The following is a 44,591-nucleotide window of genomic DNA, read 5'->3' as shown; positions in this document are numbered from 1 at the left end:
GGTCGCGGTGATGGTCGGTCACCTCGACGTGCCCGGCTTGACCGACGGGGTCCCGGCTTCCCTGTCGCCGGCCGCGTACCGGTTGCTGCGCGGCGAGTTCGGCTTCACCGGGCCGGTGGTGACGGACGACCTCGGGGCGATGAAGGCGATCACCGCGCAGTATTCGCTGCCGGAGGCGGTGCTCAAGGCCTTGCAGGCCGGAGCGGACGAGGCGTTGTGGTCCTCCGGGGGCCGGGTGGACGAGGTGCTGGACCGGCTGGTGAAGGCCGTGCAGACCGGGGAGTTGCCGAAGACGCAGGTGCAGGAGTCGGTGACGCGGGTACTGCGGGGCAAGGGTCTCTGCTGAATTCCCGCGGCGTCCGGCTTGACCCTGCCCCTGGGGCAGGGTTCGACGATGGTTCGCATGACCGAGAACGCACTGCACACCCTCGAAGCCCGCATCCGCGAACAGATCGCCGCCTACTGCGAGGTGAACCACGTCCCCGGGTTCGTCGCCAGCGTCCACCACGCCGGCGACCGGATCGTCGTCGCCCACGGCACCGCGAACGCCGCCACCGGTGCTCCGATGCGCGAAGACACCGGGTTCCTCTTCGGCTCGGTGACCAAGGTCATGACCACCACGCTGGTCCTCCAGCAGGTCGAACGCGGGAAGCTGGACCTGGACGCACCGGTCACGAAGTACCTCCCCGAATTCGCGCTGAGCACGCCCGGCGCGGCCGACCGGATCCTCGTCCGGCACCTGATCTCGCACACCAACGGCATCGACGCGGACCTCTACTTCCCCGACGCCCGGGGTCGTGACGCCCTGAAAACGTACGTCGAGGGCCTGGCGAGCAGCTGCGGCACCCTCTTCGAGCCCTGCGAGCAGCTCAGTTACTCCAACGGCGGCATGATCGTCGCGGGCCGGCTGCTGGAAGTGGTCACCGGACTGCCCTTCCCGGAGCTGCTCGAGCGCGACGTCTACGCCCCCGCCGGCATGAAGGACTCCAGCACCTCCGCCGCCCAGGCCATCCTGCGCAGTACCGCGATCGGTCACTTCCCGGACCCCGGCACTCAGACGGCCAGGCCGGCGGGCATGTTCATGCTGCCCGACACCTGGGGACCCGCCGGTGGCACGCCGATCGGCACCGTCGCCGACCTGCTCGCCTTCGGGCGCACGCACCTCGCGGGTGGTGTGTCGCCGTCCGGTGCCCGTGTCCTCATGACCGGATCGGCCGCGCTGATGCAGCAGGTCTCGCACGACATGGCCACGCCGAACGTGCCGCCGATGGGACTGGGCTGGGTCCGGTACCCGTTCGGCGACACGACCGTGCTCGCCATGTCGGGTGCGTCGCCCGGTGGTGTGGCCATCCTCTGCGTCGTGCCCGCGCACGACCTGGTCTTCACCGCCTTCGGCAACACTCCCGGGGCGATCGTGCTGCACGACCAGCTCCTGCAGCTGCTGCTGCGCGAGCACCTCGGTGTCCCGGTCCCCGCCCTGCTCACCGAACCGGCGCAGGACGTCGACCTCGCCCCCTACGTGGGCACCTACCGCTCCAACCAGCTCCGCATCGACGTCAGCGCCGTCGACGGCCTGCTCGAAGAGCGGATGACGTACGAGCCGGCGGACGAATCGCAGGAGCGGATTTTCACCGCGTTCGCCGGCGGTGCGACCTCGGCGCCACCGCAGCGCTACACGCCGATCCGCCCCGGTCTCTTCGCGCCCGCCGGATACCCGCCGGAGACGTTCGACGGCTACCTCCGCCTCCTGCTCGTCTCCTACCACGACGTCCGCGACGGCCGGGCGCGCTTCCGCAACGGCGGCGGCCGACTGACCCGGCGAGACTGACCGGTGCACTGGAAGGATGCGCGCATGATCACGATCGGCAAGCTCGCGGACTACGCCGGGGTGACCGTCAAAGCCGTCCGGCACTACCACCAGCGCGGCCTGCTCGCCGAGCCCGGCCGCGACTCGTCCGGCTACCGGCGCTACACGGCCCAGCACGCCATCGACCTGGTCAAGATCAGGACGCTGGCCGCCGCGGGGGTGCCGCTGGCCCGGATCAAGGACCTCCTCGACGCGGGCGAGGACACACTGGCGGCCGCCATCGCCGAGATCGACGACGACCTCGAGGAGCGCATCGAGCAGCTGCGGCGGACGCGCGAGCAGCTCGCCCAGCTGCGGGGCGGCGACCGGCTTTTCGTCTCGCCGGACGTGGCCGGCTACCTCGACGATCTGCGCGCGCTCGGTGTCAGCGAGCGTCACCTGCGGCTGGAACGCGACGGCTGGATCCTCATGCAGACAGCCTCGCCGGAGGACGCCGCCAGGTGGCTCGCCGAAAAGCGGGATCTCTTGCTGGACCCCGAATTTCGCGCGCTCTGCCTCGAGCACGACGCCGCCTACGACTGGGCGCCGGACGATCCCCGCCTGCCCGCGCTCGCGGACCGCACCCGGAACTGGTTCGCCGGGAGAGCCGAGCCGCACACGGTCGGGGACGCCACCATCGCGCGGTTGGCCGCGCAGTCCTTGCCCGGCGGGTCTTCGCCGGCCTGGGCTCGTCTTGCCCGGCTGATGGAACAGCCGTGAGGCTTCGCCGGTCGCCTTGACCGGGCACATGTGTTGGGGGACAAGCAAATCGGGCTGAGTCGTCGTAGTCACACCAAAGACGTTACCGAACACAGGTTCGAAGGTCACCACCGAATCGAGTGAACTCGGGAGAGAATTTCTGGTCGCTATTTTTGTTGCGGCACAAGGGAAATCGCGGCGCGGCGACGCGAGCAGCCCCGATTCACACGCTACCGGCGACCACCGACAAAAACGGAAAGTGGCTGCGCCAGCGGAATGTCTCGCGACTCGGCGCTCGCGGCAGACGTACCCGACGATGCTCGCTGATCGGCCGATGCGGGGCGACGGCGGTGGCCAAGCCTTAGACTTTCCGGCAAGAGCATCCGGAGCGAGGAGCGGCATGGCGAATCTCGGCGGCACCTTCACCCTCGGCGGCGAACTCCCCGTGGCCCGCATGGGTTACGGCGCCATGCAGCTGGCCGGTCCCGGCGTGTGGGGGCCGCCGCGGGACCACGACACCGCCGTCGCCGTGCTGCGGGAAGCCGTCGAGCGCGGGGTCACCCACCTCGACACCAGTGACTACTACGGCCCCCACACCGTGAACGCCCTGATCAAGGAAGCCCTGCACCCCTACCCCGAATCGCTGGTCATCGTGACGAAGGTGGGGGCTCGGCGGAGCGAGGACAAGGGCTGGCCGCCCGCCCTGTCGGCCGAGGAGCTCACCCAGGCCGTGCACGACAACCTGCGGAACCTCGGCGTCGATGCGCTCGACGTCGTCAACCTGCGGCTCAGCAACGCCGCCGGTGACTACCCGGTGCCGATGTCGCTCGCCGAACCCTTCGGGGTGCTCGCCGAGCTGCGGCAGCAGGGGCTCGTGCGGCACCTCGGTGTCAGCCACGTCAGCGCCGGGCAGCTCGACGAAGCGAAGGCGATCGCGCCCGTCGTCTGCGTGCAGAACCAGTACAACCTCGCCCACCGCGAAAACGACGATCTCGTCGACAAGTGCGCCGCCGAGGGGATCGCCTTCGTGCCGTACTTCCCGCTCGGCGGGTTCAGCCCGCTGCAGTCGGGGCTGCTCGACGACTGCGCCGCCCGGGTCGGCGCCACGCCGATGCAGGTCGCGCTCGCCTGGCTGCTGCGGCGGTCGCCGTCGATGCTGCTGATCCCCGGCACGTCGTCGCCCGGGCACCTGCGGGAGAACCTCGCCGCCGCCGATCTCGAACTGCCCGCCGACGTTCTCGCGGATCTCGACCGGATCGGCACGGCCTGATCGCTACGCTGAGCGCGCACACAAGCACGAGGACGGAGAAGCGCGTGGCGGAGTGGGGCGATCTGGTCGCTTACATCAGGGAGTCGTACCGGGTGGTGCGTGACGAGCCCGACGAACTCCGCATCCGCCTCGTGTTCGGCGACGATCCCGACACCGAACAGCGGGCCCAGATCGTGGTCATCGCCCGCGAGATCCTCGACCAGCGCGAGGACTGGGTCCAGATCGCCACGCCGTTCGCCCGGCACGACGAGGTCGACCTCCTCGAGGTGCTGACCGAGGTCGGCGAGGCGATCGTGGTGGGCGGGCTCGCGGTGATGGGCGAGCACGTCGTGCTCCGCCACTCGCTCCCGCTGATCAACCTCGACATCAACGAGTTCACCGACCCCCTCGAGCTGGTCGCCGGCGCGGCCGAACTGCTGGAGCAGCAGTTCACCGGCCGCGACGACTACTGAGCCGGTCTGCTCGCCCGGCCGGGACTCCCGGCCGACAGGGGGACCACCGCGACGGCGGCGGCCACGGCCAGCCCGGCTCCCAGGCCGAGCGCCGCGGCCGCCGAGCCGGTGGCGAGGTAGCGCCCGCCGAGGATGGCGACGCCCAGGGTGCCGCCGAGCTGCTGCACCGCGTTGAGCAGCCCGGCCGCCGAGCCCGTCTCGTGCGGCCGGACCCGGTGCAGGGCCGCGGTGAAGAACGGCACCGTGAACGTCCCCATCCCGAGGCCGCACAACGCCAGCGCACCCAGCAGCGGCCAGGGGTACGCGGGCACCCCGCCGGCGTACACGGCGATGGCGGCGGCGATCCCGGTCAGCAGCAGGGCCAGCCCCGCGAACATCACGCGCGCCCCGAACCTCGGCACCAGCCAGGCGCCTGCGGAGTACGACGACACCGCGAGCCCGGCCGAGAGCGGCACCAGCGTCAGGCCCGCGGTGCGGACGTCGGCGCCGAGCCCGAGCTGGAGCTGCATCGGCACCACCTGCATCAGTCCCGTCATCACCGCGAAGAAGAGCAGCGACCCGGCGAGCGCTCCCGGGAACCCGCGGTGGGCGAACAGGCCCCGCTCGACCAGCGGTGCGGCCACCCGGCGCTGGTGGAAGCCGAACACCACCAGCAGCGCCGCCCCGGCCGCGAGCAGCACCGGGTCCGTCCCCGCGGGGTCGATCAGCGGATAGACGAGCAGCCCGGCACCGGCGGCGACGAGCAGGGCGCCGGTGAGGTCGAGCCGGGGCCGGGTGGCGGCCCGGTCCTCCTGCAGCAGCCGCGCGGCGAAGAGCACCGCGAGCCCGAGCGGGACGTTCACCAGGAACACCGCCCGCCAGGACACCGCCTCCGTCAGCAGCCCGCCGAGCAGCGGCCCGGTGACCGCGGACAGCCCCATCACCGGCCCGATGGTGCCCAGGGCCTTCGCGAGTTCGTCGCCGTCGAAAAGGGCGCGGATGAGGCCGATGGTCTGCGGGATGATCAGCGCCGCCGCCGCACCTTGGACCGCGCGGGCCCCGATCAGCAGCCCGGCTCCGCCGGAGACCGCGCAGACCAGCGAAGCGAGCACGAAACCCGCCACGCCGGCCCGGAAGACCTTGGCCCGGCCGAAGATGTCGCCGAGCCGGCCGCCGGTGACGAGGAAGGCCGCGAACGGCAGGGTGTAAGCCGCGCTGAACCAGGGGATGTCCGCAGCCGGACCGGGCAGGTCGGCGTGGATGGCCGGGCCGGCGACCTGCACGATCGTGGCGTCGAGCAGGTTCATCGCCTCGGCGACGAGCAGCACGGCCAGTGCGGCCCAGCGCCGCCGGTGACGCGTCGTGGTCGGCAAGGGTGTCTCCTTTCGTCCGGACCCACCCTGCCGACTTGCCCCTTGCAGATTCCACCTTTGCGGGTTAGGTAGAGGATTTCTTCCACTACATGCGGTTGAATGAGGGATATGACCACCCTGGACGCCGTCGACCGCGCGCTGATCCACGCGCTGCACATCGACGCGCGGGCGCCGTTCAAGAAGATCGGTGACGTCCTCGGAGTCTCGACGCAGACGGTGGCGCGGCGCTACCGCCGTCTCCGCGCCGAGGCGTCGCTTCGCGTCGTCGGGCTCCCGGACCCGCAACGCGCCGGGCAGGCCGAGTGGATGGTCCGCCTGACCGCGACCCCGCACACGGCGCAGGACCTCGCCCAAGCGCTCGCACGCCGAGCCGACACGGCGTGGATCAAACTCATGTCCGGTGGCACCGAGATCTGCGTGAACGTGCACACGCCCGCCGCGAGCGACCACTCGCCGCTGCTGCGGGACATCCCGCGCACCGCCAGCGTCACGGCGGTGTCGGCGCACCAGCTGCTGCACCGCTACTTCGGCGGCCCGACGGCGTGGCTCGGCCGGGCGAACGCCCTCGACGCGGTGCAGATCGCGGCGCTCACCCCGGTGAGTGTCGGCCCGGGCAAGCCGCTGACCGGCGACGACGACGCGCTGATGGCCGCGCTCCAGCGGGACGGCCGCGCGGGCCTCGCCGACCTGGCGACGGCCACCGGCTGGTCCGCGGCGACCGTCGCGCGCCGGCTGGCCGACCTCCAAGCGGGCGGCACGGTGTTCTTCGACCTGGAGATCGACCCGGCTCCGCTGGGCGCGACGACGCAGGCACTGCTCTGGATGGCGGTCGCCCCGGCCCACCTCGAGCGGGTGGCGAAGGCGCTGGCGACGCACCCGGAGCTCGCGCTCGTCGCCGCGACGACCGGCCCGGCGAACCTGGTCGCGCAGGCGCTCTGCCCGGACGCGGCCGCGCTGCACCACTACCTGACCCACCGGCTGGGCGCGCTCGACGCCATCCGGACGCTGGAGACGGCGCCGGTCCTGCGTACCGTCAAGGCCGCCGCCTCCCGCTGAGCGGGAAGCCGCGGAAGGCCGCAATCCGGGCTGATCCGGCCTTCCGCGCACGTCAGGCCGGTTTTCGGGCCAGCACCCGCCCTTGGGGCACCCGCGCGGCCGGATCCCGCAGCACCTGCGTCAGCACCTCGAAGCCCGCGCCGGTCACCAGCTCGCAGACCCGGTCGACCGGCAGCCAGTAGATGTCCAGCGAAAACCCTTCGTACCCGTAGCCGTCGGTCCGGTGGTGCCGACGGTCGCCGACGTGGAAGGCGAGCTGCAGGTGGCCACCCGGGCGCAGGACGCGGAACAGCTCGGCGCCCACGGACGGCAGCCGCTCGGGCGGGGTGTGGATGATCGAATACCACGCCACCGCACCGGCCAGGCCGCCGTCCGGCAGGTCGAGCCCGAGCAGCGACCCCTCGGAAAACCGCAGGCCAGGGTGGTCGCGGCGGGCGATGGCGAGCATCTCCGGCGACAGGTCGACGCCCGAGACGTCGAGGCCCGCCGCGGCCAAGAACGCCGTCACGCGGCCCGTGCCGCAGCCGAGGTCGGCGACCGGCCCGCCGCCGTCCGCGCGGACGAGGTCGGCGAACGCGGTGAGCAGCGCGCGGTCCTGGAGGTCTTCGGCGATGGGTGGGGCGAACCGGTCATAACTGCCGGCCACGATGGCGTAGGTGGCCCGGGTCGGGTCGAGGAACTGGTCATCGGTCACGGCGCGCACCGTAGCGGCGGACACCGACAAAACCAGGTGAGTGTCCTAAGTGGACTTGACCTCGACCAGGTGGTCGAGCAGGCCACGGACGGCTTCGAACCCCCGGACCTCCTGGCGGCAGTCCGGGCACGCCGCGAGGTGCCGCTCGACCCGTGCCGTCTCGGCGGCGTCGAGCAACCCCAGGCTGTACGCCCCGAGGTCGGTCCGGTCGTACCGGCCCATGGATCGCGTCTCCGTTCCGCGTCCCGCGAGGAACGCCTGCACTATCCGACGTCTCCAGGGTCCCGAGCGGGACGCGCCACCGGCAAAGTTCCGCGGATTTCTACCCGATCGGCCGACAACTCCGGAAGGTGAACAGCCCATGTGAGTGACGGCGATGGTCACGGATTTCACCCGACCGAACACGGAAAGCTTTTGTGTGACCGACTTCGCCGATTCGGCGTCATGGCTCCCCCGCTCGCTCGTCGGTCCTGCGTCGGCCCGGGATTTTCCGGCTCCGACGTGGGCAAGAAGGCGATCCGAAACGAGGAGAGCGATGACCGTACGGAGCCACCGGGCGGACGACGTCGTGGACGAGGTCGGGGTGTGGCTGGCCGGGGAGTTCGCGGGGCGGCTTCCCGCCTCGGAGATCGACCGCGTCGTCCGGACGACGCGGTTCGACCTCGAAGAGAGCATCGCGCCGGAGGAGCTCGGGGAGATGCTCCACCGGCTGGGCCGGGCGAGACTGCAGCGCATCCTGCACATCACCCCGGCCGCGCAGGTGAGAATTCCGCAAGCGCGGTGACGTGCCGGGCGGGCACGCGGCCACGGCGCCGCGTCGCTCGCCCCACGCGCAAGACCCGTTCCCCGGGCACCCCGGAAAAGCAGCGCAGCCGCCGTGCGGAAACCGGCCCGCTTCGCCGTGCTTTCCCTGCGAAAAGCGAACCAGGGACCGCATTCGCGCAAGGCCGGCGAGAACCGCGCCGGCCGGCGAAGGGACGTTCGCGCAGAACCGTTGCCCGGAACGCCGCGATTCTTGACTGGACTAGACCAATCTGCTCTAGTGATCGTTGTCACTTTCGGTCGAAAGGAGCAACGAATCTTGAGAAGACGTCTTGTCGCGGTCCTGTCCGCTGTCGCCGCCGTAGCCGGGCTCGTGTTCGGCGTGCCTGCGTTCGCCGGGCAAGCCCCGCAGGCAGCCGCCGCCGTGTGCAGCGCGCCGAACTGGGTCGCGGGACAGTGGTACGACGTCGGCGCGGTCGTCCGCTACACCAACGGCGGCTACTACCGCGCCAAAAACGCCAACCCGGGCTACGACCCGATCATCAGCACCTGGTACTGGGAGCCCTACAGCTGTGACGGCGGGGGCGGCACCACCTGCAGCTATCCGAACTGGGTGGCCGGACAGTGGTACGACGTCGGCGCGATCGTGCGCTACACCAACGGCGGCTACTACCGCGCCAAAAACGCCAACCCGGGCTACGACCCGATCATCAGCACCTGGTACTGGGAGCCCTACAGCTGCGGCGGCGGTACCGACCCCGGCAACCCGGGCGCGTTCGTCGTGAGCGAAGCCCAGTTCAACCAGATCTTCCCGGGCCGGAACTCCTTCTACACCTACAGCGGCCTCACCGCGGCGCTCTCCGCCTACCCCGGCTTCGCCACCACCGGCAGCGACACGGTCAAGAAGCAGGAAGCCGCCGCGTTCCTCGCCAACGTCGACCACGAAACCGGTGGGCTCGTCTACATCGTCGAGCAGAACACCGCCAACTACCCGCACTACTGCGACTGGAGCCAGTCCTACGGCTGCCCCGCCGGCCAAGCGGCGTACTACGGCCGCGGCCCGATCCAGCTCAGCTGGAACTTCAACTACAAGGCCGCCGGCGACGCACTCGGCATCGACCTGCTCGGCAACCCCTGGCAGGTCGAACAGAACGCGGCCGTCGCCTGGAAGACGGGGCTCTGGTACTGGAACACCCAGAGCGGTCCCGGCACCATGACCCCGCACAACGCGATGGTCGACGGCCGCGGCTTCGGGGAAACCATCCGCAGCATCAACGGCTCGATCGAGTGCAACGGCGGCAACCCCGCCCAGGTCGAGAGCCGCGTCTCGAAGTACCGCCAGATCAGCTCGGTCCTCGGCGTCGACCCCGGCGCCAACCTCTACTGCTGAACCCGCCGAGCTGACACGGGCGGGGTGCGCCGGGCCACGGCGCACCCCGCCCGTTTGCTCAGCGGGCGAGCCGGTCGCCGATCAGCCGGATGACCGCGGCGGCGTGGTCGTTGAGGTAGAAGTGCCCGCCCGGGTACGTCTTCAGCTCGAACGCCCCGGAGGTGCGCTCCGCCCATTGCCGCGCCTCGGCCTCGGTCACCTTCGGGTCGCGGTCGCCGACCAGCGCCACGATCGGGCAGCTGACGTCCGGGCCGGGCCGGTAGCGGTAGAGCTCCGCGGCCTTGTAGTCGCTGCGCAGCGCGGGGAGCACCATGCTGCGGATGTCTTCGTCGTCCAGCACCGCCGCGTCGGTGCCGCCGAGCCGCTTGACCTCGGCCAGCAGTTCTTCGTCGCCCTTTTCGTGGACGCGCTCGTCGCGGACCGCCGAAGGCGCGCGGCGGCCGGAAACGAACAGGGAAAGCAGCCGGGTGCCGCGGGCTTCGAGCCGCCGCGCGACCTCGAACGCCAGGCTGGCGCCCATGCTGTGGCCGAAGAACGCCACCGGTCCGGTCGTCTCCGCGGCGAGCACGTCCGCCAGCCGGTCGGCCAGCACGAACAGGTCGTCCACCGGGGCTTCGGCGTACCGGTCCTGACGGCCCGGGTACTGCACGGCCAGCACCTCCACCGCGGGCGCCAGCGCCGCCGAAACGGGGAGGAAGTAGCTCGCCGCTCCCCCGGCGTGCGGGAAGCACACGAGCCGCGCCGCGGCGGCCGGCGCCGGGTGGAAGCGCCGGACCCACTCCGAAGCGTCGAGGGAAATCGTCATGGCCTCCAATCTGGCAGGCCGCCGGGCCGGCGTCGACCCCTAACGTGCGCAGCCCGGGGGCCGGCAGGGGGGCCCGTACGTCCCGAAGATCGCCGGGTGCCGGACACGGAACGGGGCCGGTCCACAGTGGACCGGCTCCGTTCGGTGGTGCTTTCTTACGCGCGGCTGCGGCGCCGGTTCAGCAGCAGCATCAGTGCGCCGCCGCCGAGCAGCAGGCCGCCGATGGTGAACGGAACCGCGGCGTCGACACCGGTGTTGGCCAGGTCGCCGCCACCGGACTGGGCACCGCCGGGCGTGGTGGGCGCCGCCGAGCTCGGCACGGCAGCGGCCTCGGTCCAGCTCGCGGCCGCCTTCGCGGCCACCTGGGTCTTCTCCGAGTCGGCGACGATCAGCGACTGCGCCGGCTGCTTCGCGTAGTTCTCGGAGACGAACAGGCGGCCGGTGTCCAGCTCGCCGGTGACCTTCAGCGCGAACGACCCGTTGCCCGGCTTGGTGCCGGCCGGGACGTCGACGAACAGCTTGCTGCCGTCCTTGACGTCCGCGGTCTTCAGCTCCTTGCCGTCGGTGTCGGTGACCTTGACGCCCTCGGGCAGCTCGGTCGTGAGCGACGTGATGTCACCGGACGTGGCGACCTCGAACGGGCCGATCTTGGTGCCGGCGTGGCCCTCGGTCTTCGGCGACGCGATGTTCAGCGTCGGCTTCGGCTGCGCGCCGAGGCCCTTGTTCTGGTCGCCGATCAGGTAGCTGTACAGCGCGGCGACGTCGGCGTTGGCCTCGGCCGGGTTGGCCTCGGCCAGCGGCTTCGTGAGGTTGAGGTTCACGCCGTCACTGAAGTGCCACACCGCCGACTGCGTCGCGGCGATCGCCTCGCGCTCGGAGATGCCGTCGTGCGCCTTGACGCCCTGCTTGTCGAGGGCGTCCGCGAGCGCGTCCAGCTTGACACCCGGGTAGCCGTGGTGCAGCACCCAGTTGATCTTGTCGCTGTTCTTCTGGAAGGGCGAGTCCGCGGCGGGGTACTTGTTCCACGGCCGCTCGACCATGTCCACGTCGGTGCGCATGCCGACGGTGATCTGCACGCAGTAGAGCTTCAGGGCGCTGCCGTCCGACAGCTTGAACCCGAACAGCTTGGTGATGTAGTCACCACCGCCGTCGAGGTTGATCCGGTAGCCGACCGTGCCCGCGTTCTCGCTGACGCGGCCGCGCGCGGCGCCGTCGTCCGCGAGAGCCGAGGGGGCGCCGACCATGACCGCGACGGCCGCGGCGAGCACCGCGATCCCGCCACGCACGAGAGCTGACCTCACCTGCATAAATCTCCTATCCGAGCCCGAACCGCGCCGTTAGGGCCGCGTGAGATCACAATCCCCGACCACGACGGCCACTGATTCGAGTGAGTGATCACCCGGTCAAGCGACATCGGAGCTTACACAGACCCCACAGGGCTACACACGGTGCCCCTCCAAACACGGATTCGTCGGAAAAGTCCCCGAACGGGCACCGGATGTCAGCGGCCGAAATACCCGTGGAACAGGATTCCGGCGATCCGGGTGGTGGTTTCCCGGCCGGCCTCTTCGCCGTTCACGACGACCTGGGTGTTGTTCATCAGGGCCAGCGTGTAGCGCTCGCCCGGGCCGACGAAGCCGACCGAGTTCATGATCCACGAACCGTCGTCGTTGTCGTCGGACCAGCCGTTCTTGTTTCCCGGCCGCGCGGCTTCCCCTGCGCCCCAGACGCCCCATTGCTGGTTGACGTCCACGGTGCGCAGCTCCCGGACGAGGTAGTCGCGGTGCCGCGGGGGCAGGCGCGTCAGGACGTAGCCGATCAGCCGGTCCAGGTCGTTCGCCGTGGTGAGGATCCAGCCCCAGTGGTGCGGGTGCCGGTCGCTGAACCGCATGTCGGTCAGGCCGTACGCCGGAAACCGGGCGAACCCGGCCTCGCCGCCGAAGCGGGTCCACAGCACGTGCGCGGCGTCGTCATCGCTGGAGTGCAGCATCCGGTGCATCAGGTCGTGGTCCTCGGCGGTCAGGGTGATCGCGCCGGAGTCGGCACGCAGCAGCAGGTCGACCGCCATGGCCAGCTTCGGCGTCGAGCAGGCCCAGATCAGCGTCCCGGCGGCCGGGCTGCGGTAGACGGCGCCGGTCCACCGGTCCCGGAGCACGATCCCGGTCTCCCCGGGCCGGCTGTCGGCGTAGGCCTGCGCCCGCGCGAACCGGGCCCGCAGTTCCCGGTCGACGGGTGCGCGCGCACCGGAGTCCGCGGCCGGCACCAGCGCGAGAGCCGCCAGCACCGCGATGAGCAGGAGCTTGCCCATGAGGTCCCCCGGTGACGACGAGTGGCTGTTTCCACCCGGAAGACTCGCACGAATGGGGCTGCTCAGCACGAGACCCACCCGGCACCATGGAACGGGCACACGTCGTGCCGGGGAACGACCTTCGGATCGGGGAGCCATGGCTGGTGCACCACACGAGCCGCTCGGCTTCGCCGAAGTCACCAAGGCCCTCCGCGGCGAACGGGGCACCGGCGACGCCCGGGCCGGCCCGCCGGCGCAGCGGGCCTCCGGGCCGCAGCAGCTCCCCATGGCGCCCCCGTGGTGCATCGGCCGGGAGCGGGAATGGACCGAGCTGACCACCATCCTCGTCGACGGCGACGCCGCCGGCGGGCCGCCGCTCGCCGTCGTCGAGGGCATCGCGGGGGTCGGCAAGACGACGCTGGCCCTGCGGTGGGCCCACCGCCACGCGGCGTACTTCACCGACGGGCAGCTCTACGCCGACCTGCGGGGCTTCGACCCGCACGCGGCGCCCGCACGTCCGGAAACGATCCTGCGCGGCTTCCTGCTGGCCCTGCGCACCGACCCGAACGTCTTTCCGCCGGATCTGGACACGGCCGCCGCGCTCTACCGCAGTTCGGTGGCTTCCAGGCGGATGCTGATCTTCCTCGACAACGCTTGGGACGCGGACCAGGTGCTGCCCCTGCTTCCCGGAGCGGATTCGTGCGCGGTCGTCGTGACGGCTCGCCGTCACCTGCCCGCCCTGCGCCTCCGGGGCGCGACGAGCTTGCGGCTCGCGCCGCTTTCCCCGGCCGGGGCACGGCAGTTGCTGAGCCGCCAGCTTTCCGAGGATCTGCTCGAAGCCGACTTCCCGGCGACGGCCGCCGTGATCCGGCGCTGCGGCGGTCTGCCACTGGCACTGGCGCTCGTCGCGTCGCGCATCGCCGACAACCCGAGCTTCCCGATGTCGATCCTCGCCGACGAACTCCGTGAGGAGTCCACGATGCTCGACGCGTTCAACGCGGGCGACGACGCCTCGGACGTCCGAGCCGTGCTGTCGTGGTCGGTGGCCTCCCTCGGTGAAGCCACCGCACGGACGTTCCGGCTGCTCGGCCTCACCCCGCTCGCCGAATTCAGCACGGTCACCATCGCCTGCCTGCTGGATCGTCCCCTCGTGGAGGTGGAGAAGCACCTGCGGTCGCTGGAGACCGCCAACCTGGTCCAGCGGTACCAGCCCCACCGCTTTCGCGTGCACGACCTGGTGCGCGCCTACGCGACCGAGCTCCTGCACACGCAGGAGACCGCCCGGTACCGCGAAGAAGCACTCCACCGGGTGGTCGATTTCCACGCGGCTGCCGCGCGCGCCGCCGACCTCCTGCTCTACCCCCACCGGATCGCGCCTTCGCCGCCGCGCCCGCCCAGCGGCACCGAGCGCGCCTTGCCGAAGGACGAGCAGGCGGCGCTGAACTGGTTCGACGAGGAACACCAGACGTTGCTGACCGTGCAGAGGACGGCCATGGACGCACTGTGGCACGAAGCGGCCTGGCACATGTCCCACGGGCTGGACACCTACCAGTACCGGCGCGGCTACTCGCAGGAGAACGTGGCGACCTCGCAAATCGGCCTCGCGGCCGCCGAAGCCACGGGATCGCCGCGGCTGCGGGCGTCGGCCTTGCGGCAGCTCGGACGAGCGCACACCCGGGCGGGTGAGCTGCCGCAGGCCGAAGCCGCCCTTCTGGAGGCCCTGGCGGTCGAGACGAGGGCCGGCTCCGCGACGGGACAGGCGCACGCACACCACGATCTGCAACGGGTCTATTCGCTGCTCGGCCGGCACCGTTCCGCCCTCGACCACGCCACCTCGGCGCTCGAGCTCTACCGCCTCGAGGGGAATCCCGTCGGCGAGGCCCACTCGTTGAACGCCCAGGGACGGCAACACGCCCAGCTGCGGAACTTCGCGGCCGCCGAGACCTGCTGCCGCACAGCGCTGGAGCTCCACACCGAAAACGACAACCCGAGCGGCCGGGTCGCCACCCTCGAATCCCTGGGGTACATCGCCCTCCAGACCCGGCGCCCACGCGAAGCCGCCACCTTGTACTCCGACGCACTGGCCCTCGCGGACGAATTCCGCAACCACTTCGCCCGCGCCGAGCTCAACGAAAACCTCGCCACCGCGCTGGAGGAACTGGGGGAGCACGAAGCAGCTTCGCGGGCGCTGCACACGGCGTACGAGCTGTACGCCGCGCAGAACCGCCGTCACGACGCCGACCGGGTGCGCGCGAGGCTCGCCCCGGACCGGGACGGGACTTGAGCCCCGCCACCACCGTGCACGGACCCGGCGTCCACGTTCAGCCGACCGCCTTCAGGATGTCGCGCCACTCCCCCCGCACCGTCCGGCGCCGCCGGACGCAGTCGTCGACCCGACGGCGCCGTTCGGCCACCGCTCGCAGGCGGAGCCCGGGGTCCTGGCAGAGCTTCTCCAGGTAGCGGACGTCCCGCGGGGTCAGGCCGGAGGCGCCGGGATCGAGCGTGACGAGCATCCACCGGCTCAGGTCGGCGAGCCGCGGCATCGGCACGCGATCGAACACCTTGAACGCCTCTTCGGCGAGCTTCGCCGCCTTCGCCGGTGCCGTGTGCCGGCGGATCCGGGCCAGCACCAGGTGCGCCCGCCCGACCAGGCCCGAGAACGCGGCCGACCCGCCCGGCTGCGCCGTGAGCGTCCGGACGACTCGATCGGCCAGGTCACCCGCGCGCTGGACGGCACCCCGGGCGGCGGCGATCTCCGCGCGCAGCAACAGCAGCTCGTGGTGGATCGGCAGCCCCGCCACGCTCAGCTGCCGCGCCGCCTTCTCCGCGAGCCGGTCCGCCGCTCTCAGCGAGCGCGCTTCGCCGAGCATCTGGTACCGGCTCCACCGGACGTACGCGTGCACGTGGTGGCAAGCGCCGATGCGGCCGCTGCGGTCACCTTGCCGCCGCAGCAGCTTGACCGCCTTCTTGACGCTTTCCCCGGCGACCCGGAGGTGCTCCGCGCGCTGCCGGCCTGGCGCGTCTTCGGCCAGCTCCCGGTGCACGTGCCCCAGGCAGGCGTAACCGAGCGCCGCGGTGGAGTCGTCGCCGGCCTCCTCCGCGATGCCGACGGCCTCCTGCACGACCTTGGCCGCCAGCCCGAACTCCCGGCGCCGCCGCAGCAACCAGGCCGGACCCACGATGAGGGCTCTGGCCTTCCCGCCGGGCCCGTGCGGACCGGCGGGCATCATGTGCAGCACCGCGACACACCGATCGGCGACCTCCTGCATCAGCCGGTCGCCCACAGAACCGCGGATGACGTTCTCCACGGCGGGGAACGTGCCGACGAACTCACCGGGATCGACCGGCGTGGTGGCCAGGCAGCGCAGCCACTCACGAACGAGGTCGGGGCCCGGAGCGTCCGGGCGCTCCACCGATTCGAGGTCACTGACGATGTCGGGCAGTTTTCGCGGTGGCGGCGGTGGAGCCGGCGCGGCCGACTCGACGTGCCGGATCCGCCGGACGATCTCCTCAACCCCCTCTCGGAGGTCCTTCCCGAGCCTGCTGATCGGGATGCCCGCCAGGATGCCGGGTGCCGACTCCGCCACGAAGTCCCGGTCCGCGACGGGGATGATCGGGCAGTGGGTCGACCGCACGTGGTCGTAGAACTTCTGGATGATCAGAAAGCTCTCGAACCTGACCCCGCGGTGTGCGGAACACTCTGCGGTACGGCCGAAGTACTCCACGAAATCGGCGGAAAGAACGCAGATGACCACGCTTTCGGCGATCGCCTTGGCCATCCAGGCCCCCTGCGAGACCACGTTCTGTTCCTTGAGATCGCGGTCCCAGATCACCGTGATGCCGTGACTGCGCAACATCGACACGAGCGCACCGGCCAGCGCTCTGCCCCGCTCGTCATGCGCGTAAGCGACGAATACCGGCACGAGCCACACTCCTCGAATCCACAGTGATCGACAAGGAGCGGACGGGACGGCCGGCGGGCCATCCCGTCCAGTCCACCCTCAGCCGGCGCTCGGCCAGTGGAGCACCATTTTCTGCACGTCGACCGGCCCGTCCAGGTACCCGTTGACCCGCATCAGGTCGGCCACCTTCTGGATTTCGGCCGGATCGACCGTCTCGGGAAACGTCGCGATGCGGACGTCGTCCACGTGCGCCGGGTCCACGCCGAGGTACCGGATCAGCACCGAATCCCGGTTGTCGCGCTTCTGCACGTCCCGCGTCCCGCGCGCCAGTGCGCGCTGGAACTCCTGGATGACCTTCGCCTGGCTTTCCGCCTGCTGTTCGGTGACGAACCAGCCGGACAGCGGCAGAAAGGCGGTGCGGCCCAGCGTCACGTCGAGCACCGGCACGGCACCGGCCCCCTGCTCCGCCTGCGTCACGTAGGGCTCCGCCATGACGGCACCGTCGATGTCGCCTCGCTTCAGCGCGCCGAGCATGTCGTCCATGGACATCGCCACCCAGACGACCGACTTCGCGTCGACGTCGGCGTCACGCAGCGCCAGCGTGGTGCCGATGTCCGAGATCGAGCCCGTCGCGGTCACCGCGATGCGCTTGCCCGGCGCCTCACGCGCGTGGGTCAGCGGGCCGTCGGGGAGCCCCATCAGCATGAGGTGGCTGTTGCGAGCCGTGTAGGCCGCCGCGACGATCTTGAGGTCGGCTATCCCGCTCGCCTGCGCCCTCAGGGCGCCGGGGTAGCTGGTGAAGGCGATGTCGATCTTCTTCTCCGCCAGCTCCCTGATGGCGTCGGGCCCGCCGTGGAACTTCTCGATCTCGACGTCGATGTGCTCGTCCTTGAAATAGCCCTGGTCGAGCGCGCGGTAAAAAGGAGCGGTGTCCACGACGTTCAGCAGTCCGATCCGGAGTTTGGCCGCCTCGCCGACTCCTTCACCGGGGCCGCCCGACCGGGACGACCGCAGGACGCCGTAACAGATCCCCGCCACCAGGAGGAGCACCGCCGCGGCGACGGCGATCACCAGGGGCCGGCGTTTCCGCCGCGCGGCACCGAAAGCCGGGGCGGGTGCCCGTGCGAACTCGGCCGCCTCGTCCAGGTGGTCCCGGCCCTCGACGATCGAAACGAACGAGGAATCGCGGCTTCGCGTCCCCGCGAAGAGCCCTTCCAGGAATTCGCGCTGGCGGGCCGGGTCGTTCCTGGCGTACGACGCCTGGAACATCGCTTCCCCGAGCTCGGCAAGCCGGCCCTCGAGATCGTCCGCGGATCCGGCATCCATCGTCTTGGATCGCCACCACGAAATTCTCACTTCGCACTCCCCTTCCACAAACCACCCAACGAAAAATCAGGCCGGGCCGGGCGGGCCGTCCCCCAGCAGCCGGCGGAGTTCCGCCAGCGCCCGCTCGACCCGGCGCCGCACCACATCCCGGCCGACCCGGAGGACGCGCGCCGCCTGCACCACGGACAGCTCGTCGAGGTAGACGAGCATCAGCGGCTCTCGCAACTCGGGCTCGAGCCGCCCGATGGCCGCCAGCAGGTCGAGGAACCGATCCCGGTCCGGCAGCGGCCCGAAGGCCGCCCCGCTGACGAGACCCGCGATGTCTTCGGTGTACAGCGGCCGCTTCTTCTTGATCGCGTCCTTCACCACGTTGGAAGCGATGGCGATCGCCATCGCTTCCAGTTCCCGGACCGCGGTTCCCGGTCCGCGGATCCGCTCCCAGAGCCGCTCGATCACCGCGTCGGCTATTTCGTCGCAGTCGAGCCAGCCGGCGCGGTACCTGGCGAACCGGTGCACTCTCGCCCGCAACACCGGATACATTTTCTCGAACTTTTTTTCGAGGGAAGTTCTCCCCCTTGCGACCCGTCTTTCGTCGACCACGCTCGGATTGCCTTTCACCATTCACCAGACTTTCCACTGCCGTCGGCCAGCGGCGACGAAGTCGCCGTGCGCTGGTCGCCGACAGTTTCCCCGTCGGCCAGGAGAACCGGCTAGGTCAAATCCTGGACAAATCCACGCCAACGAAGGCAATCACCCGACATTCACTCCCGGTCCGGAACAGCCGCACACCAGGAAGTCGACCGGCGAAGATCAACTGCGCGAACCTGCGCCACGGTTCACTCGAACGGTGGATAATTCCGAAATCAACGGAAGTGTCCGGCCACGACAGCGAGCGCCTGCACGAATCCCGTGCAGGCGCTCGCCGTCCGGCAACTATCCGGAACCCGCTCCTCAGCCGGCCGTGCAGCTGACCGCGGGGGTGGTTCCCGTGCTTCCGCTCGCCAGGAAGCCGAACGTGGCCGACGCGCCCGCGTTCAACGTTCCGTTCCAGGTCGCGTTGCGGGCCGTCACCGCCGTCCCGTCCTGGGCGACCGTGGCGTTCCACGCCTGGCTGACCTGCCGGCCGCCGTCGAAGGTGAACGTTGCCGTCCAGGCCGAGGTCGGTGCCGACGTGCCGTTGCGGACGCTCACCTCACCCTGGAAGCCGCCGGTCCACTGGCCGGTCACCCGGTAGGTCGCGGTGCACGAGCCACCGGGTGCGGGGGTGGTGCTCGTCGGCGTGGTCGACGAAGGCGGAACCGGCGTGCCGAGGGCCGCCGCCACCGCCGGGTACCACCGGTCGGCCATCTTCTGGAAGCCCGAGTCGATCGGGTGCACGCCGTCGGAGGTGTCCGCCGCCGCCGAGAAGCCCGTCCACTGGTCCACCACGGTGATCGGCGACCGCGCGGTCGTCTTCGCGGCCGCCCAGCCCGGGATGGCGTGGTCCAGCGCGACCACCCCTTGCGCGCAGCCGGTGCAGCCGCTCGGCTCCATCGGGATGATCTGCGCGACGATGATCTTCATGTCCGGGTTGCTCGCCCGCATCTGGTCGACCAGCTTCGAGTACGCGGCGAGGATCGCGTCGGTGCCGATCGTGCCGCCCCACAGGTCGTTCGTGCCGAGGTGCATCAGCACGATGTCGGGCTTGGCCGCCGCCAGCCACGGCGGCAGCTGGTTCTGGTCCGCGATCCCGGTCGCCGCGTAGCCGCCGTGCCCTTCACTGTCCCCGTCGAACGGAACCGAGCAACCGCCGCCGGGCTGCGAGCCCACGAAGTCGATGTTCGTGTACCCGGTGCGCTGCAGGCGGTCCCAGAGCAGGGCCCGCCAGCAGCCGGGGCCGGCGGTGATCGAGTCACCCAGCGGCATGATCCGCACCGGGGCGGCGGCCGAGACGGCCGGCTGCGCCAGCGTGACACCCAGCACCGCGACGACGGCCGCGATCAGCGCGGACAGCCGCTTCGGCATCCCGGCACCCTTCACGGCTTGACGGCCAGCAAGTGGGCCCGGAAGCCCTCACCGAACGTCTTGGTCGGCGTGCCGTTGAAGTCCTCGATCAGCACGTTGCCGCCGCTGCAGCCCCAGGGGTTCCACGTCCAGGCGGTGTACCCGAGGTTGTGCGCGTCCAGCCAGGCCATCACCTGGTCGATGTAGTCGTGGGCGCAGCTGTTCTGGCCGATTTCCCCGGCCTGCACCGGCACCTGCGCGGCGACCGTCCCGATCTGACTGTCCCAGCAGGACACCGTGATGCAGGCGTTGAAGTTGTAGGAGTGCCAGGACGCCATCAGGTTGCCCGCCGGGTCGGTGGGACGGTAGGTCAGCCACTGCGTCAGGTCGTTGGTCCAGGTCAGGCCGCCGGTCATCAGCACGTTCTGCGCGCCGGTCGCGCGGACGGCGTCGACGAGTTCCTGCATCCCCGCAACGGTGTAGCCGATCCCGGTGCAGGTGCCGCCGTCGCGCAAGCACCGCCACGCGGCGGCCGCGTCGGACCAGTTGTTGGCCGCGTCCGGGTAGGGCTCGTTGAACAGGTCGAACACCGCGGCGTTGTCACCCTTGAACGCGGTGGCCACCTGGGTCCAGAAGGTGGGGGTGTACTGCCGGTCCGGCATCGGCTTCTGGCAGGTCGCGGTGGCGTCGGTGCAGGCCGAACTGGTGCCGGTGTACTGGCCGTGCGTCCAGTGCAGGTCCAGGATCGGGTTGATCCCGTTGGCCTCCAACAGCTTCGCGTAGTCCTTGACGGCCTGCTGGTAGGGAGCGCCGCTGGGCGTGCCGGACAGGCCGAGCCAGCAGTCCTCGTTCAGCGGGATCCGCACCGCGTGGATGTTCCAGGCCTTCATCGCGTCGACCGAAGCCTGGTCGACCGGGCCGCTGTCCCACACGCCCTTGCCCTGCACGCAGGCGAACTCGCCGCTGGAGCGGTTGACGCCGAGCAGCCGGTAGGTCCGCCCGTCGGCGGTCAGCAGCTTGTTGCCCGAAACGTGCAACGCGGGCGCCGGGCCGGGCGGGGGTGGCGTGGTGGTGGTGGTGGTGGTGGGCGTTGTCGGTGTGGTGGGCGTCGTCGGGAGCGTGCTGGGCGTCGTGGCCGTGGTCGGCGGCGTTCCGGTGCACGCGGCGCCGTTGACCGCGAAGTCGGTGGGCGTGGCGTTGGTGCCGCTGTAGGAGAAGTTCGCGCCGACGGTGACGGAACCGTTGGCGGGGATGGTGCCGTTCCAGCTCGCGTTGGTCACGGTGACCTTCTTGCCGGACTGCGTCCACGTCCCGCTCCAGCCTTGCTGGAGCGTCTGGTTGCCGGCGTAGGAGTAGGTCAGCGTCCAGCCGTTGGCCGCCGCCGAGCCGACGTTGGCGATCCCGAGCGCGAGGCTGAAACCGCTTCCCCAATCGTTGGCCGAGTAGGTGACGCGGCAGGCGAACGCCGCGCTGGACTCATTCGCCGAGGACACCGCCGTCGTCGACGTGACGACCCCCGCGGCGGCCGCGAGCCCCGCAACCGCAAGGACGACAGAACGTTTTCCGGCTCTTACCCACATCGGCACTCCCTTGTGCACACTGACGTCGGCCACGGGGCGACAGTTCTGGGAGCGTTCCCAGACGCCCGCCCACACCGTCGCTTCCCGGCCCGGGGTTGTCAATCACCAACGGCGGGAAACCGGCCGATTCGGGCGAACAGCGTCCGGTGCGTTCGCCCATCGACCGCAGACGGCTCCCCCGGCCGGAGGCAGCCCGCCACGGTCAGCGACGAGTCGAATATTCGACGAAGATCTCGTCGAGGACGCGACGCGCCTCCACGGCCTCCTCGTCGGTGCGGCCCACGGTCCGGGCGCAGGCGGCGAGCGTCTTCCACAGCGCCCAGCCGCGCCCGCGCGCCCACGTCTGTTCGTCGACGGCCAGGCGCTCGCGAAACGCCCGCCGGCCGTCGGCGGTCAGCAGCGTCCAGGCGATGGCCGTGTCACAGGCCGGGTCGCCGACACCGCAGGTCCCGAAGTCGATGACGGCCGCCAGTTCCCCGGCGTCGAGCAGCAGGTTTCCCGCGGCGACGTCGCCGTGGAACCAGACGTCGCGGCCGTCCCGGCGCGCGTCCAGTGCGGTCGTCCAGATTTCGCGGGCCAAGCCGGCGTCGACGTGACCGTCCAGTGCCGTGAGGGCGCGCCGGGCCAGGTCGTCGTAGGTGCGCAGGCTCGCGCCCCGGAACCAGTTGTGCTTACCCGGCTGGGGACCACCGCGGGCATCGACGTTCTGCAAGGCGGCCAGGAAGCCGGCCAGATCGGTGGCGAAGCGGACGGGGTCGGAAAGACGATCCCGGCTCGCGGGTTCGCCGTCGAGCCGGCGGTGAATCGACCACGGGAAAGGGTAATCGGCGCCGGGATTCCCCCTGGCCAGCGGAACGGGGATGGGCAGTGGCAACCGGGGCGCGAGCGCGGGAAGCCAACGCTGTTCTTTGTCGACCGCCAGAGCGTATTCGGCGGCGCTGGGCAACCGCGCCAGCATGGTGTCACCGAGATGGAAGGTGAAGTTGTCCCACCCGCCCGCCGGCACGGGCCGGACCGCGAGCGCGGCCCATTGCGGAAACTGCTCGTCGACCAGCCGGCGCACCAGTTCCGCGTCGACGGTGATGCGCCGGGGCGCGGGACCGAGATCCGGTGTGCTGCCCAAAGTGACGTCCTTGCCTGATCAGGGACCTCGAGTAAACGTCGCGCGGCATCCCGGCGCAATCGACTATTCGTCCCGCCGCTTCGCATATGCCGGCGATAACCGGCGCTGCCTAGGCTCCGGGAATGCGCGCTGCTCGTGGCAGACGAGCCCCACCCGGCCGAAGCCGTCCGTGCCGGTCTCCGGCGGGCAGTGCTCCGCTCGTGAACAGGCGCCCCGGGCTCAGCGCGCGGCTGAAACTGACGATCAGCTACGCCGCGCTCCTGCTGCTCGCCGGAGCTGTCCTGCTGGCCGTGGTGTGGGTGTCCCTGCTGCGGTACGTGCCCGACAACGATCAGGGCCTGCTCGGGATCGCCCCCAACCGCTACCTCCTCGTGCGCATGTTCGCCCCCGCCGCGGCCACCGCGCTGGCCTTCCTCTTCGTGTTCGGCGTCCTGGGCGGCTGGCTCCTCGCCGGCCGGATGCTCGCCCCGCTGACCCGGATCGGGGACGCGGCGCGGCTGGCCGCGAGCGGCTCCCTGTCGCACCGGGTCCGCCTGGGCGGCCCCGCCGACGAATTCCGCGAACTCGCCGACGTGTTCGACACGATGCTCGAACGACTCGAATCGCACGTCGGCGAGCAGCAACGGTTCGCCACGAACGCTTCGCACGAACTGCGCACTCCGCTGGCCATTTCGCAGGCCATCCTCGACGTCGCCCGCACCGACCCCAGCTACGAACGCGGCGAACTCATCGAACGCCTCCGCACGGTCAACACCCGGGCGATCGACCTCACCGAGGCCCTCCTGCTCCTCAGCCGCAGCGACCGCCGGAACTTCACCCGCGCACCCGTCGACCTCTCCCTCATCGCCGAAGAAGCCGCCGAAACGCTGTTGCCCCTGGCCGAACAGCGCCGGATCACGCTCGACGTCACCGGCGAGCCCGCCCCCGCGGCCGGTTCCGCGGCGCTGCTCCTGCGCATGGTGACGAACCTCGTCCAGAACGCGATCGTCCACAACCTGCCGACGGGCGGCACCGTCCGGGTCCACACCGAGCGGCGGCGCTACGCGAGTGTGCTGTGGGTCGAGAACACCGGGCTCCCGCTCCGGCCGGAACTGGTCCCGACGCTCACCGAGCCCTTCCAGCGGGGAACGGAACGCGTGCGCACGGACGAGCACGCGGGCGTCGGCCTCGGACTGGCGATCGTGCACAGCGTCGTCCGGGCCCACGACGGGATGCTCGAGCTGGCTCCCCGCCCGGCCGGCGGCCTCGTCGCCACCATCCGCCTCCCGGCCCGCCGGTAGGACCGTCGCCAAGAATTTCGGGATCGATTCAGTAAATTCTGCTAGCCTCGCCACGTCTCGCGGCTCACCGTGGCGCCGCCCCCGTTAGGCGAACTCACCGAGGAGCGCAATGACTGCCATCGTCCGGGTCAAGGGCCGCGAAGTGCTGGACAGCCGGGGCAACCCGACCGTCGAGGTCGACGTCGAACTGGCGGACGGTTCGCTCGGCCGGGCCGCGGTGCCCTCGGGCGCCTCCACCGGCACCAAGGAAGCGGTCGAGCTGCGTGACGGGGACGAGACGCGGTTCCACGGCAAGGGCGTGCGCAAGGCCGTCGACGCGGTCAACACCGAGATCGCCGAGGCGGTCGTGGGCCTGGACGCCGAGGCGCAGGCGACGGTCGACCGCGCGCTGATCGAGCTGGACGGCACCGCGAACAAGGCCCGCCTCGGCGCGAACGCCACCCTGGGTGTCTCGCTCGCCGTGGTCAAGGCGGCCGCGGCCGCCAACCGGCTGCCGCTGTACCGGTACGTCGGCGGCGTGTTCGCGCACCTGCTGCCGATGCCGATGATGAACATCATCAACGGTGGCGCGCACGCCGACAACCCGATCGACTTCCAGGAGTTCATGATCGGCCCGCTCGGCGCGAAGACGTTCGCCGAGGCGGTGCGGATGGGCTCCGAGGTGTTCCACACGCTGCGCAAGTCGCTCCACGACGCCGGGCACAGCACCAACGTCGGCGACGAAGGCGGGTTCGCGCCCAACCTCAGCTCGGCCGACGAGGCCCTGGAGTTCGTGCTGCGGGCCATCGAGCGGTCCGGTTACACCCCCGGCGAGGACATCGCCCTGCTGCTCGACCCGGCCGCGTCGGAGTTCTACACCGGCGAGGTCTACGACTACACGGGCGAAGGCCGCAAGCGGAGCATCGAGGAGCACGTCGCCTACCTCGCCGAGCTCACCACCCGCTACCCGATCGTTTCGATCGAGGACGGTGTCGCCCAGGACGACTTCACCGGGTGGAAGCAGCTCACCGACACCATCGGCGAGCGCGTCCAGCTCGTCGGCGACGACGTCTTCTGCACCAACGTGAACCTGCTGAACGACGGCATCGAACGCGGCATCGCGAACTCGATCCTGGTCAAGGTCAACCAGATCGGCACCCTGACCGAGACGCTGACCACCGTCGAAACGGCGCACAAGGCGGGCTACTCCGTGGTCATGTCCCACCGCTCCGGCGAGACCGAGGACACCACGATCGCCGACCTCGCGGTCGCCACCAACTGCGGCCAGATCAAGACCGGCTCGCTGTCCCGCGCCGACCGCACCGCCAAGTACAACCAGCTCATCCGCATCGAAGAGGAGCTCGGCTCCGAGGCACGCTACGCGGGCGCAAGCACGATCCGGGGCCGCCGCTGAACCGACGGCTCCGCCACACGTGAACGGGGAGGAACCCCAGCCGGTGACGGCTGACGTTCCTCCCCGGGACAGGTGCCGGTCAGGTGCCGGCTAGCGCTGCAGCGTCAGGACACCCGGGCGCCACGGCAGCTGGTCGTACGGACCGCTGGCGTTGGGCGCCTTGCCCTGGTAGAGCAACTGCAGGTTGCAGGGGTCGACGGTCATGGTCTGGTCCGGGTTGGTGCGGACCAGGTCACCGTGGCTGATGTCGTTGGTCCACGTGGCGCCGCTGTTGGCCTTGCCCGCGAAGGGGTTGCTTTCGCTGGCTGCCTGCGGGGTCCACGAACCACTCAGGCTGTTCGAGGTGAACGACCGGAAGTACCGCCCGTTCGCGCCCATCGCCTCGACGATCATCAGGTACTGGTTCTGGCCCTGGATCTTGTAGACCTGGACCGCCTCGAACAAGTTGGCCTGGGAGTCGCTCATGATCGTCGTGTAGTTCGAGCCGAAGCTGCCCGGGAAGTTCCCGATCGGCATGCTCGCCCGGTAGATCTTGCCGTTGTCACCGGCGAAGAACAGGTACATGTTCGAGCCGTCGGCGATCAGGGTCTGGTCGATCGGGCCCGTGCCGGAACCGGAGATGCTGCCCGTGAACAGCGGCTGCGGCGAGGACCACCCGTTGGGGTTGGTGGGGTCGCTCGAGGTGCGGTAGATGAACGGCCACGCACCCCACTGGTAGGCCAGCACCCAGATGTTCTTCGGCGCGAAGTAGAACAGCGTGGGCGCCACCGTGCCCTGGTTCATCCCGGTCTGGCCGGCCGAAGCCATGTCGGACCAGTTGGTGAACGGGGTGAAGGCCATCGAGCCGTACGACGATCCCGAGACGTTCGACGCGTAGACGAGGTGCTTGCCGTTGTAGACGACGTTGGTGAAGTCCTTGAGCGAGACCCACCCGTTCTTGGGCTGCGCCAGCGCGCCGGTCGACGACCAGCGGTACGACGACGGGAGTGAGCAGCCGTTGCCGGTGGTGGTCGTGGTCGGCGTCGTGGTCGGTGTCGTGGGCGACAGGCCCGTCCACTTCTGGTTGCTGCCGCCGTTGCACGTCCAGATCTCCACCGCGGTGCCGTTGGCCGTGCCGGCGCCGGTGACATCCAGGCACAGCCCGGACTGGACCCCGACCACCGTGCCGTCGGCGTTCACCCGCCATTGCTGGTTGGCCCCACCGTGACAGGTCCAGATCTGCACCCGGGTACCGGCGGCGGTCGCGCTGCCGGGCACGTCCAGGCACTTGCCGCCGAACACCTGCAGGAGGCCGGCGTCCGTGGCGGTCCACTGCTGGCCCGCACCGCCGGAGCAGTCATAGATCTGCACGGAGGTCCCATCGGCCTGGTTGGCGTTCGGCACATCCAGGCACCGGCTCGAGCCGACACCGTGCAGCGCGCCGGTGACGTCGGCCAGGGCCGCATCGGTTCCCAGCGTCACGCCCACCGCCAACGCCGTCGCGACAGCGGCGAGCACGGCGATCAGTGATCGGCTCCTGCGGCTGGTACTTCCTCTGTTCATGGCGACCTACTCCCAGTCAGCTCCGACTGTTACCGCTAACATGCGTCGCGTCAGCCTGGACTTCCGGGAGAAGAGTTGTCAATCCACGCACCGAGCCACCCGGGAACCCGACGCCGGACCGCGCGACCTTGGCACCTCAAGGCCACCAGGGTAAGTCCACAAAGGACAACTGGGTCGTGAAAGTTACATACGCAGGAGTGCGGAGCACGCCGCGTCAGGCGGCCGGCGCGGGGCCGAGCAGCACGAACGCGGACACCCGGAACCGGCCATCCGGCGGCTGGAAGTCCACGGTCATCTCGACCTCCCGGCCCTGAGCAAGGACGGCCCGGCTTCCCGACGATCCGGTCTTCTCCCGCAGCCCTGCCCCGCGGCCGGCGCTCCATCACCAGCCGTACGTCGACCCGGATCAGCCGCCCGTCGGGCTGTTGGCGACGGTGCGGCGTGCTGACGAGCTGGCCCGATCCCCGCAGCCCGGCATTCGTGTTCCTCGTTGAGGCGGCTTCGGTCGTCAGTCGAGGCCTTCGACGATGCGGAAGTCGCGCTCGAAGCCGTCAGGGAGTGCGGCCAGCGCCTCCTGGTAGGCCGCGCTCGCGCGTGCGGCGATCGCCTGTTCGAAGCTGTCGAACTCGATCAGGACAACGCGCTCGGCGATTCCGGCTTCGTGGGCGACGACCCGGCTGCCGCCGCGGGCAAGCACCCGCCCGCCCGCGGCCTTGACGGCTGAACGGGCCAGGTCGTTGTAGGCATCAAGCCTCTCGGGGTCCGCGATGGTGGGGTAGACGCTGACCCAGTAGCCCTTGGCCACGGTTCCTCCTGTGTTCGGGATGATGATCAGAAACATACTCACGTCCATAGCCGGCGAACCGGCGGAGACGGCGTTGAAGCAGGAGGGTTTCGATCGACTGGGGGTGTAGGCGCTGTCGTCGGGGAGTGCCCGCGGCGAGGATCAGGCCGCCGATGGCGCTGCCAGGGAGTACCCGCCGCTGCGGACGATGCAGTTGAAGCTCATGGCGCTCGACGTCTCGCGCTTGGGGGTGTCGGCCAGGATGACGCCGGGCATGGCGGCCGAGGAGCTGCCGACGCTGCCGGCCAGGACCGGGGGCCGTCGATCCGTTCGCGGCCCCCGCGTCGCGGATGCACCGGGATCAGCGGCTCGAGGCGTGTCCACAGCGCTCGGGCAGGCCGCAGTCGAGGCCGGGATGAGGGTCGCCTGGTTCACCATCGGAGACCTCGGGGGTGCTGGGTCATCGACTCCATCACCCGGGCGATGAGTGGCAAGGTCAAAGCTCATTCGGAACTGTCCGGGCAATGGGCGCAACCCTCAGCTGTCAGGGGATCAGGACCGTCCTGGTCCCCCTCTGGTCGAGATTCCAGACCTCCTGGACCTGTGCCAGCGGGACCCGCCGGACGTCGATCCGCAGGTCGCCACTTGCCACCAGGCCCATGACCTGGCCGCGCAGACGGCCGAGTTCGGCGGCCGGAGGTGCGTTACCTGTGCCGAATCCGACGATCTCCAGTCCGCTGCTGCGCAATAGATCCGCGGAGAGGGAGACGTTGGCTCCGGCCGTCGAGCCGACCTGGACGAAGCGGATACAGGCGGACCTGAGCACCATGTCGGTGTGACCGAGCGTGCTGATGAAGACCTCGGCCGGCCGGCCCCACAGGTAGTCCAGGACGACATCGAAGCTTCCTTCGGCGCGGAACGCCGCCCGCAGCTCGTCGTCGGGTCGGTCGAGTTGGATGGTCGCGTCCGCGCCGATGCCCGGAAGTGCGGCCAGGACACCGGCGTTACGTCCGGCGGCGACAACCCGGCCGGCGCCGAGGCGTTTGGCGAGTTGAACTGCGATCCGGCCGGCGACTCCGGTCGCGCCGAGGACGAGCACTCGCTCGTCCGGCCGCAGCTTGGCCCGCCATTCCAGGGCGGCCCATGTCGACACGCCAGGGTTCTGGACCGCAGCGGCCAGGTCGTCGTCCAAGCCTTCGGGGATAGGCGTGCACAACGCGCGGTCCGCCACTGCCCGCTCGGCCATGGCGCCGCCCGGCGACCGGAACAGCACCCGGGTGCCGTCCGAGAACTTGCCCGCGGCGAGGGTGCCGCATACCGCTGGAAGGTTCGCGGACGACGCGAAATGCGTGCCCGCGGCGAGCATGCGGTCCAAGTTGGTCAGCGGGCAGGCCGTCACCTGCAGGACTTCCTGTCCCTCTCCCGGTTCCGGCTCGGGGACGTCCTCGAAGTGGGGGGCGTCCCCGGGCGCGTGCAGGACGGCAGCCTTCATGGTCGCTCCTGGAAAGTGTCGATGTTCTCAGGTCAAGCCGGTTTCGGGGCCGTCCTTGAACAGGGTCTGGGGGTCGAGGGGCGCGCCGTAGGTGTAGTGCCGGTGCTCGCCCCATGGCTCGATATGGCTGCGTCCAAGGGAGTCGATGGTGATGTGCCGGGACGTGACGGGCCGGCCGGCGGCGCGGTCGGCGAGCCAGTCGGCGACGGCGAGGAACACGGCCGGCCCGAGCCTGCCTGAGGTGCGGGTGACCGGTGCGTGGTGCTCGCCGATGTAGAACAGCAACTCCTTCGGGCCGCGGACCTCGTTGAGGTGGTTGTAGGTGTCCACCGGGTCGCACAGCGGATCGTCCTCGCCCATGACGACCAGATACGGCATGGAGATGCGCGCGCCGAGGCCGGCGACGGTCATGGTGGCCAGCTTCGCCTCAAGCTCCGCCACACTGGACGTGCCGGTCATATACATGAAACGCTGCCGGAACGTGGGCGAATGGGTCGTGAGCATGGTGGTGTTACCCGGGTCGAAGCAGGTGAACATCACCGCGCACGCGGAATAGCGCGGTTCGGTGGCAGCCATCTGGGTGGCCCAGAACGAACCCTGGCTGATCCCGCACAGCATGACCCGGCTGGGATCGATCTCCGGCCGAGCCGCGACGAGATCGTACGCAGCGGTGCCGATCTTCCCGTAGTCGTCCGGGTCATACCAGATCTCCCGCACCAACGACGTGCCCTGCCCCGGGCCGTCGAAGGACAGCACTGCCATGCCGCGGCGAAGATAGCGGTCGGCGGACGCGAAGACGTTCATCTCCTTGAAACCGTCCATTCCGGACAGCATCACCACGCAGGGCACAGTGCCGGGCCGGCCGGCCGATCCCGCCGGCAGGTGCAGCCAGCCGGCCAGCGACTGGTCCCCGTACGGGATCTCGATCGGTTCGATGTGGTGGTCCGCACCTGCGGTGTAGGCGGTGTAGCAGTCGAACTTCTTCTGTTCCAGCACGACGTTGAGTTCGGTGTTCGTGAAGATCGGCCACTGCGCGCCGCCGTAGAGGATCGCGGCGGTGAAGTAGTCGTCGCTCGCTGAAACGGAATGACCGGACCGCTGCTGCCCAGCACCACGGCGTTCGAAGTGACGGGCGAGCCTGACCATCTCGCGGGTGAAGTCGTCCAGCTTGCGGATCGATTTCTCGAGACCGAGGATGGCGCCCTTGTGGTCCGCACTGACCGGAGCGGAGAGATAGTGCAACCGGTCCTGGTCCCATTCCGGGCCGAGCAGTTCGATGACCAGGTCCAACAGCCACCGCTGATCGGCGAACCGGGGATCGCGGTGGGCCAGCGCGTGTGGATTTACCGGCATGGTGTCCTCACTCCAGTCCTTCAGTCCTCGGTATTGACCGAGACCGCCCGGTAGGGAAACCTCCGCTGCCACTTGCCGACGAACTGGGCGACTGGCGGGTGCGAGAGGTACTTGCGCAGTGAGTCCAGATCGGGGTATTTCATCTGCGCCATGTCCGTCGGGACGAATGCGGGTGCCACCTGGGTCGGCAGAGGGATAGCCGGTTTGTACACATAGGACTCGACCAGACCCGATCCCAGCGCCATCGCGCTGCCTTCGCGGAAGAACTCCGCGCGGTCGGCCTCGGTCATCCGGTCGGGGAATGCGAAGAAGATCGTGTGCGTCACCATGTCGTCCTCGCCCACAGGTCAGCGACGAACAGGTGGTACGCCCCGGACTGCAGCACGATCATCAGGTCGAGCAGCTTCGCCTTGTCCCCGGTCACCGCGAACTGCCCGGTCACGAACGCCGTGGCGGCGTGCAGTTCGCCGGACTGGAAGTCGACCAGGTCGCGGTAGGTGGCCGTGATGGTGAGGTCGCTGTCCTCGATCCGGCCGCGAAACACCTTGACGATGGTTCCCTTCTCGATCACCAAGGAGAAGTATACGGTGGATTCCGGCGTGTCTGTCACCCGGAACTGAACCCGGACGTTGACGTGCGGGATTGGTTTCTGGTTCGCCGAGGCCAGGGTTTCCATCTCGGCCAGGTATTCCTCGGACAGGAACCGGACTCGGGTCTGTGCGGCGCCCATTACGCTTCCTTGGCTTTGGTGAATCGGATCGGCAGGGCTTCGAGCTGGGGGAATGCCACCCGCGCCCGGTGGCGCAGCGGCTCGGTGATCTCCATGCCGGTGAACCGGGTGAGCATCGCCGGGAAGACGACCTCGGCCTGCAGGTTGGCCAGCCGCCAGCCGAGGCAGAAGTGGATTCCCAGCCCGTAGGCCAGCGGCGCGGTATCCTTGCGGGTCACGTCGAACCGATCCGGGTCGGGGAAGTGCTCCGGATCGCGGTTGGCCGCCGCGATCCACACCATGACCCGCGAGCCCGCCGGGATCTCGACGTCACCGAGCCGTACCGGCCCGGTCGTCGTCCGCGGGATCATGTGCGCTGAAGGCGCGTAGCGCAACACCTCGTTGATCGCTTGGCTGATCAACCCCCGGTCGTTGCGCACCAGCTCCGCCTGGTCCGCGTGCTCGATGAACAGCCGGATGCCGTTGGTCATGAAGAACGTGGTGGTTTCGCTGCCTGCGGCAATGATCATGTGGCACATCTGGACGAGCTCGTTGAAGCTCAACCGCTCACCGTCGTCGTCGACGGCGTCGATCAACGCGGAGAGCAGGTCATCCCGCCGCTCACGTTGCCGTTCGCGCACCAGCTCGCCGAAGTAGTCGTCCAGGAACACCGCTGCCTGATCGGCCGTGCGGAGTTCGGAAGCGGTCATCCCCGGCTCGAACACCCGTTGGAAGTCACGGATCTTGTCACGCAGCAACGGAGCCTGTTCCTGCGGGACACCGACGAGATGAGCCATCACGCTGAGCGCGAGCGGGAAACAGACGTCGTTGGAGACGTCGCCGCCGCCCGCCTCGGCGAGCGGCGCGATGAGCTCGTCGAACCGCTGCTCGATGTAGACCCGGTGCTGCATCACACGCTTCACCGTGAAGGCACGGTTGACGATCCGGCGCAGCCGGGAGTGGTCGGGAGGGTTGGCCCACAACATGTTCGCGGCCAGCTTCCGCAGCGCCGGGTGCTGGTCCCACTGGCCGGCGAACCGACCGGCCATGTAGACGTGGATGTCCTTGTCGACCTCCTTGCTGCGCAGGAACTCCTCGACGTCGTCGTAGCGGGTGAGCACCCAGGTCCCCAGCGTGCTGCGGTGCACTGGGACGGCCTCGCGGAGCCGGTGGTAGCGCGAGTACGGGTCGGCCAGCCCCTCCGGGGAGAACAGGAGCTCGGCGAACGCCTCGTTCGCGGCGTGCTCGGCCGCAGCGTCCGGAGGGGCGATGTGGGTGGTCATCGAGACTCCTCGATCGTGTGCGTGCAGGCCGTGTCACGAGTCGGAAAAATCTGTTGAAGTAATTGATGACGTCACGAATTAAAGCCGCACTCAAGCCCGACTCGATGGTCGATCAATTCCCAGAATTCGTTTCCCGGCGGGAGAGACTGTGCTAACTTCGAGGAAAGTTCCTTTCTTTCACACCAGCATGGGAGATGCGCGGTGGAATCCTTGCTTCTGCGTAACGGGTTGGTCATTGACACCGAACCGGCACCAATCGCGCACCACAATTGCGACGTACTGATCGAAGACGGCCGTATCGCCGCAGTTGGCCCGAATTTGCCCGTCCCGGCCGGGACGACCCTGCTGGACGCGAGCCACAGCATCGTGCTGCCGGGATTCGTGGACACCCACCGGCACGTGTGGCAGGCCGTGTTGCGTTCCATCGCGGTGGACATGGATCTACCTGAGTACTTCGCCCTCGTGCGCCAGCACCTCGGTCCTCGGTTCCGGCCGGAAGACGTGCGTGCGGCGAACACGCTCGGCGCGCTGGAGTGCCTCGATGGCGGTGTCACCACCGTGCAGGACTTCGCCTACGCCCGCGCGGACCGCATCACGCCGGACGGCTACGTGGCCGGTGAGTCGGATTATGACTACGCCGAAGCCGCCTTTGACGGGCTGCGCACGGCCGGTGTTCGCGCGGTCTTCGGCTACCTGCTTACCCCGCAGGACACGGCCGCAGTCCACCGGGCGCACGCCTTGTTCACTGCGGACAACCCGCTGCTGACCATGGTCGCGGCCTCGCTCGGCCCGTCGAACCAGCACGTGGAGTCGATCCTCGCGGACTGGCGCCTGGCCGATGAGCTGGGCCTGTCGCTGGTGACGCACATCGGCAGTGGCCCGGTCAACGAACGGCCTATCGAGCTGCTGCGCGAACACGGCCTGCTCCGCCCGGACATCCTGTACGTGCACGGCAACGACCTCTCCGACGACGAACTGAAGATGATCGGCGATTCGGGTGCCGCGGTGTCCGTCACCCCCGCGGTGGAGGCCCGGCTGGGCCACGGCGGCCCGCTGATCGGCAGGCTGCGCACGGCCGGTGCGACCACCGCGCTCGGCGTGGACGTGGTCACCACGGTCGGCGGCGACATGTTCTCCGTGATGCGCGCTGCCCTGCTGAGCACGTACCTCGTCCCGGGCCCGCACGTGACCCCCGGCGACATCCTGCGAATGGCCACCCTGGACGGGGCGGTCGCGCTCGGCCTCGCCGACCAGGTCGGCTCGCTCAAGGTCGGCAAGCAGGCCGACATCGTGATGCTGCGGGCCGACGACGTGAACCTGGCGTGCGCGCACGACCACATCGGTACCGTCGTCACGGCCGCGCACCCCGGCAACGTCGACACCGTGCTGGTGGCCGGCAAGGTGGTCAAGCAGAACGGCAAGCTGGTGGGCCATGACCTGAACGACGTGCGTGCCAAAGCACTGCAGGCCGCGGAGTACGTCACCGCCACATCGGTTTCCACCGCTTGAGCGTCGCTCTAACAGGGGACGCCACAATTTGTTCGTACTGACGCCTGAAAAGCACGAAAGAAAGCCTCGGTCCGCGCAGTTCGATTCGGATGAGGCGTTTCAGTGCCGGGCTGGATCGGCGCGGATCCAGCCCGGGCGCCCCGCCGACGATCGTTGACCGCGCTCCGCCATCAGCGCCGCCGGGTGCCGGCGACCGACGCGAAGGGATCTGCGCACATGTCCGCAAACGCAACCTTGAACCGGTTCGCCGACTTCATGGTGGGACCGGCGAGGTTCGCCAACCTGTTGACCTGCTTCGAGCTCGGGCTGATCGACGTGCTCAGGCAATGTGGCGGCCAGACCGCGGTCCAGCTCGGTGAGACAGTCGGCGCCACACCGGACGCCGTGGAACAGCTCCTGCTCCTGCTCGTGAAGGAAGGCTTTGTCGCCCAGGACGAAACGACCGGTGGTTACCGCCTTGACGCGCTTGCCGAGGTCGCACCGGCCGATCTGCGGCGGGTGCTCACCCTGATGGACATGATCAAGATGACCATGCTCCGCCAGGTCTTCTACCTGACCGAAAGCGTGCAGACCGGCACCCTCGTCGGGCTGAGCGAGCTCTACGGGTTCCAAGGCGGCACGCTGTACGACGCCGTCGCCGTGCACCAGGACCTGCGGATTTCCTGGTCGACGTTGATGGACAACGTCACCGCGCACATCGACCCGTGGTTCTTCGAAAACATCACGATCCCGGTCGGCGCCCGCGTGCTCGACGTCGCGGGCAACACGGGTCTCGGCGCGATCCTGACCCACAAGCTGAAGGGGTCGGCCGGTTTGCACGTGACCACGTTCGACCTGCCCGAGAAGGAGCAGGAAAGCCTGGCGAACTTCGCCTCGCACGGTCTGGAGGACCAGTGCTCGTTCGTCGGCGGCGATGTCTTCAAGACGCTCCCGGCCGGCTACGACGTCGTGATGATCAAACACTTCCTGGACATGTGGGACAAGACCGAGGTGCGCAAGATCCTCCGTGCGGCCCACGGTTCGCTGAACGACGGCGGGCAGGTGCACATCCTCGTGCCGGTGTACCCGGAGGACACCAGGGACTCCGCCTCCGTCGACATCGACTTCTTCCCCGCGTTCTTCCTCGGCTGCACCATGGGCCAAGGCGGCCCGCAGAAGCTGTCGACCTACTGCGCCCTGTTGCGGGAGTGCGGGTTCGAGGTCACCAGCACCGTCACCCAGGACCCCGCCAAACTGTTGCCGGGCACCTTCGTCGTACACGGCATCCTTTCGGCGAAGAAGACGTCATGACCAGGCCCGTCCGTGCCGCCGCACACGTCTGGCCCGGTGGCGCCCCGGACTACCGGACGTGGCGAGCGGCGGTGCTGCGGGCCGAAGAACTCGGGACCGACATCGTCTTCGGGTACGACCACTTCCACAAGCCCGCGGTTCGCCGTACCGCCAACGGGATCGTGCTGGAGCCGGTTCAGCCGGATGTGACGAACTTCGAGGCATGGACCGCGCTGGCGTCCTGGGCTGAGATCACCACCACCACCGAGATCGGTGTGCTGGTCACCGGGATCGCCTATCGCAACCCCGACCTGCTCGCCGACATGGCGCGCACGGTCGACCACATCAGCGGCGGCAGGCTGATTCTCGGCGTCGGCGCCGGCTGGTTCGAAAAGGACTATGTGGTTTACGGCTACGACTACGGGACGTTGCGCTCACGGATGGACCTGTTCGCCGAAGGCCTGCGACGGATCGAGCACCGGCTGGCGAACCTGACGCCGAAACCGGTGCGGCAGATCCCGATCCTCATCGGCGGTGCCGGAGAACGGCGCACGCTCCCGCTCGTCGGCAGGCACGCCGACATCTGGCACAGCGGGCTGGACCGCGAGACCTTCCGCCGCAAGAACGACATCGTCAAGCAGCACGCGGCCGCTGCGGGACGCGACGACAGCGTCATCGAGCGGGCCACCACCTGGACCACGGCCGGCCAAGCAGACACCCTGCTGGCCGAGGACATCACGTTGCACGTCACGGAACTCAAGCCCACGGACAAGGGCTACGACTTCACGACGTTGACCGACCTGCTGGCGTGGCGGGACGCCAATCGGTAGCCGGCAGCAGGTCAAGGTCCAGAACAGCACAAGGATGGGCGGCATGGAGTATCGGCAGCTGGGCAGGTCCGGAATCCGCGTGTCCGCCCTGTCCATGGGTGCGCTGACGTTCGGCGGGCGCGGCGTTTTCGCCAAGGTGGGTACCACCGACCCGGCCGCCGCCGCCCGTCAGGTCGACCAGGCGGTCGACGCCGGCGTCAACCTCTTCGACACTGCCGACGCCTACTCCGGTGGCGCGTCGGAGGAAATCCTCGGTCAGATCCTGAAGGGGCGGTTGGACAGGGTGCTGATCGCCACGAAAGCGAGGATGCCGACAGGCAACGGCCCCAACGACGCGGGCCTTTCGCGGCATCACCTGATCACTGCGTGCGAGGCGAGCCTGCGCCGGCTGGGCACCGACCACATCGACCTGTATCAGGTACACCAATGGGACGGTGCGACGCCGCTCGAGGAAACCTTGTCCGCGCTGGACAATCTGGTGCGTGCGGGCAAGATCCGTTACGTGGGCTGTTCGAACTATTCCGGCTGGCACCTGATGAAAGCTCTGGCGACCGCCGACCGCCTCGGCGTGACCCGGTTCGTCAGCCAGCAGATCTACTATTCGCTGCAGGCCAGGGAGGCCGAGCACGAACTCATCCCAGCGGCGATAGACCAGGGCGTCGGTGTGCTGGTGTGGAGCCCGCTGGCGGGCGGGCTGCTGTCCGGCAAGTACCGGAGGGGCGAGCCGGCACCGGAGGGGTCGCGACGGTTTGCCGGATGGGACGAACCGCCGGTTCGCGACGAGGGGCAACTGTACGACATCGTTGACGTCCTGGCCCAAATCGCCGGTGATCGTGGCGTCTCCCCGGCCCAGGTCGCCCTTTCCTGGCTGCTGGCCAGGCCCGCCGTAACCTCGCTCGTGATCGGCGCCCGAACCGGCGAACAGCTGGCGGACAACCTCGGCGCCACCGATCTCGTGCTTGCCGCGGACGAACGTGCCCGGCTCGACGAGGTGAGCGGTTCGCCGCTGCCCTACCCGTACTGGCACCAGGCGAAGCTGGCGAAAGACCGGCTCAGTCCGGCCGACGAAGCGCTGCTCGGCCACCAGACAAGAATGGTTTGAGGAGAAGGTCCATGGCAGAAATCACCGAAGCGGTGGAAACACCGTCCCTCTACGAACGTCTTGGCGGCGTCTTCGGGATCGCCGCCGTTATGGACGTTCTCGTCGACCGGCTCTTCACGAATGTCTGGGCCAACCGGAATCCCTACGTCGCCGCGATGCACGAGCGCAACGGGCGTCCCGGGTTCAAGTTCATGGTCACCGCGTGGTCGGTCGAGCAGACCGGCGGCCCGAAGTGTTACCCCGGGCGGGACATGCACTACGCCCATGTCGACATGGTCGCGACCGAGCACGACTTCGACGTTGTGGCTTTGGAAATCGCCGCCACACTGAGCTTCTGCGGCGTGGGCGTGCAGGAGCAGAAGGAATACCTGGAGATCATCGAGAGCTACCGGCGCGAAGTGCTGGACGCCCCGGCGAACGAGCGAGCGAAAGAGACGAAAGCAGCGGACAGAAAGACCGGTTGAGAAGTCCCGACAGATTTGAGCAGTGGGGCATGCGAAGGCTTGTTCGATGACCCATCCCCCGACCAACGAGAGGAAGTCAGCAACGATGATTACCGAGGAACAGTACTTTCTTGGCTACCGGAGCGCGGAGTGGGAGCGGCTGCGGGAACAGGCGGAGGACTTCCAGCCCGAGGCGGCCTGGTTGTTCGACCAGGTCGGAAGGCTCGACGGCAAGACCGTCGTGGAACTCGGCGTGGGACCCCGTGGCTGCCTGGACGAGCTGGCCGCTCGGGTGGGGCCGGACGGAACCGTCATCGGCGTCGAGCGCGACGCCGAGTCGGTCGAGCTCGCGCGCAAGTTCGTGGTGGACCGCACGCTGGACAACGTCGACGTCCGGCACGGCGATGCGCGTGCGACCGGCCTCCCCGGCAACAGCTTCGACTTCGTCACCGAGCGGCTGATCCTGCACAACGTGCCGAGGCCCGAGGAGATCGTCGCCGAGGCGGTCCGGCTGGCCCGCCCGGGTGGATGTGTCGCGTTCCACGAGGGTGATCGGGTGGGGCAGGTGTGCGACCCGCCCGCCGAGTCGTGGAACCGGCTCATGGAGGTCACCCAGCGGTACGCAGACGGCAACAAGATCAACGTGTTCGTCGGCAGGCGGCTGCCCGGCCTGCTCCGCCGCGCGGGCCTCGTCGACGTCCGGGTGCGGCCCGTTCTCTACATCGACCACGAGCCCGGACACCCGCGGCGCATGGTCCTCGCTGACTTCGCCGAGAACCTGCGTGACCGGCTCATCTCGAGCGAGCTGATCACCAGAGAAGAGTTCGACGATCTTCACGCGGCGTTGCGCCGTCACCTCGCCGATCCGGACACCACCGTGATCTCACACCTGTACGTCCAGGCCTGGGGCCGCAAGCCCGAGTGATCGCGTCGTGGTCCAGCACGGTCGGAGACGCCCGCCGCGACGTTGCGGCGGGACTGAGGTCGCACGCTGAAACCGCAAGAGGAGCTACCGAAATGACCACGTCGCTGGAGAATCTCTCCACCGAGACGCGAACGTTCGCACCACCGCCCGAGTTGGCCGCCGCTGCCAACGCCACGGCGGACACCTACGACGACGCCGCCCTCGACGCGCCGGCGTTCTGGGCACGGCAGGCGGAGCGGCTCGTGTGGGCGAAGAAATGGGATCAGGTCCTCGACTGGAGCAATCCGCCGTTCGCCAAGTGGTTCATCGGCGGTGAGCTGAACATCGCCTACAACTGCGTGGACCGCCACGTCGAGGCGGGCAAGGGCGAAAAGGTCGCCATCCACTGGGAGGGCGAGCCCGGCGACACCCGTACGATCACGTATGCGGACCTGCTCAAGAGCGTCAGCCAGGCGGCGAACACGCTGACCGAGCTCGGTGTGACGGCCGGTGACCGGGTGGCCATCTACCTGCCGATGATCCCGGAGGCCGCGGTCTCGATGCTGGCCTGCGCCCGTATCGGCGCCATTCACAGCGTCGTCTTCGGCGGATACTCGGTGGACGCGCTCGCCACCCGGATCCAGGACGCGAGCGCGAAAGTCGTCATCACCGCGGATGGCGGCTACCGGCGTGGCAGACCGTCGGCGCTCAAACCCACCGTCGACGACGCCGTCGCACGTTGCTCGAGCGTCGAGCACGTGCTGGTCGTCCGCCGCACCGGCGAGGACGTCACCTGGACCGAGAAGGACCTGTGGTGGCACGAGACCGTCGAGCAGGCGAACGACAAGCACGAGCCGCAGGCGTTCGACTCCGAGCACCCGCTCTTCATCCTCTACACCTCGGGCACGACCGGTAAGCCGAAAGGCATCCTGCACACCGCCGGCGGCTACCTGACCCAGGTCTCCTATACCCACTGGTCCGTCTTCGACCTCAAAGCCGAAACCGACGTGCACTGGTGCGCAGCCGACATCGGCTGGATCACCGGGCACTCGCACATCGTCTACGGTCCACTGTCGAACGGCGCCACCGAGGTCATGTACGAGGGTGCTCCGGACACCCCGCACCATGGCCGGTTCTGGGAGATCGTCGACAAGTACAAGGTCAGCATCCTGTACACCGCGCCCACCCTCATCCGCACCATGATGAAGTGGGGCGACGACATCCCGGCCAAGTACGACCTGTCGTCGCTACGCATCCTCGGCAGCGTCGGCGAGCCGATCAACCCCGAGGCCTGGATGTGGTACCGCGAGCACGTCGGCCACAACAATGCCCCTGTCGTGGACACCTGGTGGCAGACCGAGACCGGCGGGATGATGATCTCGCCGCTACCCGGCGTGACCGCCACGAAGCCCGGCTCGGCGATGACCCCGCTGCCGGGCATCTCCGCCGACGTGGTCAACGACGAGGCCGAGCCGGTGCCGAACGGCGGCGGCGGCTTCCTCGTGCTACGCGAGCCGTGGCCCGCGATGCTGCGTTCCATCTGGGGCGACGACAACCGCTTTGTCGACACTTATTGGTCCCGATTCGGCGCCGGCGCCGGTATCGGTGACGAATGGATCTACTTCGCCGGCGACGGCGCGAAACGGGACGAGGACGGCGCGCTGTGGCTGCTCGGCCGGGTCGACGACATCATGGTCATCTCGGGCCACAACATCTCCACCACCGAAGTCGAATCCGCGCTGGTATCGCACCCTTCGGTCGCCGAGGCGGCCGTGGTGGGCGCGTCCGACCCGACCACCGGCCAGGCCATTGCCGCATTCGTCATCGCCCGCAGCACCGTGGACACCGCCGGCGAGACAGGGGACCAGCTCGAGGCCGACCTGCGCAACCATGTAGCCAAGACCCTCGGCCCCATCGCGAAACCCCGCCGGATCCTGTTCGTAGCCGAACTGCCCAAGACCCGCTCCGGCAAAATCATGCGACGCCTGCTGAAGGACGTCGCCGAGAATCGCACGCTGGGCGACGTCAGCACGCTTCAGGATTCGGCGGTCATGGATCTGATCAAGACGGGATCCGGAACGGCGGAAGACTGAGCCGGGAGCCTCGCGTCAGCGCGGCCCCCGGCTCGACCGCTACCCCTCGACCGCTACACAAGCAGGACGGGAGAGACTACCTAGGAGTCGACTTCGGCGATCAGGCCCGTCGCGAGACATCGGCCACGCGACCTCGCCCGAGCCGAGTGCCCCGTCCAGCCGGGCGCGGTCGTGCTGAAGGGCCCTTCGCAACGCTTGGCGTGGTGAAGGGCCCTTCAGCACTCTCGCCGGCGTCGCCCGGGCACGAACGAACCGTTCGCAGTACCCCCGGCGAACTTCGGATCGGCCTGCCGAGCGCGTCCCGCGGCCAGGTGCAACTCATACGGGCTGATGGCGGTAGTCCGGTCGGCTTTCGCGCTGGTGGCGGCACTTTCAGTCCGTTGCAGACGCCGTTGTTGTCCAACCGCGCCAATAGTTCACCCGTCCCGCATGCGGCATACTCCCAGCGGGTATCGAAGGAGAACCGGTCGGTCGCTTCCCGGTCCTACAGGCCCGCATCAGTCTCCCTGGTCACGCCTGGTCGACGATGGCGACCACCCGGGTCCAGGCCGCACCGAGCCCGGCGAGCTTGACCGGGAAACAGGCCACGGTGAAGCCGGCAGCCCCGGGAAGCGCGTCGAGATTCGTGAGCTTCTCCAGTTGGCAGTATGGCTTCTCCCGGCCGTAGAGATGCGCGGGCCAGAGCACCCGGTTGTCCTGGTTCTCCCGGTAGTCGCCGAGCATCGAGGCGAACGGCCGGTCGAAACCCCAGGCGTCGATGCCGATCACCTCGACCCCGCGCTCGACGAGGTAGGCCGTCGACTCCCGGGTCATCCCGGGATGGTCGGTGCGGTAAGCCTCGGTCCCCCACAGCCGATCCGCCCCGGTCCACAGCAGGACGATGTTTCCCGGCTGGAGTTCGACGGGCGCCTTCGCCAGCGCGTCCTCGATGTCGGCCGCGGTGATCCCCACTCCAGGTGGGATGTGCCGAAGGTCGAGCCGGATGCCGGGGGCGAAGCACCAGTCCAGCGGGATCTCGTCGATGGCAGCCGCCGGACGTTCGCCGCTTCGCAGACCATAATGCAGCGGCGCGTCCATGTGGGTGCCCGTGTGCGTGGTGAGCGTGACCGTCTCGTTGGAGATCGCCTCACCTTCCGGGAAGTCTTCCGGCCGCAGGCCCAGTGCGGCCGGTGCCGACTTGTGGTCGATGACCGAGACCTCGACCGGCGTGGCCTCGCTCGGACCGTTCAACACCGGAACGCTGAGGTCGATCAGGCGGCTCACGCCGGACTGCCGACGGCCTGCGCGCGCCGCTCGGACTCCTTGCGCACCGCGTCCAGGTCTGCGTCACTGTTGCGGTCCACGGCGGCCCGCAGCAACTCGGTGGCCTTTTCCCGGGACGGAACTGCTTCGGTCGGCCGAGCGGCGAAGTCATGGGTGATGACGAGCTGGGTGCGTCCCTCGTCCAGTGGGAGCGCGCGCCACTCACCACCCATGAATTCGATCATGGGAGCGTTCTCCAGCTGTCGGTAGGCGATGACGCGGCGCTCGCGATCGATGTCGCGGCGGGTCACCCAACTCTGCACCTGCCCGCTCACGTCGACCACCAGCCGGGCGATCTGGTGGGTCTTGCTCTCCTCCAGCAGCGTCGACTCCCGGGTGGGCGGAAACAGGTTCGCGTACCCCTCGATGTCGGCCAGCACGGCGAAGACGACGTCCGCCGGCGCCTCGACGGTCACGGTGTGTTCGGTGTGGAACATGGTGTTCGCCTTTCCGCTGCCCGACGGCAGCATCTCCTCGTGGTTGGCGTATGCGGCCTCGTAGTTCAACTCCGCACGCCATTTGGCGATGAACTCGTGCACGGCGGGCTTCTCGGAGAACTTCCGCAGAGTCGCCCCGTCTTGGCAGGAGAACTGCGCGATGTGGGTCGCTGTCATCCCCTTGGCGTGATCGTCGATCGGGAACCGCACGTGCGGCCGCCAGCCGAAGGCCGATACCAGACCGGATTCGACCGTGATCTCGTGCAGCCCGTCGAAGAAGCTCCGGACCTTGTCCTCGTCGGCCTCCGGGGGAAACCGGTAGATGAGTGTGTGCACGATCATGGGACTTCCTTCGAAAGTGGACCGCACGGGGGAATGAGCCAACGTTATGAACGAGATCTGGAGCCGCTCTCGACCGGCACTGAACCTCGGGGCCCGCAGGCGGGCCGATTTCCGGCGACAAGCGGAGTTTCCGTTCACGGTAGCCCGTTCGACCACAAACTGTTCCGCCGGCCATTGCGTGAATCAGCAGGAGACCACGACGGCTTTAGCACGCGTTGAGACCGTCGCGGCACGGTCGCTTCAAGGTGTTCTGTCTGCACACTGTTCCATGATGCCGGGAGCGCGGATGCTTTCTGAGAAAGACCTCATCGGAAGCTGGCGACTGGCGGCCCATTACTACTTGGACGACGACGGATCCACCAGCGAGGGACCGATGGGTGACCAGGCAGATGGGCTGCTGATCTATCACGAGGATGGCTACATGGCGGCCAGTCTGATGCGCACCAGCCTGCCGACGACCACGAACGGCACCCTGCCACCGCCCTACCTCGGGTCCAGGGACGACTACCTCGGTTACGCCGGTCGCTGGCACGTGCGCGACGACACCGTGGTGCACGAGGTCATCATCGGCTCGCACCATCGGGTGGTGCACACCGAACAGGCACGGCAGGTCCAGGTAGGCGAATCCGGTCTCCAACTGACGCGCCGCCTCGACGGACCGCACGACTACGTCGTCATGGACTGGCGGCGCGCACGAGGTGCTGCCTCGTGAACCGCCGGGTCGTGATCACCGGAATGGGAGTTCGCGCACCGGGATCGCTGGGCAAAGAACGGTTCTGGGAGCTGTTGTCGGCTGGGCGGACGGCGACCAGACGCATCTCTCTCTTCGACCCCGCGCCGTACCGGTCGCAGGTCGCCGCGGAGGTGGACTTCGACGCCGAGGCAGAAGGACTGAGCCCCCGGGAAGTCCGGCGGATGGACCGGGCAGCCCAGTTCGCGGTGGTGTGCGCACGCGAGGCGCTCGCCGACAGCGGGATCGACCTCGACGCATGGTCACCGCATCGGGTGGGGGTGAGCTTGGGCAGCGCGGTGGCGGCGGCGACCAGCCTCGAGCAGGAGTACCTCGTGCTGTCCGACTCGGGTCGCTCCTGGGAGATGTCGCCGGATCACCTGTCGCCGCACATGTTCGACTACATGGTCCCGAGCAGCATGTCGGCCGAGGTCGCCTGGGCGGTCGGCGCGGAGGGGCCGGTCGCGATGGTGTCGGACGGCTGCACGTCCGGGATCGACGCCGTCGGGCACGCGGCCGTACTGATCCGGGAAGGCAGCGCGGACGTCGTGATCGCGGGCGCCACGGACACTCCGATCACGCCGATCGTGGTCGCCTGTTTCGACGCGATCAAGGCGACAACCACTTACAACGACGACCCGGCGCACGCTTCCCGACCGTTCGACGGCACCCGCAACGGTTTCGTTCTCGCCGAAGGCGCGGCCATGTTCGTGATGGAGGAACTGACCTCGGCGGTAGCGCGGGGTGCGCGCGTCTACGGCGAAGTGAGTGGTTTCACCAATCGGTGCAACGCATACCACATGACCGGCCTGAAGGCCGACGGCCGGGAAATGGCCGAGGCGATCCGGGTCGCTCTCGACCAGGCCCAGCTCAATCCCTCGGACATCGACTACATCAACGCGCACGGCTCGGGAACGAAGCAGAATGACAGGCACGAAACCGCCGCGTTCAAACGCAGTCTCGGCGACCGTGCCTACCGGACGCCGGTCAGTTCGCTGAAGTCCATGGTCGGTCACTCCCTCGGCGCCATCGGCTCGGTGGAGATCGCTGCGTCGCTGCTGGCCATGGCGAACCATGTGGTGCCACCCACGGCGAACCTGCACGTCTCCGATCCGGAATGCGATCTGGACTACGTGCCGAACGTGGCTCGCGAACACCATATCGACACCGTGCTCACCGTGGGCAGCGGCTTCGGCGGCTTCCAAAGCGCGATGGTCCTCACTCGGCCGAAGCGGGCGAGCGCATGAGCGTGATCACGGGCCTCGGC

42 protein-coding genes are annotated in these 44,591 nt (G+C 69.0%); 20 read left to right on the top strand and 22 right to left on the bottom strand.

All coding sequences use genetic code 11. The features are described from left to right. From AB0F15_RS35470 to AB0F15_RS35450, 5 genes are all read left to right on the top strand, one after another. Window positions 1-346: glycoside hydrolase family 3 N-terminal domain-containing protein (locus tag AB0F15_RS35470; protein ID WP_360280273.1), on the top strand; the 346-nt coding region annotated here is incomplete at its 5' end. Between the two features lie 57 nt (window positions 347-403). After that, on the top strand, window positions 404-1,828 hold the full coding sequence (locus tag AB0F15_RS35465; RefSeq protein WP_360280270.1) for a serine hydrolase domain-containing protein: 1,425 nt from the start codon (window positions 404-406) through the stop codon (window positions 1,826-1,828). A 24-nt stretch (window positions 1,829-1,852) separates the two neighbouring features. Next, window positions 1,853-2,566 carry a MerR family transcriptional regulator gene (locus tag AB0F15_RS35460; RefSeq protein WP_360280268.1) on the top strand — a complete coding sequence of 238 codons (714 nt, stop codon included), beginning with the start codon at window positions 1,853-1,855 and terminating at the stop codon, window positions 2,564-2,566. 379 nt (window positions 2,567-2,945) lie between these two features. Continuing rightward, complete coding sequence (locus tag AB0F15_RS35455) at window positions 2,946-3,815, top strand: oxidoreductase (RefSeq protein ID WP_360280265.1); 870 nt, start codon at window positions 2,946-2,948, stop codon at window positions 3,813-3,815. 44 nt (window positions 3,816-3,859) lie between these two features. Beyond that, window positions 3,860-4,267: a hypothetical protein gene (locus AB0F15_RS35450; protein ID WP_103336986.1), complete on the top strand. Its 408-nt coding sequence runs from the start codon at window positions 3,860-3,862 to the stop codon at window positions 4,265-4,267. Here AB0F15_RS35450 and AB0F15_RS35445 read toward each other — a convergent pair. Further along, window positions 4,261-5,619 (bottom strand): MFS transporter, encoded by a 1,359-nt coding sequence (locus AB0F15_RS35445; protein WP_360280263.1) that lies wholly within the window; start codon window positions 5,617-5,619, stop codon window positions 4,261-4,263. The two genes, AB0F15_RS35450 and AB0F15_RS35445, sit on opposite strands and share 7 nt — an antisense overlap. A 108-nt stretch (window positions 5,620-5,727) precedes the next feature. Between AB0F15_RS35445 and AB0F15_RS35440 the strand changes: the two genes are divergently transcribed. Then, window positions 5,728-6,675, top strand: coding sequence for an AsnC family transcriptional regulator (locus tag AB0F15_RS35440; RefSeq protein ID WP_360280259.1), 948 nt, complete (start codon window positions 5,728-5,730; stop codon window positions 6,673-6,675). A gap of 52 nt (window positions 6,676-6,727) precedes the next feature. Here AB0F15_RS35440 and AB0F15_RS35435 read toward each other — a convergent pair whose 3' ends face one another. Together AB0F15_RS35435 and AB0F15_RS35430 are read right to left on the bottom strand one after the other, a co-directional pair. Then, window positions 6,728-7,369 carry a methyltransferase domain-containing protein gene (locus AB0F15_RS35435; RefSeq protein ID WP_360280256.1) on the bottom strand — a complete coding sequence of 214 codons (642 nt, stop codon included), beginning with the start codon at window positions 7,367-7,369 and terminating at the stop codon, window positions 6,728-6,730. Window positions 7,370-7,414: 45 nt separating this feature from the next. Further along, complete coding sequence (locus AB0F15_RS35430) at window positions 7,415-7,591, bottom strand: zf-HC2 domain-containing protein (protein WP_360280253.1); 177 nt, start codon at window positions 7,589-7,591, stop codon at window positions 7,415-7,417. Between the two features lie 313 nt (window positions 7,592-7,904). Between AB0F15_RS35430 and AB0F15_RS35425 the strand changes: the two genes are divergently transcribed. Continuing rightward, on the top strand, window positions 7,905-8,153 hold the full coding sequence (locus AB0F15_RS35425; protein WP_360280251.1) for a hypothetical protein: 249 nt from the start codon (window positions 7,905-7,907) through the stop codon (window positions 8,151-8,153). A 351-nt stretch (window positions 8,154-8,504) separates the two neighbouring features. Beyond that, window positions 8,505-9,521, top strand: coding sequence for a glycoside hydrolase family 19 protein (locus AB0F15_RS35420; RefSeq protein ID WP_360280278.1), 1,017 nt, complete (start codon window positions 8,505-8,507; stop codon window positions 9,519-9,521). 58 nt (window positions 9,522-9,579) lie between these two features. Here AB0F15_RS35420 and AB0F15_RS35415 read toward each other — a convergent pair whose 3' ends face one another. The 3 genes from AB0F15_RS35415 to AB0F15_RS35405 form a co-directional block, all read right to left on the bottom strand. Beyond that, on the bottom strand, window positions 9,580-10,326 hold the full coding sequence (locus tag AB0F15_RS35415; protein ID WP_360280248.1) for an alpha/beta fold hydrolase: 747 nt from the start codon (window positions 10,324-10,326) through the stop codon (window positions 9,580-9,582). A gap of 155 nt (window positions 10,327-10,481) precedes the next feature. After that, entirely contained in the window at window positions 10,482-11,633 is a 1,152-nt protein-coding gene (locus tag AB0F15_RS35410; RefSeq protein ID WP_360280245.1) for a thioester domain-containing protein, read from the bottom strand. A 194-nt stretch (window positions 11,634-11,827) separates the two neighbouring features. Continuing rightward, entirely contained in the window at window positions 11,828-12,634 is an 807-nt protein-coding gene (locus tag AB0F15_RS35405; protein ID WP_360280242.1) for a serine hydrolase, read from the bottom strand. A 136-nt stretch (window positions 12,635-12,770) separates the two neighbouring features. Here AB0F15_RS35405 and AB0F15_RS35400 point away from each other — a divergent pair, with 136 nt between their 5' ends. Further along, window positions 12,771-14,897 (top strand): tetratricopeptide repeat protein, encoded by a 2,127-nt coding sequence (locus tag AB0F15_RS35400; protein ID WP_360280240.1) that lies wholly within the window; start codon window positions 12,771-12,773, stop codon window positions 14,895-14,897. 37 nt (window positions 14,898-14,934) lie between these two features. Here the strand turns inward: AB0F15_RS35400 and AB0F15_RS35395 are convergent, their stop codons facing one another. The 6 genes from AB0F15_RS35395 to AB0F15_RS35370 all read right to left on the bottom strand — a co-directional run bounded on the left by AB0F15_RS35395 (window position 14,935) and on the right by AB0F15_RS35370 (window position 22,527). Continuing rightward, window positions 14,935-16,536, bottom strand: a complete 1,602-nt coding sequence (locus AB0F15_RS35395; RefSeq protein ID WP_360280237.1) for a hypothetical protein — start codon at window positions 16,534-16,536, stop codon at window positions 14,935-14,937. A gap of 78 nt (window positions 16,537-16,614) precedes the next feature. Further along, a complete protein-coding gene (locus AB0F15_RS35390) occupies window positions 16,615-17,841 on the bottom strand; it encodes an ABC transporter substrate-binding protein (RefSeq protein ID WP_360280234.1) in 1,227 nt (408 codons plus the stop codon). Window positions 17,842-17,907: 66 nt separating this feature from the next. After that, on the bottom strand, window positions 17,908-18,381 hold the full coding sequence (locus tag AB0F15_RS35385) for a sigma factor-like helix-turn-helix DNA-binding protein (protein ID WP_360280231.1): 474 nt from the start codon (window positions 18,379-18,381) through the stop codon (window positions 17,908-17,910). A 411-nt stretch (window positions 18,382-18,792) separates the two neighbouring features. Next, complete coding sequence (locus AB0F15_RS35380; protein ID WP_360280229.1) at window positions 18,793-19,845, bottom strand: cellulose binding domain-containing protein; 1,053 nt, start codon at window positions 19,843-19,845, stop codon at window positions 18,793-18,795. Between the two features lie 11 nt (window positions 19,846-19,856). Further along, complete coding sequence (locus tag AB0F15_RS35375; protein ID WP_360280226.1) at window positions 19,857-21,404, bottom strand: cellulase family glycosylhydrolase; 1,548 nt, start codon at window positions 21,402-21,404, stop codon at window positions 19,857-19,859. A 202-nt stretch (window positions 21,405-21,606) separates the two neighbouring features. Then, the gene (locus AB0F15_RS35370; RefSeq protein ID WP_360280223.1) at window positions 21,607-22,527 is read right to left on the bottom strand and encodes an aminoglycoside phosphotransferase family protein; all 921 of its coding nucleotides are present in this window, start codon (window positions 22,525-22,527) and stop codon (window positions 21,607-21,609) included. Window positions 22,528-22,727: 200 nt separating this feature from the next. On the opposite strand from AB0F15_RS35370, the gene AB0F15_RS35365 reads away from it, so the two are divergent. Both AB0F15_RS35365 and eno read left to right on the top strand, forming a co-directional pair. Continuing rightward, the gene (locus tag AB0F15_RS35365; RefSeq protein ID WP_360280221.1) at window positions 22,728-23,807 is read left to right on the top strand and encodes a HAMP domain-containing sensor histidine kinase; all 1,080 of its coding nucleotides are present in this window, start codon (window positions 22,728-22,730) and stop codon (window positions 23,805-23,807) included. A gap of 109 nt (window positions 23,808-23,916) precedes the next feature. After that, on the top strand, window positions 23,917-25,200 hold the full coding sequence (eno, locus tag AB0F15_RS35360; protein ID WP_360280218.1) for a phosphopyruvate hydratase: 1,284 nt from the start codon (window positions 23,917-23,919) through the stop codon (window positions 25,198-25,200). A gap of 90 nt (window positions 25,201-25,290) precedes the next feature. Here the strand turns inward: eno and AB0F15_RS35355 are convergent, their stop codons facing one another. From AB0F15_RS35355 to AB0F15_RS35320, 8 genes are all read right to left on the bottom strand, one after another. Then, window positions 25,291-26,742, bottom strand: coding sequence for a non-reducing end alpha-L-arabinofuranosidase family hydrolase (locus AB0F15_RS35355; RefSeq protein ID WP_360280215.1), 1,452 nt, complete (start codon window positions 26,740-26,742; stop codon window positions 25,291-25,293). 508 nt (window positions 26,743-27,250) lie between these two features. Next, window positions 27,251-27,547, bottom strand: coding sequence for a DUF1330 domain-containing protein (locus AB0F15_RS35350; protein WP_360280275.1), 297 nt, complete (start codon window positions 27,545-27,547; stop codon window positions 27,251-27,253). Window positions 27,548-27,688: 141 nt separating this feature from the next. After that, window positions 27,689-27,961 (bottom strand): hypothetical protein, encoded by a 273-nt coding sequence (locus tag AB0F15_RS35345; RefSeq protein WP_360280212.1) that lies wholly within the window; start codon window positions 27,959-27,961, stop codon window positions 27,689-27,691. A gap of 109 nt (window positions 27,962-28,070) precedes the next feature. Continuing rightward, entirely contained in the window at window positions 28,071-29,018 is a 948-nt protein-coding gene (locus AB0F15_RS35340; protein ID WP_360280209.1) for a hypothetical protein, read from the bottom strand. Window positions 29,019-29,045: 27 nt separating this feature from the next. After that, window positions 29,046-30,308, bottom strand: coding sequence for an alpha/beta hydrolase (locus AB0F15_RS35335; RefSeq protein ID WP_360280206.1), 1,263 nt, complete (start codon window positions 30,306-30,308; stop codon window positions 29,046-29,048). 83 nt (window positions 30,309-30,391) lie between these two features. Further along, window positions 30,392-30,697: a hypothetical protein gene (locus tag AB0F15_RS35330; protein WP_360280204.1), complete on the bottom strand. Its 306-nt coding sequence runs from the start codon at window positions 30,695-30,697 to the stop codon at window positions 30,392-30,394. Beyond that, complete coding sequence (locus AB0F15_RS35325) at window positions 30,694-31,101, bottom strand: SCP2 sterol-binding domain-containing protein (protein ID WP_360280201.1); 408 nt, start codon at window positions 31,099-31,101, stop codon at window positions 30,694-30,696. The genes AB0F15_RS35330 and AB0F15_RS35325 overlap by 4 nt, the downstream gene beginning before the upstream one ends. Then, window positions 31,101-32,363 carry a cytochrome P450 gene (locus tag AB0F15_RS35320; RefSeq protein WP_360280199.1) on the bottom strand — a complete coding sequence of 421 codons (1,263 nt, stop codon included), beginning with the start codon at window positions 32,361-32,363 and terminating at the stop codon, window positions 31,101-31,103. The genes AB0F15_RS35325 and AB0F15_RS35320 overlap by 1 nt, the downstream gene beginning before the upstream one ends. 201 nt (window positions 32,364-32,564) lie before the next feature. On the opposite strand from AB0F15_RS35320, the gene AB0F15_RS35315 reads away from it, so the two are divergent. From AB0F15_RS35315 to acs, 7 genes are all read left to right on the top strand, one after another. Continuing rightward, window positions 32,565-33,872: an amidohydrolase family protein gene (locus AB0F15_RS35315; protein ID WP_360280196.1), complete on the top strand. Its 1,308-nt coding sequence runs from the start codon at window positions 32,565-32,567 to the stop codon at window positions 33,870-33,872. Window positions 33,873-34,088: 216 nt separating this feature from the next. Beyond that, entirely contained in the window at window positions 34,089-35,162 is a 1,074-nt protein-coding gene (locus tag AB0F15_RS35310) for a methyltransferase (RefSeq protein ID WP_360280193.1), read from the top strand. Beyond that, window positions 35,159-35,971, top strand: coding sequence for an LLM class F420-dependent oxidoreductase (locus AB0F15_RS35305; protein ID WP_360280190.1), 813 nt, complete (start codon window positions 35,159-35,161; stop codon window positions 35,969-35,971). The genes AB0F15_RS35310 and AB0F15_RS35305 overlap by 4 nt, the downstream gene beginning before the upstream one ends. 43 nt (window positions 35,972-36,014) lie before the next feature. Continuing rightward, window positions 36,015-37,073 carry an aldo/keto reductase gene (locus AB0F15_RS35300; protein WP_360280188.1) on the top strand — a complete coding sequence of 353 codons (1,059 nt, stop codon included), beginning with the start codon at window positions 36,015-36,017 and terminating at the stop codon, window positions 37,071-37,073. A gap of 11 nt (window positions 37,074-37,084) precedes the next feature. Continuing rightward, a complete protein-coding gene (locus AB0F15_RS35295; RefSeq protein WP_360280185.1) occupies window positions 37,085-37,537 on the top strand; it encodes a group 1 truncated hemoglobin in 453 nt (150 codons plus the stop codon). An 85-nt stretch (window positions 37,538-37,622) separates the two neighbouring features. Then, window positions 37,623-38,441: a methyltransferase domain-containing protein gene (locus AB0F15_RS35290; RefSeq protein ID WP_360280182.1), complete on the top strand. Its 819-nt coding sequence runs from the start codon at window positions 37,623-37,625 to the stop codon at window positions 38,439-38,441. A 92-nt stretch (window positions 38,442-38,533) separates the two neighbouring features. Then, window positions 38,534-40,513 carry an acetate--CoA ligase gene (acs, locus tag AB0F15_RS35285; protein WP_360280179.1) on the top strand — a complete coding sequence of 660 codons (1,980 nt, stop codon included), beginning with the start codon at window positions 38,534-38,536 and terminating at the stop codon, window positions 40,511-40,513. Between the two features lie 510 nt (window positions 40,514-41,023). On the opposite strand, the gene AB0F15_RS35280 is transcribed toward acs, so the two are convergent. Further along, window positions 41,024-41,776 carry a cyclase family protein gene (locus AB0F15_RS35280; RefSeq protein WP_360280176.1) on the bottom strand — a complete coding sequence of 251 codons (753 nt, stop codon included), beginning with the start codon at window positions 41,774-41,776 and terminating at the stop codon, window positions 41,024-41,026. Next, window positions 41,773-42,594 carry an aromatase/cyclase gene (locus tag AB0F15_RS35275; protein ID WP_360280173.1) on the bottom strand — a complete coding sequence of 274 codons (822 nt, stop codon included), beginning with the start codon at window positions 42,592-42,594 and terminating at the stop codon, window positions 41,773-41,775. Before AB0F15_RS35275 ends, AB0F15_RS35280 begins: the two co-directional genes overlap by 4 nt. Window positions 42,595-42,640: 46 nt before the next feature. Here AB0F15_RS35275 and AB0F15_RS35270 point away from each other — a divergent pair, with 46 nt between their 5' ends. Beyond that, a complete protein-coding gene (locus AB0F15_RS35270; RefSeq protein WP_360280170.1) occupies window positions 42,641-43,306 on the top strand; it encodes a lipocalin-like domain-containing protein in 666 nt (221 codons plus the stop codon). Continuing rightward, a complete protein-coding gene (locus AB0F15_RS35265; RefSeq protein ID WP_360280167.1) occupies window positions 43,303-44,571 on the top strand; it encodes a beta-ketoacyl-[acyl-carrier-protein] synthase family protein in 1,269 nt (422 codons plus the stop codon). The genes AB0F15_RS35270 and AB0F15_RS35265 overlap by 4 nt, the downstream gene beginning before the upstream one ends. The last annotated feature ends 20 nt before the right edge of the window (window positions 44,572-44,591 follow it).

It is taken from the genome of Amycolatopsis sp. NPDC026612, from assembly GCF_040638285.1.
Lineage (GTDB): Bacteria > Actinomycetota > Actinomycetes > Mycobacteriales > Pseudonocardiaceae > Amycolatopsis.
The sequence above is the reverse complement of the archived record's forward strand: the minus strand, read 5'-3'. Positions and strand labels throughout refer to the sequence as shown.

What these genes read in the sequence shown, in the direction of transcription:
- AB0F15_RS35430 (WP_360280253.1), bottom strand. Translation starts at nt 7,591, where the DNA reads ATGGGCCGGTACGACCGGACCGACCTCGGGGCGTACAGCCTGGGGTTG.
- AB0F15_RS35325 (WP_360280201.1), bottom strand. Translation starts at nt 31,101, where the DNA reads ATGGGCGCCGCACAGACCCGAGTCCGGTTCCTGTCCGAGGAATACCTG.
- AB0F15_RS35270 (WP_360280170.1), top strand. Translation starts at nt 42,641, where the DNA reads ATGAACGAGATCTGGAGCCGCTCTCGACCGGCACTGAACCTCGGGGCC.
- AB0F15_RS35465 (WP_360280270.1), top strand. Translation starts at nt 404, where the DNA reads ATGACCGAGAACGCACTGCACACCCTCGAAGCCCGCATCCGCGAACAG.
- AB0F15_RS35440 (WP_360280259.1), top strand. Translation starts at nt 5,728, where the DNA reads ATGACCACCCTGGACGCCGTCGACCGCGCGCTGATCCACGCGCTGCAC.
- AB0F15_RS35290 (WP_360280182.1), top strand. Translation starts at nt 37,623, where the DNA reads ATGATTACCGAGGAACAGTACTTTCTTGGCTACCGGAGCGCGGAGTGG.
- AB0F15_RS35375 (WP_360280226.1), bottom strand. Translation starts at nt 21,404, where the DNA reads ATGTGGGTAAGAGCCGGAAAACGTTCTGTCGTCCTTGCGGTTGCGGGG.
- AB0F15_RS35460 (WP_360280268.1), top strand. Translation starts at nt 1,853, where the DNA reads ATGATCACGATCGGCAAGCTCGCGGACTACGCCGGGGTGACCGTCAAA.
- AB0F15_RS35385 (WP_360280231.1), bottom strand. Translation starts at nt 18,381, where the DNA reads ATGTATCCGGTGTTGCGGGCGAGAGTGCACCGGTTCGCCAGGTACCGC.
- AB0F15_RS35380 (WP_360280229.1), bottom strand. Translation starts at nt 19,845, where the DNA reads ATGCCGAAGCGGCTGTCCGCGCTGATCGCGGCCGTCGTCGCGGTGCTG.
- AB0F15_RS35340 (WP_360280209.1), bottom strand. Translation starts at nt 29,018, where the DNA reads ATGAAGGCTGCCGTCCTGCACGCGCCCGGGGACGCCCCCCACTTCGAG.
- AB0F15_RS35300 (WP_360280188.1), top strand. Translation starts at nt 36,015, where the DNA reads ATGGAGTATCGGCAGCTGGGCAGGTCCGGAATCCGCGTGTCCGCCCTG.
- AB0F15_RS35295 (WP_360280185.1), top strand. Translation starts at nt 37,085, where the DNA reads ATGGCAGAAATCACCGAAGCGGTGGAAACACCGTCCCTCTACGAACGT.
- AB0F15_RS35275 (WP_360280173.1), bottom strand. Translation starts at nt 42,594, where the DNA reads ATGATCGTGCACACACTCATCTACCGGTTTCCCCCGGAGGCCGACGAG.
- eno (WP_360280218.1), top strand. Translation starts at nt 23,917, where the DNA reads ATGACTGCCATCGTCCGGGTCAAGGGCCGCGAAGTGCTGGACAGCCGG.
- AB0F15_RS35415 (WP_360280248.1), bottom strand. Translation starts at nt 10,326, where the DNA reads ATGACGATTTCCCTCGACGCTTCGGAGTGGGTCCGGCGCTTCCACCCG.
- AB0F15_RS35405 (WP_360280242.1), bottom strand. Translation starts at nt 12,634, where the DNA reads ATGGGCAAGCTCCTGCTCATCGCGGTGCTGGCGGCTCTCGCGCTGGTG.
- AB0F15_RS35355 (WP_360280215.1), bottom strand. Translation starts at nt 26,742, where the DNA reads ATGAACAGAGGAAGTACCAGCCGCAGGAGCCGATCACTGATCGCCGTG.
- AB0F15_RS35320 (WP_360280199.1), bottom strand. Translation starts at nt 32,363, where the DNA reads ATGACCACCCACATCGCCCCTCCGGACGCTGCGGCCGAGCACGCCGCG.
- AB0F15_RS35455 (WP_360280265.1), top strand. Translation starts at nt 2,946, where the DNA reads ATGGCGAATCTCGGCGGCACCTTCACCCTCGGCGGCGAACTCCCCGTG.
- acs (WP_360280179.1), top strand. Translation starts at nt 38,534, where the DNA reads ATGACCACGTCGCTGGAGAATCTCTCCACCGAGACGCGAACGTTCGCA.
- AB0F15_RS35410 (WP_360280245.1), bottom strand. Translation starts at nt 11,633, where the DNA reads ATGCAGGTGAGGTCAGCTCTCGTGCGTGGCGGGATCGCGGTGCTCGCC.
- AB0F15_RS35425 (WP_360280251.1), top strand. Translation starts at nt 7,905, where the DNA reads ATGACCGTACGGAGCCACCGGGCGGACGACGTCGTGGACGAGGTCGGG.
- AB0F15_RS35390 (WP_360280234.1), bottom strand. Translation starts at nt 17,841, where the DNA reads ATGGATGCCGGATCCGCGGACGATCTCGAGGGCCGGCTTGCCGAGCTC.
- AB0F15_RS35310 (WP_360280193.1), top strand. Translation starts at nt 34,089, where the DNA reads ATGTCCGCAAACGCAACCTTGAACCGGTTCGCCGACTTCATGGTGGGA.
- AB0F15_RS35305 (WP_360280190.1), top strand. Translation starts at nt 35,159, where the DNA reads ATGACCAGGCCCGTCCGTGCCGCCGCACACGTCTGGCCCGGTGGCGCC.
- AB0F15_RS35400 (WP_360280240.1), top strand. Translation starts at nt 12,771, where the DNA reads ATGGCTGGTGCACCACACGAGCCGCTCGGCTTCGCCGAAGTCACCAAG.